This is a genomic window from Erysipelatoclostridium sp. MSK.23.31 (assembly GCF_019125875.1).
In the GTDB taxonomy this organism is placed as follows: domain Bacteria; phylum Bacillota_I; class Bacilli_A; order Erysipelotrichales; family Coprobacillaceae; genus Thomasclavelia; species Thomasclavelia ramosa.
Genome location: NZ_JAHOCB010000013.1, coordinates 1 through 57,671 on the forward strand (window position 1 = coordinate 1; position 57,671 = coordinate 57,671).

The following is a 57,671-nucleotide window of genomic DNA, read 5'->3' on the forward strand; positions in this document are numbered from 1 at the left end:
CGTATGCTCAACTGACTTAAGTCTATATGTTCAAATTTTCAATTTGAACAGGTAATAAAAAAAATCACTTAATCTGTGATTTTTCACAAGCTGGCACACTGTTTCAAAACATGAAACAAAAGCTTACCTTTAATAACTATTTGTCATTTATTAAAAAAGAGATAAGAATATGTTGATCAAGTCCTTAGCTATTGAGCGCTTGATCGTCATACTATTATATCCTCACTCTCTTTTAAAAGACTTATATTTTCTTAGACTATTCCACTGATTCTCATATGAACAGGAAAATAAAATCAAGGCTTTTAAGCCTTGGATTTTGTTATTTATGAAACACATTTAACTACTCTTGCTTAAATCTCTTACTTTATCATCAATAATAATTATCAGTATATTTTTTATGATAAATAAGCGAAATAAGATTAGAATACATCTCTAATATAACGGACGATGAATAACTAAATTCTTCAGATAATTCAATATATTTATGAACAAAAGGAAAATGTTTTAACTTATTTGCAGTTATCATATATATTTTAGGACCATTTTCTCTATCCATAACACTCAAACGATCCAGCACTCTTTCTAAAAATCTTCCCCCGGCACTAAAAATAATAATCAGATTTTGATCATCTAAAGTCTCCAGCATTTCTCTTTGTTCATTTGGATCCTGTGTTGAATAAATGAATTTATGTAAAATCGTTAAATAATATTGAAGGGAAATAGCCGGAAAACTAGATTGAACATGTCCCATTAAAACTACTCTCTTATAGTCATGAATATCTTTAACTAACTCTTCGAGAGTGTCCGTATCCATATTTTGATTTAAATAATTAATTATTTCTTTAGAACGTTCGAAATAGTTCACAACATAATCTTTGGTTGTAACACCATCAATATGAGAAAATCTTTCTGCAATAAATGAGTTATATGTTGCAATCGCATATTGAAGCTCCATAAAATCCTCATACCCGATTTTACGACAGAAGCGGCTAATTGAAGACTTTGATACATTACAATTATCAGCTAATTCTTTAGTAGTAATTACCTTTCGCCTATCAAGATTTTCTAAAATATACTGTGCGATAATAAAATTCATTGAATTTGATGATTCTCTATTGATTACATTTAATAATTGAATCCTTATATTACTCATAAAATATCCCTTAACCTTTCCTTATATTATAAGATATCTTGATTCTAATTACTAGAAAGAAAAATTTGAGTTTCATTTTTTCTTGAAATCATCTATTTAAATATCTCGTAGATATGTCTTCAACACTTAAAAATATTACTTATGTAAAAAAGGTATGATATGGTCATACCTCTTTATCATTTTTATAATAACGGCTATCTTGATATAAAATAACCTCATCATTAGCTAATGATTTTTTTACATCTATTAATCGTTGATTTGAGGATCCACGGAATCTTAATTTACGATCCTTCAATGCTTCAACAAACGGTCCATCAATTAAAACATCTAAATATGATAAAATCTCAACATCAAAATCTTTGATTTCTTCATATAAGAAAGAAGAATATAACCAGATTGTCTTATTAGGACATTGTTCCTTAAGATGTTTTAATAAAATGGAAACATCCTGGCGATTTTCCAACTCTAATGGTTCACCACCAAGAATCGTGATTCCTACGATATGCGGCTGATTTACTAATTTAATTAAAATATTTTCAGTTTTTAAATCAAATTTATTCCCGCCAGTAAAATCCCAAGTTTCGGGATTAAAACAGTTTGGACAATGTCGTTTACAACCTTGAACATATAAAGATACCCTAATTCCTTCTCCGTTAGCAATATCCGTTTTTCGAATTTGAGCATATCTCATCGTTACTCACCATAAAGATGATTATCTAAGTGAACAAAACGTTCAGCAATTTCTTGTGTTCTACCTTGATTCCAGAAATTATCACCTAAATAACCACAAGTACGACGACAAACATTTAAAGTTTTATGATTACGATTTCCACAATTTGGACAATACCATTCCCGATTTTCATCTAGTAAGATTTCGCCGTCAAATCCGCATTCCTGACAATAATCTGATTTTGTATTAATCTCTGCATATTGAATTGTGTTATACATATAGTCAATCAACGCTGATAAAGCATCTAAATTTTCTGACATATTAGTGACTTCAACATAACTGATTGCTCCGCCAGAAGATACTTTTTGGAATTTTGCTTCAACTTGCAGTTTATCAAAAGCATCAATATGTTCTTTAACATTAACATGGTATGAATTTGTTAAATAATCCTTATCAGTAATTCCTTCAACAATTCCAAAACGTTTCTTTAATGCTCTAGCGAATGTATATGTAGTTGATTCTGCTGGAGTTCCATATAAACCAAAACCTAATCCTGTTTCTTCTTTCCAGCTGTCACAAGCACTTCTTAAACGTTCCATGATCTTTGTTGCTAACTCATTTCCTTCTTTAGAAGTATGAGTTTGACCAATTAAAGCTACAACACATTCATATAAACCAATATACCCTAAGGAAATTGTTGAATACCCATTTTCCAAAAGCTTATCAATTGGTTTCCCTGACTCTAAACGAGCTAAAGCTCCATAACGCCAATGAATCGGGCTAACATCTGCTAGTGTTCCTTTTAAACTTTCATGACGTAACATCAAGGCCTCTTTACATAATTCTAAACGTTCATCTAAGATTTTCCAAAAGTTATCTAATTTATGATTAGCTGACAGACCAGCATCAGCAAGATTCAATGTCACTACTCCTTGATTAAAACGACCATACCACTTGTATTCACCATTTTCATCTTTCCATGGTGATAAGAAACTACGGCATCCCATGCAAGGGAATACTTGTCCCTCATAGTTTTCACGCATGATCTTAGCAGAAATAAAATCTGGCATCATTCTCTTTGAGACACATTTAACTGCTAAATCCGTTAAATAACGATACTTACTATCTTGCGGTACATTATTATCATCAAGAACATATAAAAGTTTTGGGAAAGCTGGTGTCACATAAGCCCCAACAGGATTTTTCATTCCAATAAATCGTTGTTTTAATGTTTCTTCAATTAGCATTGCTGTTTCTTCAATATATTCAGGTTCTTCTCTTAAATACATAAACACTGATAAAAATGGTGCTTGTCCATTAGTAGTTGAGAAAGTATTAATTTGATATTGAATCGTTTGAATTCCGGCTTTAATTTCATCTTGTAGGCGTGATTTAGCAATCTTAATAATTTGTTCTTCACTATAGTCAATTCCAATCAAACGACCTTCATTACGAACATTTCGTTGGTGCTTCTCATAACTTAAACGCACATATGGTGATAAATGAGCTAATGAGATAGTTTGTCCACCATATTGACCATTAGCTACTTGTTGTACGATTTGAGTTGCCACAGTACAAGCTGTTTGTAATGATTTAGGTGTTTCAATCAACTTATCATTAATAACTGTTCCTTTAGCAAACATATCCTTTAAATTGACAAGATCGCAATTATGCATTTTTTGGATATAGTAATCCATATCATGGAAATGAATGATTCCATCATCATGTGCCTGAACAATTTTAGGTGGTAATAATAGCCGCCGACAATAATCTTTTGAAAATTCACCAGCAATCAAATCTCTTTGAGTTGCTAAAACTGTAGCATCTTTATTTGAATTTTCTTCCATTGCTTCTTTATTAGTTTGGTTTACAATTCCATATATCTCTTTGTCAATCGTATTTGTTTCTCTTTGAAACTCCCGAACTTTACGATATCCTTCATATGCTTTAGCAGTTAAGATTTGTCCTTTTTCAATTAATTTTTCAAAAACTTGTCCCTCAATTCGATATATCGAAATATTATTATCACTGAATTGATGCCAGTTTTCTATCTCTACAGCAATATCATGAGCACATTTAGAATCAACGATCCCGCTTCCGCACTGCATTGCTTTTAAAATTGCTTTTTCAATTTTTGAAGCATCAAACTCAACGCTTTGCCCATCTCTTTTAATAACTTTCATTCTGTTCCCTCCTAAAAATCTCTTTTATTATGTTAACACTAAAACTTTTTTTATAAAAATAATACGCATCATCACCTCATTAAAATATTCAATTGGCAATGCACACAAATATTAATTATAACTGATATTTATATTAATTTCTCTAGTTTTTTTCAATTTTAGAAAATTAGTAAATTATCTATTTTGATACATCTAGTACTATCATCATCTAACAAAAATAATTGCTATTTTCCTAAAATATCAACAAAAAATATTTGTTTACTACTAATAGAGCATTTTACTTTTCAAGTCGATAATTCTCTAATATACTAATTTACGAAACTTATTATGGAGGACAAAAGAATGTACGTAATCAAGAAAGATAATACTAAAGAGCTTTTTAATATACAAAAAGTTGTAACAGCAATCAATAAATCTGCGACACGCTGTTTATATAAATTCAAAGAAGGTGAAGAAGCACAAATTTGTGATTTTGTTGAAGCCCGAGTTAAAGATTTCAATAGCAATGAAATTACTATCTCTCAAATGCACAATGTTGTTGAAGGTGCTTTAGATGCAATCAACCCTAAAGTAGCAAAAAGCTATCGTGATTACCGGAACTACAAACAAGACTTCGTGGCAATGTTAGATGAGGTCTATAAAAAATCACAATCAATCATGTATATTGGAGATAAAGAAAACAGTAATACTGATAGTGCTTTAGTATCGACCAAACGAAGTTTGATTTTTAATGAATTAAATAAAGAGTTATATAAAAAATTCTTCCTTACGACTGAAGAACTACAAGCTATTCGTGATGGTTATATCTATATTCATGATATGTCTGCCCGCCGTGATACAATGAACTGCTGCCTTTTTGATGTTAAAAGCGTTCTTGAAGGTGGATTTGAAATGGGAAATCTTTGGTATAATGAACCTAAAACTCTAGACGTAGCTTTCGATGTAATTGGTGATATTACTTTATCAGCAGCTAGTCAACAATATGGTGGTTTTACTGTTCCTAGCGTTGATTTATTATTAGAACCATATGCCATCAAGACTTTTGATTTATTTTATGAAAAATATCTAAGTTTAGGATTAGATCCAGAAACTGCTTCAAAAGTAGCTGAGGGTGATGTTTTAAATGAATTTAGACAAGGGTTCCAAGGATGGGAATATAAATTTAATTCAGTTTCATCCAGCCGAGGTGACTACCCTTTTATTACAATGACGACAGGAACAGGAACTGGCAAATTTGCGAAAATGGCTTCAATTGAAATGCTTCATGTTCGTCGACGTGGACAAGGAAAAAAAGGAAATAAAAAACCGGTTTTATTTCCTAAGATTGTTTTCTTATATGATGAAGAACTCCATGGCGAGGGTAAAGATCTTGAAGAATTATTTGAAGCAGCAGTATTATGTTCAAGCAAAACAATGTATCCTGACTGGCTCAGCTTATCAGGTGAAGGATATGTAGCTTCAATCTACAAAAAATATGGAGAAATCATCTCTCCAATGGGATGCCGGGCCTTTTTATCACCTTGGTATCGTCGAGGAGGAATGCATCCTGCTGATGAAAATGATACTCCCGTATTTGTAGGACGCTTTAATATTGGAGCGATCAGTCTCCACTTGCCTCTTATTTATGCTAAAGCAAAACAAGAAAGTAAACCTTTCTTTGATGTATTAGATTATTATTTAAACTTAATTAGAAAGTTACATTTACGAACATATGATTATCTTGGTGAGATGAAAGCCTCTGTTAATCCTCTTGCTTATTGTGAAGGAGGCTTCTATGGTGGGCATCTTGGTCTACATGATAAAATCAAACCTATTTTAAAATCTGCTACTGCTTCTTTTGGAATAACTGCTTTAAATGAATTAGAACAGTTAGCACATAAAAAATCATTAGTTGAAGATGGTTCATTTGCTTTAAAAACAATGGAACATATTAATCAAATGGTTGAAAAATTCAAAGAGGAAGATGGTCGTTTATATGCTATTTATGGGACCCCAGCAGAAAACCTCTGTGGTCTTCAAGTGCAACAATTCCGAAAAAAACATGGTGTAATTGAAAACGTTAGTGACCGTGATTATGTCAGCAACTCTTTCCATTGTCATGTTTCTGAAGAAATTAGTCCTATTGAAAAACAAGATAAAGAAAAACGTTTTTGGGACTTATGTAATGGCGGTAAGATTCAATATGTCAAATATCCAATCGATTACAACATGCAAGCTTTTAAAACCTTACTTAAACGTGCAATGAGATTAGGCTTTTATGAAGGTGTAAATCTATCATTATCCTATTGCGATGATTGTGGCCATGAAGAATTAAATATGGATGTTTGCCCAAAATGTGGAAGTAAAAACTTAACAAAGATAGATCGGATGAACGGTTATTTATCATATTCACGAGTTAAAGGGGATACGCGTTTAAATGATGCAAAAATGGCAGAAATTGCAGATCGGAAATCAATGTAATGAATTATCATAATATAACAAAAGATGATATGTTAAATGGTGAAGGGCTCCGAGTAGTTCTTTGGCTTTCAGGATGTACCCATCGATGTCCGGGATGTCACAACCCTCAAACATGGGATGTCACTAGCGGTATTCCTTTTGATGCTGAAGCTAAAGCTGAAATCTTTACAGAACTTGATAAAGATTACATTTCTGGAATTACTTTCAGTGGTGGTGATCCGCTCCACCCTTCCTCAATTAATGAAGTTGGTCAATTGATTAAAGAAATTAAAGAACGTTATCCTGATAAAACAATTTGGCTATATACCGGTTTCCAATTTGATGATATTAAAACGATTGATTTTATCAAAAATATTGATGTAATCGTTGATGGGCGCTTTGAAATTACCCAATTAGATCCTCAATTACATTGGAAAGGTTCTGCAAATCAACGTGTAATTGCAGTAGGCCCAACGCTTGCTTTTAATACAATTATTCTTCATGACGATAACTAGGATGGCCATAGCCACCCTAGTTTTTATATATAATACAAATCCTGACCTAATGCTTTTAATGCACTTTCATCCGTAATCAAGTAATTGCCTCGTTTAACCTTACAAAGATACCCACACTGACAAAAGTCATTTAAGACTCGCTGTAACTGACGATAACTGCACCCGATCATTTCTGCTACTTGAACAAAATTATCCTTGATGATCAATTGTTGAGCACTCGAAATAAGATATGAAGCTAAACGATTTTCAACTGGATAATTAATTGAAATAGCAGTATTATGATTAGCATGATATAGCCGATTTGAAAGTGTTCGTGCTAAATAACGCATAAATATTAAATCATGTAATAAAATATCTTCATATTGCGCCACTGATATTCTAAAACAAACTGTATTTTTGAGTGCGTAAACATCATTAGTGACTTCATGATGATTTAGAAATTCAACTTCTCCAGTAACTGTGATTGGATTAGAAAAAGCTGATAAAACTGTTGTTCCATTCGCAGTCGTTCGACAGCTTTTAATTCTTCCAGATACAAGAATATATAAATATTCTAATATCTGCCCTTGATGTAATAGATGTTCAGCCTTAGAAAACTCACATAATTCAAGATACTGATAATTATCATCACTCATCATCTGCTCAACTTTAAGCAAATTGATATAATACTCTCGATTTTTCATATATATCACCACCTTAAATATGACATATGTCGTATTTAAAAGCAATATCTTTTCTTTATAATAAATTTGGAGGTGTTAACTATGTATTTATTATTATCTTTTTTATGTGGTTTAATCGTATCGACCATGAATATTTTTAATGGTCAACTATCTGCCCACTGTGGTGCTTATCTAGCAACCGTTATTATTCATTTGATTGGTTTAATTACTTTTACCTTGATCATGTTTTTAAAAAAGCAAGAAATCTCCTTTAAACATCATTTACCCTTTATTTTATACACTGGCGGAGTAATTGGTGTACTAACTGTAATTTTTAATATTATCGCTGTCAATAATATTGGTGCAGCTTTGTTAACAGCATTAGGCTTACTGGGTCAAATGATTATTTCTATCATCCTAGAATCTAAAGGCTGGCTAGGGTCATTAAAAAGAAAACTAACACCACTTAAATGGTTAAGTTTAATAATTGTCACAATTGGAATTGGAGTGATGGTTAAATGATTGCAATAATATGTGCAATAGCTAGCGGTATGACTATTGTTTTAAGCCGTTCCATAAATGGATATTTAGCAAAAAAAATCGGTCCTTATCAAAGCACTTTCTTTAATTACTTTACTGGTTTGCTTACTAGTTCAATTCTCTTATTTTTTACCCTGTTACCAGCATTCAAAAACATTTCATTTACAAAGATAGATCTAATAATGTTAGTTGGAGGAATAATTGGTGTCTTTAATGTTCTAATTTTAAACATCGTCGTTTCCAAAGTTACTCCAATCAAGCTAACTCTAATTACTTTTATCTCTCAATTACTTAGTGGAATGATACTAGACTATTATATCTATCACGTCTTCACCCTTAACAAATTGATTGGTTGTATTATCGTCATTATTGGATTAATTATATATCAATCTGCTGATATAAAAGTCATTTCAAATGAAGAAATTAATTCTATCTAATAATTTTCCTAATTATTTTAGATTGTCGTTGACAATCTTTTTCATGATTTTATTCAAATATTCTAACTTAGCTTTTTCATATATCTAACACATTTGTAAAAAACAGACCATTACTATATTGAGATCATAAAATCCTCATAATTTCCTTATAAAAAATTCAAAATGATAACTACAAGTAATAACATACCGTTCGCTTATATTTTCCTTTGTACTTCATTCTCCTATAAATTAAATAGCTATCTCTTTTTATCATTTCTCTCACCTCATATAGTATATTTTGTAAAGATAAGCAAAAAAATTAAAATAATAACTTCTTATTTAAATAACGAATATAAATGACACACATGATAATCGATGCCATAGAAGCAATAGGTGATGCAATCCCCATATGAAATAAAGTAATTCCGCTCAATTTACTAATTACTAAAGTTAATGGAATTCTTAAAATAAAGGTTGCCAGCAAACTATGAAGCATCGTAAAAACAGTATATCCACCACCATTTAAATAACCATTATAACAAAAGATAAAACTTGTACATAAACAATCAAAAGAATATGTTTGTAAATATAAAGCCGCATTTTTAATTACTGCCTGGTCACTAGAAAAAATTCGTGTGAAAATACTTCCATCAAATTGACAAACAATTGTCACAATCAATGAAATCGAAAGACAAAAAGCAATCCCATAACGCATTGATTTATACGCTCGTGAATACTGCTCGGCCCCAAAATTTTGAGCTGTCATCGTTGCAACAGCATTACCTAAGGCAATTGCTGGTAACATTAAAAATTCAATCAATTTTTCAACAACTCCAACAGAAGCACTAGCAACTAACCCCATACCATTGACGATTACCGTAATCAACAAAAAAGAAATACCAACTAAAGCACTTTGCAAGCCGATTGGTAACCCAACTTTTGTGATTTTCGCAATCATCGGAAGATTAAAACTAATATCTTGGCGATTAAACTTAAAACCTAATCCTTTATATTTTAGATAGATCAATGAAAAAATAAAAGCTCCTGCTTGTGCTAATACCGTTGCAATAGCAGCTCCTGCTGCTCCCATTTGATAACCATCTACCAAAATAAAATCTACAATAACATTTATTACACACGCAATTGCAACAAATAAAAGAGGTGTCTTACTATCACCTAAACCTCTTAAAATAGCACTAACTGCATTATATCCTACAATAAAAACAGTTCCTAAACTACAAATATATAAATAACTTCTAGTTGCACTGATTGCATCGTTAGGTGTATGCATTAATCCTACAATCTGATGATTAGTCAAAAATAATATAATTGAAATAGTCACAGCAATCATAGTAAACAACACAACTGAAGAACCCACTGTTGCAGCTAATTCTTTTTCCTTTTTAGCTCCAAAAAATTGTCCTAATAATACTGTGATCCCTGTTGTAAACCCAAGGATCAGGTTAGTTAGCATCGCCATTGTTTGACTACCGATAGAAACTGCTGAAACATCACTTGTTGTAGCGAAATGCCCCACCACAAATAAATCAGCAGCTCCGTATAATACTTGTAATAAGTTTGATAACATGAAGGGAATTGCAAAGAGCATCAAACTTTTAAAAACACTTCCATTTAATAATTCATCATTCATATTTTCCTCCTAAAAAAAGCTGGATAAAATAGTGGTTTGACCCACTACCTTATCCAGCATAATTTCTTATACCCTCCGGTAAGCAAGAAAATTTTACCAAGTTTGCCCTTAACTGTCAAACTTTTTATTTATTTAGTTTCTCTTAAGCAATATTAAGAAAGGTTTAATTTTATTAATTGAATAAAGTGGTACAATTCAAGTATGAAGAAACTACTAATAATCTGTTTAGTCCTCCTAACAGGATGTACTAACGCAAACGCAAAAGTAAATAAAATCGAACATCAAGATATTTTTGATCAAGTCCAATTAAGTGATTATCAAAATGTTATGATCGTAGCTCATCCTGATGATGAAACTATTTGGGGTGGAATGCATTTACTAAAAGATAAATACTTGGTTGTCTGCCTAACTAATGGTGATAACGAAATACGTTCTAAAGAATTTAAAGAGGTGATGAAAAAAACACAGAATACCGGACTTATTTTAAATTATCCTGATAAGACAAATGGTAAGCGGGATAATTGGAAATCATCATATCAAAAAATTGAAGACGATTTAAATTATCTTTTATCGAAACAACATTTTAATCTCGTTGTTACTCACAATCCTAAAGGTGAATACGGCCATCAGCATCACAAGATGACAAGTGCAATTGTTACAAGTATTGCTAAAGATCTAGCAATTACTAATAATTTAAAATATTTTGGTCTTTATTATCGAAAAACTAACCCTATCTTGCCAATGAAACCAACCTTTGATGATGATCTTACCAAACAAAAATTAGAATTAGCAGATTGTTACTCCTCTCAAAAGAAAGTCTGCCATAACTTAGGACATATGTTCCCATATGAAAACTGGATCAGCTACGATGAGTGGCATTGATCCAGTTTTTTATCTAATATTTGTTTTATCAATCAAACGATAGTAATCTAACTTTCGTTCAAGATTCTCTTCATAATTTAATTCAAAGTAACAGGCATATAAAATATCAAAAATATATAAAATTGATAATCTAGTTGAAAAAGATGAAATTTTTTTATAATGATTTTCACCAGAGCTAATATATAGGTGATGATCCGGTTTCACTTCTTTTATAGGATAATTATATGAGGAAATTAAAATAATTGGTGTTTTCCGTTCCTTCAAGATTCTAAATAAGATATCTGAAATAATTCCTCTACCGCTATATGAAACAATAATCGCTAGATGTGAGTTATCACTAGAAGCAGCCTGAAGTCGTTGTTGATATTCATCAATCGGCACATTTATACTCACACCAATTTCCTGCATTTGAAATTGAAAGTTTTGTGCAAAGTAAATATTTCCAGCTGATGTATATACATCAATGACTTGAGCCTTTTTCATTGTTGAAACGACTCGCTTAAGCTGGTCTAAACTAAATAAGTTAGCAGTAGAACTTAAGGTTTGTTCATAATCTTCTTTTAGCTTATGAATAATTTCATAATGTGTCTGAAATTGCTTAACAGGAAAATTAAAGTCAAAATTCTCTGTACTTTTTAAATACTCTTCTAAAGAACTAGTGATTTTTAGCTTCAGATCAGCAAACCCTGATAATTCAAGCTTATCACATAAGCGATAAATCGTTGCTGTTGAGACATAACAAACTGTGCTTAAATCTTTTGCAGTCATTTTTAAAATACGATCTGGATGCTCTAAAATATAGTCTGCAATGATTTTTTCATTATTCGATAGAACTTTACTATTCTTTAATTTCATTAATATATTCATCTTTATTCACCACTTTTATTTTACAATAAACAATACCAAAAAACAGTATTATTTATGTTTTAATATGATGCTAAAAAACTAAATTTAATACTTAGTTTCTTTTATTATCACTATTTTTAATTCTTAAAGCTAATAATTCTAATAAAACATATTCTTAAGTTTGTTCAACTTTAATGATTTTAAAATTAAGGTACTGTAGCTCTTGACCAAACGATTTTATTACCTGTTTTTAATAGTTCATAATTAAGCAACAAGTCATTATAAATTACAATTACTGGTGATGAAAGAATACTCATGATAGCTTGTATCAATAAAGCTAAGCGTTTTTTGTGTTCCTTCAGGAATACGACTCAAATGTACACGTTCAGCAAGTGGTAATGATAAAAATTTTACTTCACCAGCAAAGTTATTACAACCTGTTAATAACTGTCCATTAATGACTGTCCCTATTTCCACATTTAAACCCTGTAGCTAAAATAAAAATACTAATGATTAATATTTTACAATATGTTTATTGTATTTGCATTTTAAAATTTGTTTAAAGTTTATACCACTTATCCCCCTCAATAAAAGATGAATAGACATAGCCATTATCAAACACTCCAAATATAGAAATCGCTATACAATCAATTTCTAAAAAATGTAACAGTACTATATTTAAAACATCATAAATACCTTGAATTATAATACTATCCTTAATAATCCGCTTTTCATAAATCATCAATAACTCTTTCCCATATAGATGGTAATCAATAAAATTCTTATTATTATCCTGATATACTAATAAATATAAGGTAAGATTATTAGTGTTTTTATTAATAATTTACGGTGATAATTTTATTATTGTTTTATTGTTATTTACCTTATCTAATAATAGTGATTCTTTGATAAACTCAAATAATTTTAAACAATCATAGCTTGCAAATATTAGCGTTGGAATTTTTAAAACTAATTTATTAGGTAGTATTTTTTGTATCCTTGCACATTGGTAAGATATTTGTGGAGCTAAGAGCAGAACATCAAAATCCAATGCTGCTGCCAAGACCTTTTCCCAGCCAACTGCTTGAAATTGATAATTCAATTCTAATAATTCTGCCGTTTGGCTAAGTTTTTCAGCAAAATAACTAGTCGTCAAACCGCTAGAGCATGATAATAAAATTTTTAAAACAGGTTGTTTGATCGTGTTATAAATACATTCTATCATCTCTTCAAAAAGTCTTTTAGCGTGTCCTAAATTTTGCATTTGAAAATGAATATAAAATTCTAATTTATTGTCATTATTATTCATGACACAAAGCTCAATAATATTAAAACGATTAAAGGTTACACGACTTAAACTATTTTCAGCTTCAATAAGTATAATATTGGAATCATTATCATTGAAATACAATTTATAATCCTTACTAGTTTGTAGTAAGATCCATTTTTTAAAATACTCTACATAAAGCTCGCTTAAAAATTCATCCATAAAATTATCTCCTAGAGACAAGCTATTCGTTAATGATTTCAAGCGCTCGTTTTAGCACATTGGCACCATTCATCATTCCATAATCACGCATATTAATTACTTCTACGGGAACTTTACCCTCAGCGGCTTTTTGCAGACCTGTTAACTGATGCCTAACTTGTGGCCCCAACATAACAATATCCCAATCTAATAAAACTTTTTCCGCCTGCGTAAACCCCATTGCTGTGACTTCTAATTCAAGCTGTTGTTCTTTTGCCGCTTTTTCCATCTCTCGAACAAGTATACTCGTTGACATACCAGCATTACATACTAACAATATTTTCATCTCATTCACCCCTATTTATTATAAAAATCATCGTACATTTTAAGCGCTGCAGCTAATACTTTCTCTCCATTCATCAATCCGTAATCACGCATATCAATAACATCAAACGGAATCTTCCCTGCTAATATTTTCTTAACATTAGGAATAACATAACGAACTTGCGGTCCTAACAGTAATACATCAAATTCGCCTAAATGCTGTTCCAATGTTTTTTCACCAATCGCTTCAACACTGACTTCCAGTCCTCTATTATCGGCTTCCTCTTTCATCTTGTTCATTAATAAGCTGGTAGACATCCCTCCAGCACATGCTAACATAATTCTAATCATTTTCTTTTCCTCCTTGACTCCATTGTAAAAACTATTTGGATATAAAAAAATCGTTTTCTATTAAAACGAATTTTTCTTTTAATATATTGCCCTATTTACATAAAAATTATGAGAAATTTATTTCATCATTATAAGAATAACTACCAGTTCTAATAGTTATATCTTAATATCAAACCAAAATAAATTACATAAAAAAGAGAAGATACTGCTACCTTCCCCTGAATTCCTAATCTATATCTTAATAATAATGACGTTCAAATGTAGCATATTTCTTATTTAAAATGATATATGCAACAATCAAGATAATTCCAGCACCAGCACAAATAGCACCATCTAAACGTAAACTCCCTACCGGAATATCAATGCTCATTCCTAATAGACGATTTCCAATAGTAAACTCCATTGCACTAACAACTAATGGCATAAATAAACCAACTACAATACCTGAAATAACAGCAGCGATTCCACTAAATAAAGTCCATTTATAAAATGATTTATTAATCAAACCAAGTAAAACTGCTGTTAAAATAATTCCCACCACACAAATAATTCTCGTTGGAGTATCACTTAAAGTTTTATAAGTTTTAATAAATTTTTGTGTTCCTGGTGTTGTTTTTTGGACCTTTTCAACGGTACTTACAATTTTATTTTGTAAGGCACCATTTTCATCAGTAATCTTACTTTGAATTTGTTCACGCTGCTCTGTAGTGATTTTTTTACCAATTGCTTCTTCGATTGCAGGAATATTTTCATCAACAGCTTTAGATAATTGTGCAGCAATCGCAGCAGTATCAACATCACTACCATTTGCTACAGCTGCTGTAATTTGATCTAATAAATCGCTCGTCACATCATTTAAAGCACTATTATTTTTTACTGCTTCCTCAACTTTCTTGATATTTTCATTACTTACATCAGGAAATGCTTGATTAAGTACTTCTTCAATCCCGTTACTTGCCTCTTGAACAACGACAGCATTTGTAATTGCTTTAGTTGACATTGTCTTAATTGATAGATTAACACATAGGAGCATAATCAAACATAACATGACAATTGTTAATACTACATTTCCAAATTTCTTCATTTCTTTCTCCTCAATAAGATGCCTTGTTCCAATTTCTAAACTATAAGATATCTTTTCTAATGTATTTATTATAGTTTTTTTTATCTCTTAAGTCAAAAAGAGTGCCAAATCACACTCTAATTATACCGTTTTCTGCGGTTTGTATCTTTAACAATATAAATTGGTCGAGCTTTATTTTCCATATAATCTTTAGACACATATTCTCCTAATATTGCAATTAATAACATTTGTGTTCCACTTAAAAATAAAATTAAACAGACAATCGTAGTATATCCACCTACGCTATTTCCAAACATCAATGTTGAAATCGCTGTATATAACGATAAAATAATTGAACCAACAAATAGGATAACACCAAATATTCCTGCTATCTTTAGTGGAGCAGTAGAAAATGAGAAAATTCCTTCTAAAGCATAAGAAAATAAGCTTTTAAAATTCCATTTAGTAGAACCAGCAGCCCTTTCTACATTATTAAATGGTAACCACTTTGTCTCAAAACCAACATATGAAAATAAACCTTTCATATAACGATTATACTCTCTAATTTCTAAAATTGAATCAACCATAAGACGACTCATCATTCTAAAATCTCCTGCGCCATCACTCATATCCAATTTTGATAATTTTTGCATCACCTTATAAAATGACTTACTTAAGAAATTTCTTAATCTACCTTCACCCTCACGATCCATTCTTTTTCCCGCACAACAATCGTAACCTTCTTGACTTACTGCCTGATACATCGGTGCCAGCAATTTTGGGGGATGTTGAAGATCTGCATCCATGATTACACAATAATCACCGGTTGATTTTTCCAAGCCAGCGAACATCGCTGCTTCTTTTCCAAAGTTGCGAGAAAATGAATAATAGTCACAATGGTGATCTTTAGCACAGATCATCTTTAATAAATCAATTGTATGATCATGACTACCATCATCAATAAATAAGATTTCATAATCAATATTTTCAATCGTTTCAAGTTCTTTAGTCACTTCCTTATGGAATAATGGAAGTACTTCCTCTTCATTATAACAAGGTACGATTACACTAATTTTGTCCATATTCATGTCCTCCTTTGGCAGCAAAAATCTTAAACTTGCATAGCCCATAATTTGAAACTACTGTAATTACACTAACTACTACTTTTGATAACATCTCATTTGCAGATAATAACTGAATAAAAATAAATAATAATCCGCTTTCAACTAATAATGTCCCTAATCTTAAAATAAAGAATTGATAAGCTTCTTTTCCAGTTTCATTAGCACTTTTAAAAACAAAATGTTTATTAGCCCAAAAAGCGAAGATAACAGCACCAACCCAAGAGATTACATTTGCAAAAAGCCAGCCCTGATCCATCATTGTAATCACAAACCAATAAATTACAAAGTTAATTAGCGTTGTGCATCCACCTACAAATACATAACTAATTAATTCTTTCAAATCCTTTTTCATTCTTTTTCCTTCTCCCTTGAAATACTAACCATATAAAACCCACACCACTACAAACATAACCAACATTTTTCATTGGAGCTTTAAATATAATTCTAATCTGGTGTTGTCCTTTAGAAATCTTTGCTCCTAAAAATGCTTTATTTACACACTCCTTAGCAACTTCTTTGCCATCAATTAATACCGTATAGCCATTTTGATACGGTAATGAAGTAACTAAATAGCCATCATTACTAACATTGATTGTTCCTTCTACAAGATTGCCATCTTGATTATACGAGCCAACTAATGCATCAATTTCTTGATTACGGTTTTTGATTACATCATAGTCAATCGTAGAAACTTTTATATTCTTTAAATCATAACGTCCATTACTGAAACTAATACTAAGTTGGTCAAGCAATTCATTTTGACTTAAAACATATGTAAAATGCGTATTATGATTTGGATAAGCAGCACTTGAACTAGATAACTTATTTTTTACCCCATTAATCGTAATACTCGTATCTTTACGCTTAATTAATTTAACTTTAGCTAAATCAAATTCCACAATTAAAATCTTATTAGTTAAATCTTGATTGATCCCTAATTCTAATTTACCCGTCTTTTTAGTGTTAATACGATAGCCATCATTTAATTTAGTTATTTGTAAATTATCGCTTTTTTCTTTTACAACTGTTTCTAGTGCAACCGTAGCTGCCTTACTTTGATAATTACTCTGACCGCCTGCAACAACCACATTATTATAAATAGTGTCTAATGTTTGTGGGTAATCTAGACGATCAAACTGCACAACATCATAGCTATTACTAGTTGCATAAACAAGCGGCAATACTTTATCATTTTGATATAGATTATTACCAATTGCTTGATATCCCATCGGTACTACATTTTCACTATAGAGCGTCTTCACTCCCATCATTCCTTGAAAGAAAATATTTGAATTTGATAGACAAGCGACACGATTTTTAATACTAATAGGATTTTTAATAATATCGTAATAAAAATGATTATAGAGACTATTACTAACGGAACTATAGATTGAACTTCTAAGCTCGTTATTACTAACTTGATTGACAGTGTTCAATGACTGTTTAAAAATATCATATCGACCATCTTTTTCTACTTTAATATTTTTTAAATTCGAAACTTGTTGATAAGTGTCTTTTGTAACAAAACTCTCTTTTTGATTATTAACATAGCTAATTATTAAAGGCATTACCAACAATAAATATAAAGTTCGTTCAGTTATTCTTAGATACAATAATATCCCAACCAAACAAATTATAATATCTAAAATAACTAATGGCTCTTTATAAAATAAGACAATTGGTAAAATAAGTAGCACAATTAATTTTAAATCCAATTTAATTTGTGATTGTTTATACTCATTGATTGTTTGAATTACTACATAAATAATCAATGGTGTAAAAGGAAGCAAAATCTTGGCCCGAGGATATAAAAAACCATTTAAGACAAAACTAAAGATCGGGATAAATAATAACAATAATAGCCAGATCGATAATTTTCTCGTTTCTTTTAATTTTAAGCTTAGAACTAAACCTGCCCATGCAACAAAGCCTAATCCACAACCATAAGCATTATACAATAGGGCTTTAAAATCACCTCGTGGCACTACTAACGACATCAAATCAAGTGAGCCGCCACTACTTTGATGGTTTTCCAGCATAACATAGGCAGTTGGAATTAAAAGAATTCCACAAATAAGCACTCCGATCAATAACGGCTGAATAAATAAACATAACTTTTTAAAAGTAATTAGGTTTTTCAATCGATACATTTCAAAACAATAATATGTAAAAATTGTTAGTAAAGCTGAAATTGCAAAAAAATAACTATTTGCAATTATTAGAACCACTGCTCCAATTAATAACCCTTGCTTTTGATTTTTAATATATGTATCTACCGCGATCAATGCCAAAAGCACTCCAGGCATATAATCAACAAACATGATTTGGCGGTGACTTTGGAATAATACAGAAGAAGATAATAATAATACAGCTCCAACTATACATAGCGTTGTGCTAAACTGTTTGCGTTTCAACCATATATAGGTCAGGTTAACACTTAAAACTAAATTTATTATCATATAGGTAATTATAATATCTTTCATTGCTATTCCAGGAATAAGACAGCCAATTAATATGTCAGGTCGAAACAATCCATAATAAGATATATTATAAATATTTTGACCACCGCCGATATTAAATGCAAAATCGGGGAAAAATGATTTTGTCTCTAACATCGTCTTCCGAATATAATCAGCTAGATTGACATGTTGCGATAGCCAATCAGTATTAGCTCCAAAGATACTAGAAGAAGGCGTGATGACTATGATCATCACTAAGGTTAAACATGTTAAAAATATAATTGGGTAAAACTGCTTTTTTTTCATTACTATCATTCTCCTGCTCACATTATCGTATATATTCCTTAAGAATCACCTAAAGAACATCTAAATATTTCTTAATTTTCATTTTACTATCTTCTTAATTTCCATTATGATGTATAATAAATACGAAAGTTGGTGAATATATGACGAACAATAAAATTTTAATTGTCGATGACAATCCTGAAATTAGAGAAGTATTAAATGTTTTGCTCTCAAGTGAAGGTTATGATGTGATTGAGGCTAAAGATGGCCAAGAAGCAATTGATATGGTTAGTGATGATATCGATTTATATATTCTCGATATTATGATGCCTATAATCAATGGTTACCAAGCCTGTGTTGAAATTAGAAAAAAATCTAACGCCCCAATCTTATTTTTAACAGCAAAAGGTCAAGAAAGTGACAAAACACTTGGTTTTTCTAGTGGTGGGGATGATTATTTATCAAAACCATTCTCTTATAATGAATTAACGACAAGAGTGAAGGCATTGTTGCGTCGATACTATGTTTATCAAGGTAAAATGGAAAAAGAAGAAAATAATGATGACAACATTGTTTACAATAATATTACTATTAATCCTAACAGTGAAGCAGTGTATCTAAACGGAGAACAAATTGAATTAACTTACCTAGAATACCAAATTCTTTATCTTTTATTAAGTAATCGTAAAAGAATTTTTTCAACGCAAACATTGTATGAGAGTATTTGGAATGAACCTTATTATTATAGTGCTAATAACACAATTATGGTTCATATTCGAAATCTTCGTAAAAAAATAGAGAGTGATCCTCAAAATCCAAAAATAATTAAAACAATTTGGGGTAAGGGTTATCGTTGTGATTAAAAATTTCTTTAATAAATTAAGTATTCAAATTAGTGCCATTATCATTATTTGTGGAACCTTAGGGGTGGCAACTTTTTGTCTACTTTATGCCGGTAAAGAAAGTTTCTTTGAATTTACCCAAAACTTAGGGGTCATCTCTGAAAATACTGAAGCTTATGCAAATAATATTGAAAATCAAATTATTGATCAAAATGTATCAATTACTGATGTCGATACTCTAGATAAGATCTTAGGTACTAGCGATATTTATAGTGTCAATCTATATAATAAGGCTGATAACCTTGCCATTACTGGTTCTTTTGCTACCATGCTTGACAATTTTATCATCGGTTCAACAGTATATGATACTGAAGCAATTTATAACGGTGACGATTATAGTACAGAAATTGAGTTAAAAGATGGAACCATTGAAATGTATGTTTACTCATATGCTTTAGCTAAATTAGTCGTTCCTTACATCGTTGCCTCAATTGTCATTGCCTTATTTACCTTTTTACTTCCAACCTTTTTATTTATTCGACGTAAAGTAAATTATATGACAACATTAAAAAATGAAGTTACAATTATGTCACAAGGTGATTTAGACCATACAATCAAAATTAATAGTAATGATGAAATTGCAGAATTATCTAATCAAATTGATAATCTTCGCCTAACCTTAAAAGACAACTTTGCTACTGAAGAAGCTAATCGCAAAGCTAATTATGAATTAGTTACAGCACTTTCTCATGATTTGCGAACTCCTTTAACTTCTTTAATGGGATATTTAGATATTATTAGACTAAAGAAATTTAAAAATGAAGATCAATATAATTTATATTTGAAAAATTCAATTGATAAAGTAAATCAAATTAATGAACTAGCAAATAAAATGTTTGAATACTTTCTCGTCTTTAGTAAAGATCAAGATACTGAATTATCTAAGATGTCACTCGGCGTAATTTACGAATATATTTTAGAAAATATTGGTGTCTTAGAAGAAAATGGTTTTGAAGTAATCAAAAACATTAAGCATTCTGATTACTTTATTCGCGGTAATATTAATTTAGTCAAACGAATTATTAATAATGTTTTTTCCAATGTCTTAAAATACGCAGATATTAAACAGCCCGTTTATATCACTTTATTGATCGATGAAGATATTGAAAATCTAGGCTTAACGATTAAAAATACAAAAAAACATAGTGCTAACTATATTGAAAGTAATCAAATCGGTCTTAAAAGTGTCCAACAAATGATCAAGATTCACGATGGTACTTTTACAGTTCTTGACGAAGAAAGTACTTTCACAGTATCAATTACAATTCCTTTAATGCAATAATTAGTGTATAATGTTGCTATAATTTTAATTAAAAGGAGATATTATGCAGGCAATAGCAAAATTTCATAAAGTATCTAAAGAACAATTTATAATTGATTTCAAGGACAGTTTTCCTAAATATGATGAGGCAGCCATTAATGATATATATGCTTCAATTAAATTACCTAAGCGCGCTACTATCGGTTCTGCGGGTTATGACTTTTATACCCCTATCGATTTCATTTTAAAACCTCATGAAACAATTAAAATTCCTACTGGAATTAGAGTTTCTATCAACGATGGGTGGGTTCTTGCTATCTTTCCAAGAAGCGGACTTGGTTTTAAATATCGTTTACAATTAAACAATACAGTTGGAATCATTGATAGTGATTATTTCAATAGTGACAACGAAGGTCATATTTTTATTAAAATAACTAATGACAGTAATGAAGATAAAACAGTTGAATTAAAAGCTGGCCAAGGTTTTGGACAAGGAATCTTCCTACAATACGGTATTGTTGAAGATGACAATACGACTGATGAACGTAATGGCGGTTTTGGTTCAACAACTAAATAAAAAAATCAGATGGTTGATTATAGTGAACCATCTGATTTTTTTATAAGTTATTTTTATTTTCTTGATAATGTTGTTTAAATTTAATTGCTATTATTAAACAAACAATAATTCCTATTAAAAATGGAATCGCTGAAAAAAAGGCAACGTACGGTGGAAAACTAGTCGTTTTATGATGTTCAATCAAACAATATTGATATGCCACAACAATACATAATAAATGTGATAAAAATAAAGTCAACCCCAAAAAACTATAATACATATACTGATAAAATTTCATTTCATCCACCTCCATATGACTTTGTTATGATTCATTTATTCCTTCTTTTATCATTATAACATAGTATTTTTTATCAATTCCCATGATTCCCTATTTATTTACAAAATCTTTAGTAATATGTTATCTTTTTTGATAATATATTAGTATAGGAGGGAATTATTATGGATATTTTAATGAAATATGCTAAAAAGAAAACTGTTTTTATTTTATCGACAGTTTTGTCAGGGATAGTTACATTATTGTATTTAATCTCAAAATTCGGTCCAACAACATCATCTAATGTTAATATCAATGATATTAATGAATTAGCTGGAACGATTGGATCAATGGTTACAATTATTCAAATTATATTTTATCTATTTATTATATTGGCCATTGTAACCGCCATTCTTAGTGGAGTTTATTTTTTCAAAAAAAATAAGCAAGAATACGTGATGCTAGGGGAATTCATCGTTTCATGTATCAACTCAATATTATTACTATTATCAATGTCCGGAATCAATGCTATTTGTAAGATTCTTAGAGTTGCAATTAGTGGTGATTATTCATCACTTATGACTATGAATTCAGCACGATTACTTAGTTCCGTAACTAGCGCTGCAAGCAACCTTAAATATTTTATGTATTTATCAATTTTTGTATTTATTATCAATATTGTTTTATTATTAATTGTTAAAAAAATTATTAATATTGAAGGGTTTCATTTCAATTTTGATGAACCAGTTGTAACTGCTGTTCCAGCTCAAGAACCTGTTCATGAAGATTCTACAACTGTCGAAGACGATTCTACGATAGCTGATAATGAGTTAACACAAGAAAACGGAGAAACTGAAACTAACACGGTTGAACCTAATGCTTCTGAAACTAAACCGGCAACTATCAATACACAAAAAATCAAAGACTTCTTTAAAACAAAAAACGGAAAAATAACGATTGGTGTTGCTGCTGCTCTTATTGTTTGCTTTGGTGGTTATAAAATATATGATACATTCTTTAATTATACTAGTATTGATCTAGGTAAAAATATTACTGTTGAATTTACCGGGAAAGACGGAAGTGGTTATATAAAAGATGTTGAAAGCAATATCGATTATGACAAAAATAATTCTGATTTATCTAACTTTGTTAGCAGCACTTATACTGACTATGATTTTTCTGGAGATCTATCTAATGGTGATAAAATAACTGTAACGATTAAATACTCAGAAGAATTGGCTAAAGCAAATAAAATCAAAGTAACTAATGATTCTAAAACTTTTACTGTTAAAGGTCTAATTGAAAAATTTAAAGATAGCAGTAAAATACCAGAAAAAGTTATTACTCAATTAAAAAAAGAAGCTGACAAAAACATAAAGAATCGCTATAAAGATGGTTATTCTTTTACTTATAATCATGAATTTAATTCTCTTTGGTTTGCCAAAGGGGAAGATGATGATAACGACAGTGTTATTGCTATATATAAAATTGACGAAACATATACCTCATCATTCAGTGGCCAACAAGACGTTGAAACTTACTATGCCGCAATCTATGTCGATGATGTTGATTCTGCCTATTTAGATGAAAAGTCACATTATTGGTATGGGGCTTCTTTATATGGCAGTGATGGTAAAGAATTATCAGATCTAAATGCATTGGAAACTGCTTTAAAAGAAAAATTTGATGATCAAACTTTAGAATTAATCAAATAAAAAACTAAAACCACTTTTTAAAATATTTAAGAAGTGGTTTTTTTATTCCAAATCAAACTGATTATTAAATTATTTTCACTTATCTTAGCAGTTACACTTCCCCCTAAGATCTCAGTAAATTCTTTAACAATAGCTAATCCTAAGCCAGTATTTTGTTTTGTACGAGAAATATCAGAAGTATAAAACTCATCGAATATTTGTTCAACTATGATTGGCTCATCTAATCGATTTTTGAATTGGAAACAAATTTCTGCTCCCGTATTAATAGAAATATAAATATCTCCACGGCTATGCTTCAAAGCATTAATAATTAAATTATCAAAAATTCTCCGTAAGATCCGTTCATTACTAAGCATCTCTATTTTTTTATTACCTTCAATATAGATCATCCGCCCTTGACTATTAAAATCTTGATAATAACAAACTAACTCTTCTTCAAAAATACGATTAATATCTAATAACTTTAATTCAAATTTTTCTTCATTGGAAATGATTTTAGTAAAAGTAAAAAAATCTTCTATCAATTGCGATAGCTGTTTTAACTTATCAATAATAATTGATTCATATTTATGCTGCTCTTCTCCACTTAGCTCATATTTTTGCAACAATTCGACATAGCCCAAGGCCGAAGTTAATGGCGTTTTTAAATCATGAGAAATATTTACAATTGTTTTTTGCAAACTATTATTTTTCTTTTCAATATCAATCTCTAATTTTCTAAACGTTAGCATCATTTCATTTACTTCTTGTAATAATTCTCTAAGTTCAAGATTCCCGTTAGTTGTTGTAATCAAAGCATTAGTATCAAGCCCACTTATTTTATTAATATCATTAGCCGCTTTTCTAATACTTTTTTTAAATTAAAAATATAACAGGTAGCAATAAGCAGTAAAATGATCAAAATTATCACTATTACTAACATTCAGCTACCTCCTGATTATTTAATATTGTATCGTTTAAAATACGTTACTCCTATCATACTTGAAGCGATGATCAATCCAATTCCTGTTAAAATTCCTGTTAACAATGTCTTTATTTCTATCTGTCCAATAACTGCCATGTCCCGAAGAATTGTTTCAAACTCAAATTGCATGATTATACTACCATCAATATTAAAAACAGTAATAATTGTCATTAATAGCATCTGTGATACCATAACTAACACGATTGCGATTGCATTATATCGTGATGTTTTTTGTGTTATTGCGGCAATCATCACTAGTACGCTCATTATACCACAAAAGATCGGCAACTGTCGCAGCATAATTATTGTTATATCTAAAAAGCTAGAATAATGACTCGGTGCATTAAAGATAATATTACCAAAATAACCTAAATAAGTACTGATTGCTATTATTGCTATCCCTAATCCCCATGTCAAAAGGAGCTTAGCGAAATAGTATGTCGTCCGTGAAACATCTGTAGAGATAACATTTTTAGCAGTATGATTAGCTAAATCAACACAAATAACTGCAAAGACTACAAAAATCAGTACATAGTACAGATTCCCATTAACTTTCATCATCCCTTCATCTAATAGCTCATTACTCTCACCAGCTACCTTTCTTACATCTTCTGGAGCTGCTAAATCATCTTCTTTAGTTACTTCTGAATTACTCGTTAACCCGCCACTTATTCCAATATGACCTGGCGATCTTAAATAAATTGAAACACTGCACAGTGCGATGATTGCTAGAAGACAAACATAAATTCCTTTTCCTTTAAAAATCCTAAATAAATCAGCTTTAATGATATTCAACATTCTATTCACCATCCCTAATAATATTTTTAAAATACTCTTCTAACGATACTCCAATTTCACTAATTGCATAAAGTTCAATTCCCTTTTCAACTATTGCCTTACTAACAATGTGTTGTGCATCTAAATAATCATATAGACGAATTTCTTGATCATTTAAGACTTTGTAATTAGCTGTCTTTAGTTCTTCTTCTAATAAGACACTAGCTTTTTTTATATCATTTACCTTAAGTAATAAACAATGACTACACTCATTATCTAACTGTTCTTTTGATAATTCTTTAACGATCTTACCACCTTCAAGAATTCCAAACTTATTTGCTACTAAATACAGTTCTGATAAAATATGACTAGAAATCAAAATCGTTATATTTTCTTGTTGTAATTGCAATAACGTTTCTCTAATCTCACTAATTCCTAATGGATCTAAACCATTGATTGGTTCATCTAAAATTATAAAATCAGGATTATTTAAAATTACCAAAGCAATTCCTAAACGCTGCTTCATTCCTAATGAAAACTGTTTAAATTTCTTTTTACCAGTATTATTTAATTTAACCTTTTCTAGTACTTCCTCAATCTTGTGACGATCAATAATTCCTTTTAAAATACAGTAATACTTTAAATTATCATATGCTGATAAATTAGGATAAAACGCTGGACTTTCAATCATACATCCCATCCTATTTTTACTATCCCTCCTACCCTTTTACTGTATAAAAAAAGAGTTAAATAACTCTTAATCAATTCTTAAATAAGTCTTAATTCCGTTATCCTTTTATTTTATAACCAATTCCCCAGACTGTTTCTATATACTCTTGATTTGGATTAGCTTGTTTTAACTTACTACGAATCTTACTAATATGAACATTTAGCGTATTATCATCACCTGAATCTTCGTGGTCCCAAACCATTTCAAATAAAATATCTTTTGTAAAAACACGAGTTGGACTTTCTAATAATATTTTTAATAGTTTAAACTCAATTTTAGATAAATTTATTTTTATCTCATTACAAGTCACTTTATAACTATTTTCATCAAGAATAATATCTTTATAAGTAATTAGAGCTGCTAGAGCTGATGAAAAAGCTACTTGCCGATGCTTTAATTGTATCTTTACTCTTGCTAAAAGTTCATTATTATCAAATGGTTTGATCAAATAGTCATCAGCTCCCAAAGTAAATAGGTCAAGTTTTGTATCCATTTTATCGATTGCAGTTAAAATAATCACCGGTAAATCTTTCTTCTTTTTGATTTCCTTAATTACTTCCTGACCACTAAGACCCGGTAACATCAAATCCAAAAGTACTAAATCTACATGTTCATCTAATAAAAGTAATGCCTCTGTCCCAGAATAAGCACTAACACTTTCGATACAATTTAATCTTAATAGATCATGAATCATATTATTAATATCATTGTCATCTTCTACGATCAATATTTTTACCATTGTTATACTACATTCCTTCACTTACACAGTGATAGTATAACACAATATACCTCTCCAAGACATATTGGTTTTAAGAGCTTATCTTTGTATTTCTAATAAGAAAAAGAAGTATCTAAGTTTAGATACTTCTGGATTATGAATTATGAGCAAATTGTGAATTATACAATTTTTCATACTCACCTTGTTTTGCTAATAATTCTTCGTGTGTTCCTTGTTCGACGATATCACCATTATTGATTACTAAAATCAAGTCAGCACTCTTAATAGTTGATAGACGATGGGCAATAACAAAACTTGTCCGCCCTTTCATAACCCGCTGCATTGCTTCTTGCAGCATTTTTTCTAAACGGGTATCAACCGATGAAGTCGCCTCATCAAGAATCAAGATTTGAGGATCTTTTAAGATTGCTCGGGCAATCGTTAATAATTGTTTCTCCCCTTGCGAGATGTTATTGGCTTCTTCATTTATATGTGAATTATATCCATCTGGCAGAGTTCTAATAAAATGATGAACATTGGCCATTTTAGCAGCATTAATAATCTCATCTTTGCGAGCATCCAAACGACCATAACGAATGTTATCATAAATTGTTCCAGAATATAGCCATGTATCCTGTAAAACCATTCCAAACATAGAACGTAACTCTTCCCGTGGTAAATCACGAATATCAACGCCGTCTATTTTAATACTACCACCTTTAACATCGTAAAAACGTAATAGTAAATTAATAATTGTTGTTTTTCCTGCTCCAGTCGGTCCAACAATTGCAACCATCTGACCACTTTTAACATTAACATTCAAATCTTTCATTAAGTTTTCTTCATAATAACCAAACTTAACATGTTCAAAATCAACATTTCCAGCCACTTCGCTCAAATGTTTAGGCGGATTAGCTTCCGGTACTTCTTCCGGTTCTTCCAATAACTCAATCACCCTTCCTAGTGCTGCAAAAGCAGACTGAATTTGTGATGATAAGTTAGATATTTGCGATAAAGGATCATTAATTTGCCAAATATAACGAATAAAAGCTTGTAACTGCCCAACTAAAAATGTTCCTGCAATTACATCAGCAGTTCCCACTACAGCAACTGCCCCAATTGCTAAATAAGTAACTAATGCATTTAAAGGTGCAATCGTTGATGAAACGAATTGTGCTTTAAAGGCATTTTCTTTTAAATTTTCATTAATTTTTTTAAATTTTTCAACTGATTCCACTTGTTGATTATATAATAAAATTTCATTATATCCTGTATACATTTCAGTTACAGTACTATTTAATTCACCAAGCGCATCTTGTTGATTTTTAAATAATTTTTGACTTTTTCCTACAACTAGCTTAGTTACTAATAGCGATAATGGAATAATCATCGTTCCAATAATTGCCATCTTAGGATTAATCATATACATCATTGTTAACGCTAAAGTAACAGTTAATACTCCACTGACGATCTGCGTAAAACTTTGTTGTAGAGCGTTAGAAATAGCATCAACATCATTAGTAATTCGACTTAAAACATCTCCAAAATGATGATTATCAAAATATCTTACTGGTAATTTACGAATCTTATTTTGTAAAGCATTACGAAGATCTTCCATTGCTTGCTGAATTGCATTCGTCAAATAAACTACTGAAATCATTTGAGCAACTGTTTTAATAATATAAATGACTACTAAACTAAGTACAATTTTAATAATTGCCCCAAAGCTAATATCCACACTTGTTAAACTACTGCTTTTAGCAACATCGCTCGCTAATTGAGTAGTGATCATTCCTTCAAATGTTGGTGCTAAAACCATTGAAATATTGAAAGCAAAAATCATTAGGATAGCAATAATAAATTGCCATTTATACGGCTTAATAAATGGTATTAAACCCTTTAAACTTTTTTTAAAACTATATTTTTTATGCATTTGCTAATTCCTCCTCACTTAATTGAGAAGTTGCAATCTCATGATAAATTTGACATTCCTTTAATAATTGATGATGTGTTCCTTTTCCTACGACCTTACCTTCATTTAAAACAATGATCTGATCTGCCTCCATAATACTAGAAATTCTTTGAGCTACAACTAGCATGATTGATTCGGTCATTTCTTTTTTTAACTCTTTCCTTAAAATTGCATCTGTTTTAAAATCCAATGCTGAAAAAGAATCATCAAAGATATAAATTTGAGCTTTACGAACTAATGCCCGAGCAATACTTAATCGTTGTTTTTGACCACCCGAAACATTTGTCGCTCCTTCACTGATTTCTTCATCAAAGCCATTTTCTTTTTCCATTATAAATGGATAAGCCTGCGCAACTTTAGCAGCATATTCTACTTCTTCATCACTAGCATCCTTTTTCCCAAAACGAATATTATCAGCAATTGTCCCACTAAATAATACTGCTTTTTGAGGAATCACACCTAATTTATCTCGTAATTCTAATACATCATAATCACGAATATCTTTCCCATTGATTTTAATACTTCCACTACTAACATCATAAAATCTTGGTACTAAATTCACTAATGTACTTTTACCAGAACCAGTACTTCCAATAAAAGCAATCATTTCGCCTTTGTTCGCTTTAAAAGAAACATCCTGAAGAACCGGCTCCTCACCATCAGGATAAACAAAAGTTACATGATCAAACTCAATACTTACTTTTTCATCAAAATCGCTATCTGCAGGTTTATTTTTAATTATTGGATCTAAATTGAAGACTTCTTCAATTCGTTTCGCTGACACCTCAGCCCGAGGATACATCATAAACACCGTACAGAAAAGCATAATCGAAAACATCGCATGGAATAAATAATCCATGAAAGCAACAAGCTGTCCAATTTCTAAAGAACCAGTAGAAATTAGATGAGCTGCTACCCAATATATTGACAAACCAGCAACATTCATCAGCATAAAGAAAATTGGCTGTGTCATGGTCATAATTTTAAATAATTTTTTTGAATATTTAGTAAAGCGATGATTTGTTTCTTTAAACCGTTTTTGTTCATATTGATCATTATTAAAAGCTCTAATTACTCGAATCCCGCTAAGATTTTCTCTCGAAATACGATTCAAGTCATCTAATGAACTTTGTTGATTTTCTGAAATTGGTTTAGTAATCTTCGCTACTACGACAACCCCAAGGATAATCAACGGAATTGTAGCAGCAATAATATATGATAACGGTAACGAAGTCCGCGCTGTCATAATAAAACTAAAAATAAACATAATTGGTGTCATCAAAGCTGTCCGAAGCAATACGTTAACAAATTGTTGAATTTGAAAAGCGTCATTATTCGTCCTTGTAATCATTGATGATGTCCCAATCTGATTAAATTCATTAGCTGTAAATTGTTGTACTTTAGCAAAGATATCATTTCTAATATCACGAGTAATTGCAGTTGATATTTTTGAACAACAATATCCTAGGGCAATGGTTCCACCCACACCGATAAGTGAAACTAAGGCAATACAGCCACCCATCATATAGATGAAGCTAACGTCTTTATTAGTAACCCCAACATCTATCATTGTTGCTACAATGGTCGGAATTCCTAATTCAACTAAAATAAATCCAAAAACTGAAATTACATTAAAAAAGAATAGTAATTTGTAGTTTTTTAAATACTTTAAGATTAATTTCATATTTTTCTCCTTTCATTGTATTGTGAAGCAACATATCATATGATAAACTATAAGGTAACCTTATAGTCAAGGAGTTATTTAAATGAAAGAAAAATTATTAACATGTGGAACTTTTGCTAAAATATGCGGTGTTGAAAAACATGTTCTTTTTCATTATGACGAGATTAATTTATTTAAACCAGCATATGTGAATGATAAAGGTTACCGCTATTACTCGTATCGTCAATATGATACATTTAAAGTAATTATTGCTTTAAAAAAACTCGGAATGTCGTTAAAAGATATTCAAATATATCTTGATCAGCGCAATCCCCAATTATTTTTAGAGTTATTGAATCAACAAGAAGCTAAATTGCTTGAGTATATTAATGAAATGCAGCAGATTCACGAAATGATCAAAAATTTTCAAACATTTACAACTGATGCTTTAAATGCTAATTATGATGAAATCAAAGTAACTTATTTAAAAGAAACTAAATTATTATTATCTGCTAATCTCGAAAACACTACCTCTAAAGGCTTCGCTGACTTTATGAATGATTACACATCTTTTATTGAAAATAATCATATTATTACTGGCGAATTCGTTGGGGTAATGATGAATGTCGAAAATATTCGTAAAAATCAATTATCTAACTACTCTTATTTATTTACAACAACTAATAATCTGAGTGAACAAATATTTGTTAAAAAGGGTGGTAATTATTTATGTGGCTATCATCATGGAAGTTATGATGGTCTCCGTGATTCATATCAAAGAATCCTCGATTATGCAGAGCTTCATAAAATTAAATTAGGTAAATATGCTTTTGAAGAATATATTATTTTTGATATTTGTGAAGCTTCCAAAGATGAATACTTAACTCGTATTACAATTGAAATAGCAGAATAAAAAAGTAGGTATAAGACTCCCAAGTTAAATAACCAATGGGCAGGAAGATCTTAAATTACCTACTTTTACTTATAATTTTTAAAATTTACTAATTCTATCTTATTTTTATTTAACCATTCACTTAACCAATCGGAACAAAGAAAATCACATTCCATAGGTCTAATAAGAGTAAAAGACGAATGTTCCAAAATATACTGATCTAAAAACCCAGGATGGAAAATAGCTACTGCACAAGGATTATTTTTAATAATATCTAAATGCTCTTCCATATATGTACGAGGATCATACAATCCATGTTCATCTAGGCTCATAAATCCTAATCCAGTAATTCCAAATTCTTTTTCCCACTCTTTATCCAAGCTAGGATTTTCAAAGAATAAATTATTTCTTTGAGCAACATTTTTTAAAGCAATAAAGAAATTATTAGAAAATACTGCATGACCTTCAAAATAATCTGGGTCTCTACCTGTGATTGCTCGAAACTTCGCTAATTGAGCTTCCAGCTCAATTTCACATTCAGCAACATTGATCGTATCTACTTGACGAGCCCGAATCTCTTTACTGGAACAAAAATTACCATTTTTCTGGACTAATGACGGAATCAATTTAGGATCACTCAACGGTTTTCCAACACAAATATTACTGTGCTGTCCTAATGCGATATCTAAATCTTTAACCAACTCATACCCATGCTTAGCACTTGCCATATTAGGCATCATTCCAACACTAGTGATTACACCATCTACTACACTTTTATAAATACCATAATTTACGCCCTCGCTAAACCCGAGGTCATCAGCTCTCATTATTAATTTCATATTTCTCAATACTCTCCTTTACTTTTTTTCTTTTTTTATCTATTTCCTGATTATAAACTCGTTTGATATAATCCAATACTTTTCGTCCGTCAAACGAAGCATATAAACTAATAGGCGGAACTGTTATAATTGTCAGATTCTCTTTTAAACGTCGCTCAAGATTTACTTCTTCATAACGAATTTGAGGCTCCAATAAAATAATGTCATAATTTTTATCCTCAAACTGCTCTGTAGTTAGCGATTCAATCTGCCAATCCTTTTCATCACCAATTACTTTTTTCTTCATATCTAGAACAATCAAATCAGACATTGCTCCAGCAACACTATGTAATAATAAAACTTTAAACGGATGTTCTTTAGTAAACTCATTTAATAACATAATTGCTTTATCTAACACAATTTTACCTGCCATCTTAGTATAATCATAACTATCAATCAGCATTAATGGAATATTAACTTTTTGACAGAGCGGCACAAATTCATTTTGTAAATATGCAATATGTGGAGCCAATAAAATAATATCATAATCTACTAGCAAAACTTGGCCACTGACAACATCACTACATTTAATTTGATATTCGTTATAAATGTCTGCTGCTTCCATTTTTTTTACCAAAAGACTAGTCGACATCCCACCACCACAAACCAAAAGAATTTTTTTCATAGCCTCTCTAACCTTTCAATGATTTCTTTAAAATACTGATAATTAGGATTATTGATTAAATTCCACTGAATTGTACTATCGCTAATAATATTGGAAATTATTTTATAAAAGTCATCTAATTCTTTAATTGCTTTATTTTCAATTGCAGATAATAAAATTATTCTAATTTTATGTTTCTTCCATAATAATGGTTTCTTTAAAATCGTAACAGCTACAAAAGTAGCATTAGAAACCGGTTTATTAGAATGCGGAAAAGCAATTAAATCATTGAATTCAGTTGTTGCCAGCGCCTCTCTTTGAAGCACATACTGTTCAAAATCTGCAGGTAGATCATAACTTTTTTTGCACTCATTAATTATTTCATGAATTGCCTCTTCTTTGGAACTAAATGATTCATATGTAAAAAAGAGCTGTTCTGGAAAATAATCTAGTATATTAGCCTGATTTAACTGCTTTAAATTATTTGTTATTTTAATTGTATCCCTTTGATTAATAAGATTATTAATTAAAAAGATTGGAATATTTACTTTAATTGCTAAAGGAACTGTCGTAAAGATACAATCAAACTTAGTTAAACTAATGTTTTCCAGCTCATGCAATGAGCATACTTCAAGATGTTCAATATAATCATTGAAATTTTCTTTAAAGAAATATTCTAATAGACGCGCGCTCCCCACCCCGCTAGAACAAACGACCAAAATATTATTACGATGAAAATTATACTTTTTTTGTTCTAGAGACAAATTAACATGTAAAGCAAAATAAGCTATTTCATCTTCTGATAAAGTACAGTTAAAACGTTGATTGATTACAACACAAGCTTTAACCGCTAATTCATAAGCCATAATCAGCTTACTTTTAATCTCATCCTTTAATGGATTATGCATAAAGGTACCGTACTGAATCCGTTTTACTAATGGAATCAAATGCAAAGATAATGCTAATTGGAGATTTAAATCTGCTTGAAATGGAATATTAGCAACTTTTTCAATTATCATTAACATTTCTTTTACAATATCTAAGATTTCTTGATTTATATAATTATTAGAAAGTTGTTTACTGTTTTTACCACAAAGATGCATAGTTAGATAGGCAACCTCTTCAATTCGATACTCCATTGCCATTATTTTATTCATCAACTCCATAATTGCACAACCTAATGAATATTCTTTCTCTTCTTTAATTTCCTCAAGCCATTCAGAATCAATATTAGCATATTCTTTTTTCATGACCCGATAATAAGCAATATATAAATGCGCAACTAGATTATCTAATACATCATCACTAATTACATAATCAGCATTTGCAATAGATGAAATTACAATATCTCTAATTCGCTGAAGAATATCAAAGTCCATTTGATACTCTTCGAAATGAGCAATTGCACGTCGTTTATTAATTTCATCACCTTCTAAGTACATACCATAATATGCTTTAGTTGTAATTGTAAGATCAAAATCATGTAAATATTCTCTTAATTCTTTTAAACTTTGTTTTAATTGTGTTCGAGATAAATAAAGTTCATCACATAGATCATCGATTTTAAGATAATTATTACAATCAATAAATCGATTAAACAAATAAGCTAATCGTGATTCCTCTTTACCATTTTGATCTCTTTGTAGATATGCTAAAAAAGTTTCTGGTGTTTCAATTGTTAAACGATAACCAAAACTTCCTGATTCTATTTTAGCACCGCAGATATCTTCATTAATATTCTTAATAATAGTGCGAACCGAACGAGTACTCATTTTAATTACGCTTGATAAATTTGAACCACTGACAGTTTCATGATTCATTAGTTCCAAAATTATCATCTTTTGATTCTTATCCATCATCCGCACCTCCGTTTATATTTTATCATAAAGTATGATAAAGAGGCTGGAAATCCAGCCTAATTTTATTCCTTGATCTGTGCTTCTTCTTTAAGAGCGATGTTATCTTGTGTTTTAAAAAATGGATAATATAAAATTGCAGATACAATAATTAAAACAATTTCTAAAATAATTCCTGATACTCCGCAAATTAACCAGCCATCTAATAATACCGGTGTTCCTGTCGCTCCCATTGCAATTCTTGGTAATGAAACCAGACCACTCTTCATTGCAAAATAAGTAATTAAAATATTAATTTGTGGTACTAAGAAATATGGTAAAGCCATAATTGGATTTAAAATCAGCGGTAATCCAAAAACTATTGGTTCATTGATACTACAACAAGATGGTAAAATTGCTAACCGTCCTAACGTTTTATAGCGATTACTTTTAGCAAGTAACATATCAATAGATAATCCAAGCGTATTACCAATACCACCTAACATTAAGAAATATAACAACCCAACAGTAATAATATTTTGCATTGGTGCCCCCGATGCAAAGGCTGCTTGATTTTCAACTCCAGCCTGCATAAATAGCATCATTGAGAATGGTATCGTTACTTGACCACCATGAATACCAAAGAACCAAAAAACAGACGCTAACAAAGTTAAGACCATATAAGTAATTAAGCTACCTGATAATGCTGATAATGGAGTCGCAATAATACCATAGAACCATTCACTAAACGTTACCCCTGTTAATGAAGCAAAAGCTCCGTTAATGATTAGAAATACTGTCGTTATAACAAAGCCAGGAATTAATGCATTAAACGATTTGGCAACTGTTGGTGGTACGCCCTCGGGCATTTTGATGATCCAGCCACGTTTAACAACAAACGTATAAATATAGCCAACTAAGATTCCTACGATCAAGGCCGTAAATAATCCCTTTGAACCTAAATAGTCAAAAGCAATATAACTTGTAGTTGTTTCTTCAACGACAATATTTGCTAGTGGTGTCATAATAAAGAAAGCTAAAATTGACAACAAACCGGCAGGTATGGCATCTGTATTCATGCCTTCATTTCTTATAAAGGCATACGCAGCAGTAAAAGATACATATACTGCTAACATATCAGTTGTAAATTTACCCACTAAACTTAAAACTGTTCCGACCCCCGAGTCAGCTAAAAATTGTTGATATGCATCTAGTGATAAAGTACTCAGCAGAGTAAATATTGCTCCTAAAATAATTAGTGGCATTATTAAATTAAAAGCTGTTGATATTGCTTTTAAAATTTTATTACTCCCTATCTTTGTTGCTAATGGTGCTAAAACATTCTCCATCTTGTCCATTAATTTTTGCATTAAAACTATCCCCTTTCATATTTACAATATCATTATATAATACCCTAATAAAACTAGAAGTCTGTTAATTTCCTGTTATTGTAGGAAAATTATATTTTCTTATAAATATCGATAAATTCTTTAATCAGTGATTTATATAACTGAACTGAAATTAACATATCTTCGGCATGCACTAATAATAAATCTAAATCACTTGAAACTGTTAAACATCCAGCATGAATCTTACTTGCTTCAAGTAATGTTTCGTTACCCTTAATTAAGTATTCATTAGCCTTGACAAAGTTTTGATCTTTGACATATGCTAAGACCTTTTGATAAGCTAGACTGCTTTGCTGGGTTAATTGTATGATTGATATTGTTTCCTGCTCGGTATTATTTATCATATTATCAACTCCTGCTTTTATCATACAAAACCTTCATTTGTATCTAAAGACAGGATATTTCCACTTAGGCGGAAATATTGACAAAGAACTTTTAGTAATTATTTTAATGATACCAAGAAACAAGCAGTTTACCTTTCATTTATTAAGAAAAAATGATAATCTTATAAGTACGGAGGTAACATACATGAAACAAATAAAAAATATAAATATTGAAACTTTAGAAAATAATTTAATTTATCCAATCTATGAAGATCAACTAATTGATCCACAATTAAATAAAGTTCTAGATTACAATCTTGATAAACTTGTTAATAAGAAGTTTAAAGAACTAACTGTAATTCATACTTTAGGAAAATATAAATTTGAAACAATTACATTTATTGGTTTAGGTTCTTCAAAAAAAATAACAAGCAAACAAATAAGAGATATTGCTGCTTTAATTAAATTAGATGAACATGCTACTATTTATCTTGAAGGGATAAACACTGATCATCTTGATATTCATACAATTACAAGAGCTTTTATCGAAAGTTATTTACAAAATTCATATCAAGAACATAAAATTGGTCATGAGCCAAAAGTAATTCATGAATTTGATATAATATTTAGCCAGGCTGAACTTGAAAATGATATCCAATTAGGGAAAGTTTATGGTGAGGGAATTAATTATGCGCGGATGCTTAGCGATACACCATCAAATTTAATGACACCTGATACCCTGGTTGATGAAGCGATAAAGCTTAGTCAAAAATATCCACAACTAGAATGCACAATCTTAAATAAAAGTAATTTAGAAAAAATGGAAGCTGGAGGAATTTTATCAGTTAATCAAGGCAGCAATATTCCTGCTTATATGATTTGTTTAAAATATAATAATAGTGACGATCCTTATACTGCTGTAATTGGTAAAGGCTTAACATTTGATTCCGGTGGTTATAATCTTAAAAGTGACAGTTATGGTATGAAATATGATATGTGTGGTGGTGCTGATGTTTTAGGAGTAATGCAAATCTTAGCAGCTAGTCAGGCCAAAGCAAATGTCTATGGAATCATTCCAACAACAGAAAATCTTGTTAGTGACAAAGCTTACAAACCTCAAGATGTTATTACAACCCTCTCTAAAAAAACAGTCGAAATCGTTAGCACTGATGCAGAGGGACGATTAATTTTATGTGATGCTATTACATATGTCCAACAACTTGGAGTGAAGAAAATCATTGATCTTGCAACCCTTACCGGCGCTTGTGTTTCAGCACTTGGTGATGTATATACCGGTGTTTTCAGTAATTGTGATGAATACTATGATGAATTTGTCCAAGCGTTACAGATTAGTGATGAAAAAGGTTGGCGCCTTCCGCTTGATCCTGAATATTTTGAAAAATTAAAATCAACTAGTGCTGATTTCAAAAACTCAGCTGGTAAACCTGGAGGCGGAGCTAGTGTTGCAGCGAACTTTTTAGAAGCTTTTATCGAAGAAGGAACACAATGGTTACATCTTGATATCGCCGGTAGTGCTGACAATGATGGAACCGGAGCTACTGGTGCGATGATTCGTAGTGTTGTAAATATGATTAACTTAAAAACAATCGTCAAAAAGTGAGCGTATCAAATAATACTCTCACTTTTTTTCTTAAAAACATTAATGCCATAAAAAAATACATTCGTGCCATACTCATTTTCTATCTTATGATTATTCATATAATGATAGATGTAAGGAGGAATTAAAAATGAAAGACAAAATTTTAATTGGTGAAAAAATGACGAAAAAAGGAGTGTTCCTTAACTATTTAGGTTTAGTATTTTTTGGAATTATTGCGGTAGTTGGCTATAATGGATTAATTTCTAAATATCTTCATCTAAATAATCAGCTTAATATTCTAATCATGATATTTATCTTTATTGCGGTTTTGCTATTCTTAACCCCAATCATCGGCTCTAGTGAAATAATTGAATTCAATCATAATGAAGTCCGCTACTTCCACACTAAGGGATATTTCCAACAATTTGCTGAAGTTATTAGAATTCTTACAGGTAAACAAGCAGTCCCTGATATTACTTTAAAAACAAAGGACATTGAACAAGTTAATTTATCATATGTACCATTTTTAATGATGTATGCTCAACAAGGTTATCAAATTAAAATAACTTTCCTAATGAAAGATGGAACTACTCTAGCATTTTTACCAAGTACTATTGATCAAATGGAAAAAGGAGATTATGAATCTGCATTTAAGATTTTAGAAACAAATGGTGTAGAAATTGTTGATAAATTAATGCTTAGAAAAGCATTGAAGATGAATAAGAATGATTTTTATCAATATGTTAATACGATTGAAAAAGGACGTAATAAAAAATGAAAGTTATTTTAGAATGTTCTCATCAATATATCAACACAATAAAGCGAAAACTTAATGCACATTTAGAGCAAATAACTTATTTAGATTCATTTACGGGTAATGATCTATCATTATTTATTAAAGAAGTAAAAAACCTTGAAGACATTGAAAACATTAAAAATATTAAAAGTATTTCAAACGCTAATATTGTTTGTCTAATTGACAGTGGTTTATTTATGTTTGAGCTTTTAGAATTTAACCCACTTGCCTTTATTCGAAGTGCCAATATTAATGCCGATCTTGATGAATTAATCAACCGGATTGAGTACCTCAATAAAGGCCTAGGGGTAATGCTTGAATTTCAATGTGGTTATCAAACAGTTAGAATGAATGTAAAAAATATTACTTATGTTGAATCATATGCTCATTATCTTTTAATTCACACATTAAATTCAACGGTTAAGGTTAGAGAAAAAATATCAGTGGCTTTACAAAAACTTGAACCCTTGGGTTTTATCCAAGTACATCGATCATATGTCATTAATCATGACCGGATTAAAAAAATAGATACTGATAATATTACGTTATCTGATGAAACTATCATTCCTATTGGAAAAAAATATAAGCAGGCTCTAAAGAATTATTAATCTTCCTATATTGTAAGTTATCTCTTTAAGAATAAAACATCCCCTTATTAGGAGGATGTTTTATTCTTAATTAATGTCATTTTCTTAAAAACTACTAATTATCATATTACGATTTATCAAAAATTGTTTCCATATGAACTTTCTGTGGTTTAAGTCCACATGATTCATAAAATTTCATCGCTGATGCATTACAGCTCCAAACATTGAGTGTTAAATTATAACATCCGCTCTTTTGGGCAAAATCTTTGGAATATTCATAAAGCTGCTTACCTATATGTTGCCCTCTTGAATTTTCATCAACACATAGATCATCAATATATAATGTTTTTACATCTGTTAAAATATTGCTATCTAAATATTGTTCAAAAATACAAAATACATAGCCTAAAACAACTTCATTATTATCAACTGCAACGAAGATTGGTCTATTATCATCTTTGATTATTTGCATAAGCTGATCATCACTATATTTTCTTGCCCCTTTTTTAAATAAATCCGGTCTTCCCTTATGATGCACAAGACAAACTTGTTTCAACAAATTATTGATCTGAGTAATATCTCTATTTTCTGCTCTACGAATTAACATGACTGCCTCCTTAAATAACCCTCAATTCTTAATATTATCCTTCATAATACCTATAGACTTATTTTCATTTATCAAATATTAATTATACTACTTTTTTACTAAATTATAATACTTTCAAATTAATTTCTTCAAAAATCCTCTTATTATCTCCCTTAATCAGTTTCTATAAATATTTAAAAAAATTATAACCATGCTCTTTTTACATAAAGTAAAAAGTCTAGATTTTAATATCTAGACTAACTATCCTCTTTGATGACGAGGAATGAATGTTCTTATTTCTTCTTCATTGTATCCAACTTGAAAACGATGCTCATCCATTAGAATTGGTCTTTTTAAAATTGAAGGATTGGCTTTAATGAAGGCGATTAATTCATCCATTTTCATATTATCAAAATCAATTTTATTTGATTTAATTATTTTACTATTTTTAGAAAGAATATCATCTGTTCCGTTTTCACAGCGCTCTAAAATTTCACGTAATTCATTAGCATGCAAATCAGACGAAAAAATATTTTTTTCAATAAAACTCAAATTATGCTCTTTTAACCAGGCAATAACTTTTCGACATGACTGACTTCCTGGAGCTGTATATACTCGAATCATAATAATCCTCCATCTATAAAATAAGGACTATTACTAGCCCTTCATAAACATTGTCCTACAAATTCTTTTTCCCATATTTGTTTTAAAGATTTTTTGATAAGCACTGTTAATCGCCATTTCTTCACTTTCGCTTTCAAAAAGATTAACTAAAAAATCTGCTTCAACCAAAATTTGATAATCTAAACCATCTATTTCACTATAAGTATGATGATGACCAACAAGATAAGCAACTCGTTCTATTAAAGCTTCATCATAATTTAAACGATTTAGCAGCTTAATCGCTTCTGCCGGTCCTAACTCTTCTTGATACTTACCATTAGAACTATTATATTTTTCCCAAGCAGGTTTAATTCCAATATCATGAACAATTGCGGCAACTTCCAATCTTTCTTGTTCTTGTGTAGATAACCCCTCATCAATTCCGATTACTCTAGCAAAGCTGTGGACTTTAATCAAATGCTGAATTTGTTTAGGGTGCCCTTGATAAAAATCAATCATCGCTAATATTAAATCATTTATCTTCATTATTTTTTTACCCTTAATGTAATAATATATTCATCGTCAGCTTCTTCAGTTTCACTAATAACTTCAATTCCCGATTTTTGAATCAATTCTGTAGCTTGATTGATTGTATTGATTGCGATTTTAAAATTACGAGATACTTTAGTTGGACCTTTTTTATTTTTAGGTTTTGTTTTAACTGGTTTACTAATCAAAGACTCTGTTTGTTTTACATTTAATGATTTTTTTAAGACTTCTTGCAATACCGTTTGCTGTTTATCAGCTTCCAAGCCAATCATTGCACGGGCATGGCGCTCTGTAATCTGTTTTGATTTTAAAGCATGTTTAACATCATCTGATAACTTTAATAACCGTAATTTATTAGCAATCGTCGACTGTTTTTTCCCTACTTTATTAGCTAATTCGGTTTGATTCATATCATATGTATCAATCAATGTTTTATATGCATTGGCTTCCTCGATCGGTGATAAGTTTTCACGCTGAATATTTTCAATGATTGCTAATGTATCAACTTGTTTATCATCAATATCTTTAATAACGCAAGGCACTGTTTTTAATCCTGCTAACTTACTTGCTCGATAACGACGTTCTCCTGCAACAATTTGATATCCACGATTATATTTACGTACAATAATCGGCTGGATCAAACCATTCTCTTTGATTGAAGCTGCTAATTCCTCAATCTTTTCATCATCAAAAACAGTTCTTGGTTGATTTTCATTCGCTGAAATTTTTTCAATATCAATTTGTTTATATACTTTCTCTAACATAACTTCTCCTATAGGGGTTGTTTTTTTATTTTTCCAAACATTCGTGGATATTTGGCTGGAGTATCCCTTACCTTTTTTATAATGATATTACTTCGATGATTATCATTTGTTAAAGTAAAATCAATTGATTTTTCCACTTGACCACCTAACAAAACAATGCCCTTACCCGCTTCCTCTAATTCTTCCGTAGCCTTTAACCCTTTAAGGGCTAAAAAGTATCCTCCTACTTTCACTAAAGGTAAGCACAGCTCATCAAGAATATTTAAACGGGCTACTGCGCGCGCCATAACAATATCACATTTTTGGCGATGATCTTTAGCATAATCTTCTGCTCTTGCGCTAATAGCTTGACAATTACTTAAATTTAACTCTTTAAATAAATGATTTAAGAATGTGATTCTTTTTGTTAGTGAATCAACTATAGTAATTTTTAACTCAGGATATACAATTTTTAATGGTACGCTAGGAAATCCTGCCCCAGCACCCACATCAACAATACTTTGATCAGTAAAATCAAAATCAAAAGCAATCGTTAATGAATCATAAAAATGTTTTAAATAAACCCCTTCTTCATCAGTAATTGCTGTTAAATTCATTTTTTCATTCCATTCAACCAATATCTTAAAATATTGTTTAAATTGATTGACTTGTTGGGGGGTTAAAGTAATTCCTTTAGTTTCTAATTGTTTAATGAATTCTAATTCATTCATGTCTATTCCTCATTATATTTCTGTTTTAAATAGATTAATAAAACGGATATATCCGCAGGATTGATTCCGGAAATACGTGATGCCTGTCCAATCGTTAGTGGCCGAATTTTTGATAACTTTTGCTTTGCTTCTAATGCTAAATTGCTAATATCTTCATAATCAATATCTGCCGGAATTTTCTTTTCTTCCATTTTGACTTGCTTGTCAGCCTGACGTCGAGCCTTATCAATATATCCCTTATATTTAATTAAAATAGTCACCCGTTTACGTTGTTCTTCACTTAGTTTTGGAGCTTCAACATATGGTAAGATTTTTTCATATGTTAATTCTGGTCTTTTGATTAATTCTTTAGCACTAATGCCTTCCGTTAAACGTGCTGAACCAAAATGCTCCAAAGCATCATTGATCTCATGTTTAGGAGTAAAACGAATCGTATCCAAACGATCAATTTCTGCAAAAATTTCTGACATTTTATCAAGATAAGCCTGGTATATTTGATCACTTACTAATCCCACATCATGTCCATACTTCATTAGTCTTTCATCTGCATTATCATGACGAATCAATAAACGGTACTCAGCTCTACTTGTCAACATTCGGTATGGCTCATCAGTTCCTTTAGTCACTAAATCATCAATCATTACCCCAATATAAGCCTCATCGCGTTTTAAAATCAATGGCTCTTTTCCTTGATTTTTTAAAGTTGCATTAATTCCTGCAATCAAACCTTGACCTGCCGCTTCTTCATATCCACTTGTTCCATTAATTTGACCAGCAGTAAATAGATTTTTAATTATTTTTGTTTCCAATGATGGCCATAATTGTAGTGGATCTATAGCATCATACTCAATTGCATAAGCATACTTTAAAATCTTACAATTTTCTAATCCTGGGATAGTCCGAATCATTTCTTCTTGAACATCATGTGGTAATGAAGTTGAAAAACCTTGCACATAAATCGTATCCATCTCTGCTGATTCAGGTTCCAAGAAGATTTGATGTTGTGGTTTATCCGAAAATTTAACAATCTTATCTTCAATCGATGGGCAATAGCGTGGTCCAATTCCTTTCACAATACCACTGTACATACTTGAACGATGTAGATTATCACGAATAATCTGATGAGTTTTTTCATTAGTGTAAGTCAGATAACATGGTGTTTGTTCTTCAATAGGAATAAACTCATTAGTTTGATAACTAAATGCCAAATTAGCATCAGTTCCTGGCTGTAAACTTGTCTTTGAGTAATCAACACTATTAATCTCTACTCGAGGTGGTGTTCCCGTCTTAAGCCGTTGAATCCGCATCCCTAAATTAGCTAATTTTTCTGATAAATATTTTGATTCTTTCTGCTGATCAGGACCACTTGCATGCTTTTGATCACCACATAAAATCTCTGCTTTTAGATATGTACCAGTTGTTAAGATAACCATCCTTCCTTCAATAGTTTGGCCATTATCCAAAATAACTCCTTTTACACAATTATCTTCAACAATCAAATCCTCTACCATTCCCTCAATGATATCAAGATTCTCCTGTTTTTTTAATACTTCTTGCATATATCGAGGATATACTTTTTTATCAGCTTGAGCCCGTAAGGATTGAACCCCTGGACCTTTAGCGGTGTTTAACATTTTCATTTGTAAGTAGGTTTTATCAGCAGTTTTAGGCATTTGTCCTCCTAATGCATCTATTTCCCGGACAATAATTCCTTTAGCTGGTCCCCCGATTGATGTATTACAAGGAAGGCTTCCAACATTATCAAAGTTAGAAGTAACTAAAACTGTTTTCTGATTCATTCTCGCTGGTGCCAACGCTGCCTCAATTCCTGCGTGCCCACCACCGACTACTATAATATCGTACATTATATTTCCCTCCTTAATCCTAATCTATTGTACTACAAATTTCCTATTTTTAAAACAATAATCATTAGATTGTCAATTCATACAAACCAAGGATAATTAAAATAATTCCTGAGATTATATCAGCGTATTTTCCCTTAAAATTTAATCGCTTAAATTTTTGACCAGTTCCAATAAAAACATAACTACAAACAAAGGTTGTTAAAGAAGTAATCAACTCCGGCATTCCAGTAATACTTGCACCAATTCCTAAAGCTACATTATTAATGGTTAAAACCAATGATAAGACTAAAGTTTCTTTTAAAGAAATATTTTTTACTGCTGATAAATGATTAGTAACAATGATCTCATCACACTCTTTCAATGACTTAACAACAGTATAGATTCCTATTAATAGTAACAGACTGCTTCCTAAAAAGTCTGCCAATGATAAAGAAATATAATTAGTTAAAAAATGTCCAAAGCGCATTGCACCATAAGTACCGATCATTGTAATAAATGCAATCATAAAATTTTTTTGATGATTAATATGTGTTTTTTTGATCCCATAAGCTATTCCGATGCTTAGAGCATCGATATTCGCGGATACAGCATAGAGAACTGCTGAAAATATATGCATAAACTCACCCCATCTAATTTATGCATAATAACCATTTAGCTCTGGGCATCAGGAAATAAATTTAGTAATTATGGTATACTATAATAAGGAGTCGAATAATTATGAAAAATAAAAAAACTAATTTTATTTATAAAAGCTGTATTTTAATCTATCTTATTTCTCTAGTTTACGCTTTTTATCTTAACTGGGGAGGAAAATATTTTAGTATGACAATCGTTGCTTGTCTTACCCCATTCATTATGCCTTTATTAATGAAATTGTTAAAAATAGAAGTTCCTCAAGAATTTTATATTATCAATATCATTTTTGTCTATTTTGCAAGTTTGTGGGGGAGTTGTTTAGGGGGTTATCATCTTCCATATTTTGATAAGTTCACCCATTTTTTCAGTGGAATTATTTTTTGTGAGATAGCTTATATCTTTTATAAACACTTTTTACCTAATGAAAAAAGAAAATTTTTGATGTTTATTTTCATTAATGCCCTTAATGCGATGATTGCCTTATTTTGGGAATTTTATGAATATGCTCTATTGATCTTTTTTAACTATGATGCAATTAATCATTACTCAACAGGCATTCACGATAGTATTACCGATATGCTGGTAGCTGTAATTGGTAGTTTCATTTTAAGCTTATATCTTACTCATTACGATCAGCGTAATGATAATCATTTTTTTATTAAATTAGCTAAAAATATTAAATTTAACAAAACTTCTCATCCTAACTAATTTCATCTAAGGAGGAAGCTGTGTATCAACTTAATGGTGTTTGCATGATTTGGCATACGACAAAAAGCAATATATTACTACGACACCAAGGTTTGATAAAGATATCCTATGATATTCATAGTAGAAAAGTGATTAATGATAATAATGTTAATTTAATCAAATACACCTGTTTTTATCGTTAATCTGATTATTCTATTCTCCAACAATTATTAGAGATATTTTGTATTAAAAAAATAGCTGTTAGAAAATAAATTAAACAACTATCAAAGCTAGCAGTAAATAATTGAAAATTTCATTGCTGCTAGCCAAATGAATTTTGATTATAACTCACACACAGATTCTCTTCATTTGCATTTAACTGGTACTTGTCAACCTTAAACTTTACATTGTAGTAAAGAAAAATATCGGCTAATTAATCTTTGACTCATTTAGCAACAATAGGCTTTTTGATTCATTTCTTATTAATCATTATTTATAATCTAGGAGATCACTAAACGTTCTATACAATAAAAACAATGACCGAGAACTGCAATATTATAATACTGGTATTTATCACCTGCTTTAAAAAATGGTAAAATCGAATCTATACGGATAAAGAAGTTTTAATCATGAATCAAATTAAGTTTCATAAGCGTCTTGGTCTTATACTCGATGAAATCTACGATATTTTTAATTCATCTACTCGTCAAGAACAACTGAATGCTTTATTATTAAAAAAACTCACTGACTCAAAGCTTAAAATTGATTCTTGTTATACATCACTTGATAAAAGTAACTCTCTATTAAATTATGATTATAAGGATATTCCTACTTTAAAACACTATTTTAATAATTATCTCGTTTCATCAGTTTCTTAAATTATTTTTAATTTAGTCATCTACACCAGAATATTTAAAACAATCAGTCAGCTTATTTAAGAATTAATAAAGCACTCCCAGATTTGGTCATTCAAATCCCGAAGTGCTTTTTTCTTTAAGCTTCAATCAATTCATCATCAACATTATCATTTATTTCTTCAACAATCTCTTGCTTTGGGGCTCTAGGTTTAATAATACTAATTACCTTACCAAAGAAAACAAATGTCATTGCGTAAAAGAAATAACTAAACGTATTTGACATAAAATAAGCAACGATCTCACCAAAGTTTGCGCCCCACGAGATACTTCCTGCTTCAACATATGAGACTACAGATTGATAAGATATATTTACAGTATACCCAAAATAACAGATTATCAATAAAGCTATTGCATAACAAATTAGCGTAAACGCTGGTTTATAAAACCAATTCTTAATTTTTTCCATTTTTAAATCCCTTTCTATTTTTAAGATATTTTAACGAGAAAATACCGAATAAATATGTGATGAATACCTAATTGTATGGTTACACTAAAAACTTATTTCACTAATTGAAAATATTTTAAATTATTTTGTCGTAAATGCTATGATAAAGCCAATAAAGGAGTTGAATTGTATGATTGATATTTTAATTAAGGCCGGTGGCTTTATTTTAATTATTATGTTAGGATTTGCACTAAAGACAAAAGGGGTCTGTACCCGTGAACACGGAAGTTTTTTATCAACAATCATTATGAATATAACGCTTCCATGCTCATTACTTTCATCAATTAATAACCTTGAGATTACCCCCATCCTATTAGTAGCCCTTGCTTGTGGCTTCTTAGGCAATGTTATTACTAACCTTTCTGGTTACTTGATTCAAAAAAAAGAATCACCCATGACCAGAGCTCTATCGATGATCAACTCATCTGGCTATAATATCGGAACTTTTACTTTACCATTTGTTCAAAGTTTCTTTCCATCTAACTTGATTGGTTATGTTTGTCTTTTTGATACCGGCAATGCTTTAATGTGTTTAGGAGGTACTTATAGTGCTGCTAGTACAGTTGTAGCTAATGAAGAAAAACAAAGCTTTAAAACTGTTGCTAAAAAATTATTTTCATCAATTCCTTTTTGCACTTACATCATTTTGTTTTTCTTATCTTTATTTCATATTGCAATTCCTACACAAATTTTAACAGTTACTAGTATTGCTGGTAATGCTAATGCTTTTTTAGCAATGTTAATGATTGGAATTTTATTGGAAATAAAATTAGATTTATCACAAATCAGACTGATTAAAAAAATACTTTTAAACCGCTATGCAGTTACTTTGGGGTTATCCTTATTTGTATATTTTATTTTACCAATTGATTTAACTGTTAAAAAAATGATTATTTTATGCTTATGTTCGCCAATATCAGCTGTTGCCCCAGTTTTCTCAAATCGTTTAGGAAGTCGTTCCCCAGTTCCTTCAGCAATCAACTCTTTAAGTATTATTATTAGTATTTTTATTATGACGATTTTAATCTTATTTATGGTTTAATAAACCGGTATTTCTTTATGTATTGATTAAATTGAATGATTTGTCGTATTTATTTAATACTTGATACAAAGGGATTCTCACAATACTTCTTACAGCCACATCAACAAGGCGAACCCCTTTTTCAATATCATTTGCTAATCGCTCTTTTAAACTTTTCTCATCTACTAAAAGCAAAATACGCTTTACTTCACAATCAATAAAATCTAATCATTCTAAACACATATCAATAATTTTTTGTTCATGTATCACCTAACAAAAAAACTAGTCATTAATTTGACTAGTTTATTTCCAGAAGTTTTTTCCACTTCCTACTGAGATAATTTTAAATTGGGTATTCTTTGATGTTCCACCAGTAAAATATTTACCAGCTTCAGTCCCATTAAAGATATCAATCTTGTTACCTTTAATTGCACCACCACGATCTACAACAATCCCATATGCAGTTGATTCAATACTTAAATTATGATTAGTAATTTCAATAATTGTTCCAAAAGGAATTGAAGGATCTGCAGCTAAGCAATAATATGAACGTCCATTATATGTTAATTTAGGACTGTTTGATCCTTGTACTCCAGAAATCGGACTTAATTTAATACCGGTTGATGAAGTTCCATTTCCTCCAGCACAGTCGCCTCCATAAGTAGTCAGTCTTCCAGTAAAGAATGCTCCTTCTTGGACTGCACCTGTTTCAATTATTGTATCAGTAGCTTGTGATACCACCTGACTACCAATTAATTCTCTTCCTACTTCGTTACCATTTTCATAAGTTACGCGGTAAGTGTTTTTCACTTGCCCGTTTTGCCCTTGTTGCGCAACTTTCGTAGTAAATAACTCTAATCCAGTTGTATTTACCGTATTTGATTCTACTGTAATCATCTCGTCTATATCCGCTTGATTAACTCGAGTGATTTGTATTAAATCACCTTTATTTACAATATAATTTAAATCTAAATTTAAAATATCTTGAGGATTTACACTGATTTTTAAATCATCAAGAACACTAGATACTGACGCTTGTCTAATTAAATAGTCCTTTTGGTCTTGATTTCCATCTTGAACTTTTACATCAATTGTTTCCACGTAGTTATCAATTTGGTTTGTTGCTCCAGCATTTAATGTTGTCGCTACAATTCCAATATAGGCAATCATTACTACAAGTAACCCTTTCATTCTGGGGTCTGCATTAATAATAGCCTCTTTAATTTTTTTCATTAATTTTCCTCCTATTTAATGCCAAAAAGTTTTTTGGCATTAAACGTTGTCGCACTTGCAACGTTTTCTATCTCCATGTTCTTTAGCTTAGCTATTTCCTGGGCAATATACACAACATTTGCAGGCTCATTTAACTTTCCCCTAAATGGATGAGGTGTTAAATAAGGACAGTCAGTTTCAATTAATAAATTCTCTAAGTTAATAGTTGCTGCCACATCTTTTGGAACTCTTGCATTCTTAAATGTCACCGGACCCGCTAAAGAAATGTAATAACCAAGTTTTACAAATCTTTCTGCCATTTCAACAGAGCCACTATAACAATGCATCACTCCAGGATGTCCATTCCGTTTTAGTACTTCGTAAGTGTCCTCATAGGCGTCGCGACAATGAATTACAACTGGCTTTTGGTGCTTCTTAGCTAAGTCCATCTGCCATTGAAATACTTCCATCTGCTTTTCCTTAGGAACACTGTCCCAATAATAATCGAGACCAATTTCTCCGAGTGCTACTACGCAAGGTTCTTCTAAGTACTTGTCGATGATGTTCATTTGATCTTTTGTTGTGTTTAAGCAATCGTTTGGTCCGATACCAACTGCAGCATATACGAACTCATATTGTTTAGCTAATTCGATTGCAATTTGAGACGACTTTAAGTCATAGCCTACGACAACCATATTGGTAACATTGTTATCTAGGGCTTTTTGAACAAACACATCGTGATCTTCATATAATTCATCACTATTCAAGTGACAATGAGTATCAAAGTACATAAATCTCACCTCCGCTGTATATTAACAAAATCAATTACATTTGTCAAATATCTAAACTCCAAGGCACTAGCTGCAAAGAAAAAACTATGATAAAATCGATATTTTTTTATTACCATATTCCTTTTTCCACATATTTTAACATACAAATTTCGATAAAACATAAATTTTTTAAGAAAAATACCATGTTTTTGTAGAGAAACGTAATAAAATAATCAAGTTGATTTTACAACCTAATTTTTGACAAAGTAATCATTTTTATACTAATATCACAAAAAAACAAGCAGAGGGAAAGCTGCTTGTTTCAAGTAATACAGATAGAGGGAAAGCTATCTGTTTTTATTTAGATATCAGGGAAAGGATATCATGAAGAGTAATTTATTGTAGAAAGAATTGTTATCTTTACTACAATTAACAGTATAGTAAGTAAATATCGTTAGATTTAATCAAAAATACCTAAAATTAACTATTAAATATGGATAAATATGTTAATGGATAAGAGTATAAAATACAATTGTTATGATTTGGTTACGTTTGATTAGTTTCGTTGACTCCTATTATTGCCTATGCTATTATTTTGGCATCGAATAAGTGGTGGAGTCTGTCATAAAGCAAAATGCTTTATTTATTCGATGTAAGCTTACGATTAAAAGAACTATTTTGATAGTTAAGTAAATTACGATTTAGACAGATTCAAGAAAGAATCTGTCTTTTTTATTTTGACAGGCCTTGAGGAGGGATAACGGGTATCGTTATAAATATATTTTTTGGTTTTTAATTTTAGGGAATGAGTATTAGGAGAATTGTCGTATGAATATTAATGAAGATAATGAATTGAATAATTATCAAATAATGTATGTGACCCCGGTTGAGGCCTATACCTTAATGGAAAGTAGTATGGACGGTTTATCTGAAGAACAGGTATCACATCGTCTCAAAAAGTATGGTAAGAATGAGATTTCCAAAAAGAAACAAAGTTCAATGTTTAAAAAACTAATTTCTAATTTTACTAGTCTAATGGCATTACTATTATGGGGTGGAGGATTACTAGCTATCCTTTCTGGAACAGTCGAATTAGGAATATCGATTTTCTGTGTCAATCTAATTAATGGCTTCTTTTCTTTCTTCCAAGAATTTAAAGCAGAAAAAGCAACTAGTGCGTTGCAAAAGATGATGCCATCTTATGCCCGAGTAGTACGTGATGGTAAAGAAGTAAAAATATTTGCTGAGGACATTGTTCCTGGTGATATAATGATTTTAGAAGAAGGTGACCGAATTTGTGGGGATGCTAGAATCTTACGTTGTAGTGATTTCCAAGTAGATCAATCAACTTTGACAGGTGAAAGTAATCCAATTAGAAAGAATTATGAGGCACTGCAAGAAAAAGTTTCATACTTAGAAGCTGAAAATATGATCTTTACCGGTACTACTGTTGCTTCTGGTACTTGCCACTGTGTTGTTGTTGCAACTGGAATGGATAGTGAATTTGGGAAAATTGCTAATTTAACTCAAAATACTGAAAAAAGCTTATCTCCATTACAAAAAGAACTTAATGTTCTAACTAAACAAATTGCAATTATTGCATTAAGTGTTGGAATCGTGTTTATGCTGATTGCTGTATTTGTAATTAAGGATCCCTTATTGGAGTCATTTATTTTTTCTTTAGGAATGATTGTTGCTTTTATTCCTGAAGGTCTTTTACCCGCTGTTACGTTATCACTTGCTTTATCTGTTCAACGAATGGCTAAAGATAACGCTTTAGTAAAGAAACTATCAGCCGTAGAAACTTTAGGATGTACAAATGTTATCTGTTCTGATAAAACTGGTACTTTAACTCAAAATGAAATGACGGTTAATCATCTTTGGACTCTTGATAGTCAAATGGATGTCAGCGGCGAAGGATATGTTCCAAATGGAAAAATCTATGTTGATGAACAAGAAATTACCGCAAAGAAAAGTAATGTTTTAAGACTATTATTAAGTGGTGCAGTACTTTGTTCAAACGCTAAGTTAGTACCACCACAAAATAAGAGTGTTAATCCACGTTATACAGTTTTAGGTGACCCTACTGAAGCATGTTTAGAAGTTGTAGCTAAAAAAGCTGAAATTGATCTTGATAAATTGAATAGTCAATATCCACGAATTTTAGAATTACCTTTTGAATCTCGACGGAAGCGAATGACAACGATCCATCAATTAAAAGACTCTTTTGAAGGCAATCAGAGAATTGCATTTGTAAAAGGGTCTCCAAAAGAAGTTATGGAATTATGTAATCGTTGTTTTAAAGGCAGTAAAGCCTGTCCAATCAGTGAAGAAGACCGCATCAATATTATGAAAGCAAACGATATGTATGCTCGTGAAGGGTTGCGAGTTTTAGCAGTAGCCTATCGTACTATTGCTCATAATGATAAAAAACTTCCTAGTTCAATTCGCGAATATACACCTGAATTAATTGAACAAGATCTAACTTTTTTAGGCTTGATTGCAATGCAGGACCCTCCACGAAGTGAAGTCAAAGAAGCTGTGGAATTATGCCATAGTGCCGGAATTAAAATCGTTATGATTACCGGAGATTATGGTTTAACAGCAGAAAGTATTGCTCGCAAAATTGGGATTATTAAAAGCGATACCGCTCAAATAGTTTCTGGAACAGAATTAAGCAAAATGAATGATCAAGAACTTAAAAACGTTTTAGAAGGCGAAGTGGTCTTTGCTCGAATGGCACCAGATCAAAAATATCGTATTGTTTGTGCTTTACAAGAAATGGGAAATATTGTAGCTGTAACTGGTGATGGTGTTAATGACTCTCCGGCTCTAAAAAAAGCGGATATTGGTGTTGCTATGGGAATAACTGGTACCGATGTTGCTAAAGAGGCTGCTGACATGATTTTAACAGATGATAATTTTGCCTCAATTGTTCGTGCAATCGAAGAAGGTCGTGCTGTTTATAATAATATTCGTAAATTCTTACGTTATATTTTTGATAGCAACACCCCAGAAGCTGCTGCCCCTGCTCTATATTTGCTTAGTGGCGGTTTAGTCCCAATGCCCCTTACAATCATGCAAATTTTAACTATTGATATTGGAACTGATATGATTCCTGCGCTTGGTTTAGGGGCAGAACATCCTGAAGATAATATTATGAATCAGCCACCTCGTCGAATCGATGAAAGATTACTTAATAAAAAAGTAATTTTAGTAGGTTTTATTTGGTATGGCTTGATTATAACGCTATTTGCCTTAGGAGGATATTTCCTTGTAAACTATTTGAATGGTTGGCCTCATAATCCATTGGCTCCAGAAGGAACTGCGCTCTATAACGAAGCAACGACGATGATGCTAGTTGGGGTTGTTTTTTCACAGATGGGAATGGTCATGAACAACCGAACTGAAAAAGAATCAGTATTTAAACGCGGAATCTTCTCCAATCATTATATTAATTTAGGATTAGTTGTAGAGTTTGTTATTTTATTAGCCGTAGTCTATATTCCTTTTTTAAATGGTATCTTCAATACTGCGCCAATTGGGTTAATAGAATGGCTATATGCTTTGCCAATTCCTTTTATTGTTTTTGGAATTGAGGAATTAAGAAAGAAAATATTAAGAAATAAAGACAAATAGGAGGATGGAAACCTATGAAAATTATAATCGTTGGGTGTGGAAAATTTGGTACCCGATTAGCAAATTATTTAAATAATCAAAATCATGATGTCACTATAATTGACAATCGTGAAGAGGCTTTTAATAATCTTGGTGGTAATTTTACCGGACGGACAGTATTGGGAATGGGGTACGATAAAGATGTTCTAGAAAGTGCCGGAATCAAAGTTGCTGATGCTTTGATCAGTTGTTCAAGCAGTGATGCTATTAATGCTGTTGTTAGTAATATTGCTCATAATATTTACCATGTTAATAATGTAATCGCCAGAATGTATGATAAATCAAAGGCACGGATTTTTCGTTCAATGGGAATTCATACAATTTCAATTACTGATTTGGGTGTTGAAAGGATCTTAGATTATTTTGACAGTAATCGGCTTCAAGTAGTTAAAAAAATTGGTGAAGACAGTGAAATAAAAATTATTAAAATTAAAGCATCCTTATCTTTAATAGGAAAAACAGTCGATGAAATTTCTCTTCATGGTGAGTTTGAAGTTGTCGCAATTGAACGACATGATATTACAATGATGCCTTTAAAAGATACTAAAATAAAAGATAATGATACGATTTATTTTTCTGTACTAGAGGAATCATTATTAAAATTTAAAGAAATTTTGTATTAAGAGGTGAAAAAAATGAAAATAATTATAGTAGGTGGAGGTCAAATTGGTTCTTATATCACAAGTTTACTACTTAAAAATAACCATGAGGTCCGTGTTATTGAAAATAGAACTAAAGCACTTGAAAACTATAAAAATGCCGGACTACCAGAAGAATGTTTAGTAATCGGCGATGGAACAGATATTGAGGTTCTTGAAAAAGCAGGCGTTAGAACTTGTCAGGCCTTAGTCTGTGTAACTGGATTAGATGAAGTCAATTTAACTACTGCCATGGTTTCTAAATTTGAATATGACGTTCCACGAATAATTGCTCGTGTTAATAACCCTAAAAATGCCTGGTTATTTAATTCTGGAATGGGAGTTGATGCTAAAATCAATCAAGCTGACATTATTGGTCATATGATTGCTGATGAAATGAATTATCAATCAATTATGACCTTAATGAAATTATCTAAAGGTGATTTTTCAATCGTGCGAATTCGAGTTGATTATCAATCACGATATGCCGGCAAACAAATTTCTGAAATTTCTTTACCAAACAATGCTCTCTTAATTGCGATTTACAATGATGATGAATTAATGATTCCTCACGGAGATACGCTAATTGAAGCCGGACAAGATATTCTCGCTTTTGGCGATGAGCAGGCAATTGGAAAATTAAATGAAATATTTGTTAGTTAATAATTAACACAAAAACAGCCAATTAACTTTTCTATATAGCAAACTCTATTTACTTTAGGAAGTTTCTATAAAAGATTGTTTAATGGCTGTTTTTCATTTTGAGTACAGATAGTGGGACTCTATCTAAATTTATTGATATCCGGAAAGAATATCATGAAGAGTAGTCATTTGGAGAAGGGATTGAAAAACTATTTAAACAATCCTGACTACATTCCTTAGTATAGTAATTAAATATCGCTAGATTAAATTATAAATATCTAAGATTAACTTCTAACAACGGTAAATTATGTTAGCTATTGATAATTTAATACTATTTTTTGATGATTATAATCAATCACTGATAAATCATAATCATATAAAGACTTTAATGATGCTGAAGTTATTACTTCCTCAGGAACTCCTTGAAATAAGATTTTCCCATCTTTCATTGCAATGATTTCATCACTATAATTGATTGCTTGATTAATATCATGATGAACCATAATAATCGTCATTTGATATTTTTTATTTATTTCTTTTATTAAATTAAGTATTTCAATTTGATATTTAACATCTAAATATGTAGTTGGCTCATCCAGTAATAAAATAGGTGTTTTTTGAGCTAAAGCCATTGCCAACCAAACACGCTGCTGCTGACCACCAGACAAATTCGCTAACAAACGATTTTCGTATTCTTTTAGATTAGTTGTTGCAATGGCCCAATCTATAATTTGATAATCTTCCTCGCTTAGATTTTGATGATAACTTAAATATGGTAAACGTCCATAACCAACAATTGTCTTAACATCTAAATCCCCATAAATCTGATTCTTTTGGTGAACTACTGCAACGTTTTTAGCAAATTCCTTGATCTTATAGTCCCAGACATTTTTATCATTTAATGTTATTGTTCCATCTTTGGCTTTATAAATACGACTTAAAAGCATTAATAAAGTCGATTTACCACTACCATTAGGACCAATGATTGATGTAATCTTATTCTTTTTAAATTTTACCGAAAGTTCTTCAATAAACGGTTTATCTTGATAACTAAATTTAATTTTTTTAACTTCCATCAACATCAATACTCCGTTTCAATAAGATAATAAATAAAGGTCCACCAATGATAGCCATAATAATGGCTGCCGAGATCTCATAGGGAGCCATAATAATTCTTCCTACCGTATCCGCAACTAACAAAACAATTGCTCCTATCAATATACTAATTGGTATCAAATGTTTATGTTCAGTTCCCACTAACAATCTTGAAATATGAGGTACTAGCAGACCAATAAAGCCAATTACCCCAACTACTGCTACACTAATACTGCATAATAAAACTGCTAATAATGATAAACCAAAGCGATATACATTCACATTTACTCCTAGCGAAGTAAGGGTTCGATCTTCTAACCCTAATAGATTACATGCCTTCGCCATAAATAAAGTAATGATTATTACAGGAACCAAATAAATTAATAAGGTCATAACATCTTGCCAAGTATACAAGGAAATCGTACCCGTAGCACCACTTGTGATTGAAGCAGTTGCACTATTTGCGAGGGTAACAAGAGCACTGATAGTATAGTTGATTGCCACCCCAATCAAAATGATTCGAGTTGTTTTAAATCCAGCTTTCCACGATAAACTATAAATAATTGCAAATGTTATTAAACCTCCAAAGAATGATAGTAAAGGAGCAATCGCAGATAGTTGAGGCAAAAATAAACCAACTAGTACACTAACTAAACTCGCCCCATTAGCAATTCCAATGATTCCCGGATCAGCTAACGGATTCTTTAAAACAACTTGAAATAAAAGTCCAGATAATGCTAATGCACCACCTACTAACATGGAGATGATAATTCTTGGAAAGCGAATACTATATACACTTGCTACATCGACATCGTATTCAATAAATAACCCTTTAAACAATTGAACAATTGAAACTTGAATACTTCCAAGATTTATTGCGATAAAAAAACAGATAAATAATACTAATATTAAAAAGATTATAAATATTCGCGGATGTTTTTTAATTAGTTCCATATAAAATTCCTTCTAAATTTTCTAAGCCTTTTTGATAATTAAAATTAGCACTCATCCCAAAATAATTATTATCTAAATTATAAACTTTTCCATTTTGAACTGCACTGAATTTACTCCAAATATCATTTTGAGCAAATTCGGTTTCAAAATTCTTCATTACTTCCTCTGGCATCGCATGACTAGTTCTCAAGATAATATCAGGATTTTGTTGTAACATATCTTCAGCATTGACATTGACAAAATCCTGACCATTACCATTACCATAAACATTTGTTCCACCAGCTAATTTTACTAAATCACCAACATAGCTAGATTCTGTAGCAACAAGGTAGCTGCCACCTGGCAAACCCATCAAAATTAAAACCCGTGGACTTGCTGTGTTTTGGTATTTAGCTCTAAATTCAACCATATA

58 protein-coding genes and 1 pseudogene (1 of these 59 running past the window's edge) are annotated in these 57,671 nt (G+C 30.8%); 19 read left to right on the forward strand and 40 right to left on the reverse strand.

The genetic code is table 11. The annotated features are described in order from the left end of the window. Positions 1-370: 370 nt before the first annotated feature. The 3 genes from KSU54_RS07455 to nrdD (KSU54_RS07465) form a co-directional block, all read right to left on the reverse strand. On the reverse strand, positions 371-1,153 hold the full coding sequence (locus tag KSU54_RS07455) for a MurR/RpiR family transcriptional regulator (RefSeq protein ID WP_003535052.1): 783 nt from the start codon (positions 1,151-1,153) through the stop codon (positions 371-373). Positions 1,154-1,316: 163 nt separating this feature from the next. Then, entirely contained in the window at positions 1,317-1,844 is a 528-nt protein-coding gene (gene nrdG / locus KSU54_RS07460; protein WP_003535053.1) for an anaerobic ribonucleoside-triphosphate reductase activating protein, read from the reverse strand. Positions 1,845-1,846: 2 nt separating this feature from the next. Continuing rightward, entirely contained in the window at positions 1,847-4,006 is a 2,160-nt protein-coding gene (gene nrdD / locus KSU54_RS07465; RefSeq protein ID WP_003535054.1) for an anaerobic ribonucleoside-triphosphate reductase, read from the reverse strand. Positions 4,007-4,348: 342 nt separating this feature from the next. Between nrdD (KSU54_RS07465) and nrdD (KSU54_RS07470) the strand changes: the two genes are divergently transcribed. Both nrdD (KSU54_RS07470) and nrdG (KSU54_RS07475) read left to right on the forward strand, forming a co-directional pair. Continuing rightward, positions 4,349-6,466, forward strand: a complete 2,118-nt coding sequence (gene nrdD, locus KSU54_RS07470; RefSeq protein ID WP_117792015.1) for an anaerobic ribonucleoside-triphosphate reductase — start codon at positions 4,349-4,351, stop codon at positions 6,464-6,466. Beyond that, positions 6,466-6,960 (forward strand): anaerobic ribonucleoside-triphosphate reductase activating protein, encoded by a 495-nt coding sequence (gene nrdG / locus KSU54_RS07475; protein WP_003535056.1) that lies wholly within the window; start codon positions 6,466-6,468, stop codon positions 6,958-6,960. Before nrdD (KSU54_RS07470) ends, nrdG (KSU54_RS07475) begins: the two co-directional genes overlap by 1 nt. A 23-nt stretch (positions 6,961-6,983) precedes the next feature. Here nrdG (KSU54_RS07475) and KSU54_RS07480 read toward each other — a convergent pair whose 3' ends face one another. Then, positions 6,984-7,643, reverse strand: a complete 660-nt coding sequence (locus tag KSU54_RS07480) for a cyclic nucleotide-binding domain-containing protein (RefSeq protein WP_003535057.1) — start codon at positions 7,641-7,643, stop codon at positions 6,984-6,986. A gap of 81 nt (positions 7,644-7,724) precedes the next feature. Between KSU54_RS07480 and KSU54_RS07485 the strand changes: the two genes are divergently transcribed. Further along, complete coding sequence (locus tag KSU54_RS07485) at positions 7,725-8,144, forward strand: DMT family transporter (protein ID WP_009299369.1); 420 nt, start codon at positions 7,725-7,727, stop codon at positions 8,142-8,144. Then, positions 8,141-8,599, forward strand: coding sequence for a DMT family transporter (locus tag KSU54_RS07490; RefSeq protein ID WP_003535059.1), 459 nt, complete (start codon positions 8,141-8,143; stop codon positions 8,597-8,599). The genes KSU54_RS07485 and KSU54_RS07490 overlap by 4 nt, the downstream gene beginning before the upstream one ends. A gap of 298 nt (positions 8,600-8,897) precedes the next feature. Here the strand turns inward: KSU54_RS07490 and KSU54_RS07495 are convergent, their stop codons facing one another. Then, entirely contained in the window at positions 8,898-10,229 is a 1,332-nt protein-coding gene (locus KSU54_RS07495) for an MATE family efflux transporter (RefSeq protein WP_008792402.1), read from the reverse strand. Positions 10,230-10,430: 201 nt separating this feature from the next. Here KSU54_RS07495 and KSU54_RS07500 point away from each other — a divergent pair, with 201 nt between their 5' ends. Next, on the forward strand, positions 10,431-11,111 hold the full coding sequence (locus KSU54_RS07500; protein ID WP_008792403.1) for a PIG-L family deacetylase: 681 nt from the start codon (positions 10,431-10,433) through the stop codon (positions 11,109-11,111). Positions 11,112-11,120: 9 nt separating this feature from the next. Here KSU54_RS07500 and KSU54_RS07505 read toward each other — a convergent pair whose 3' ends face one another. The 10 genes from KSU54_RS07505 to KSU54_RS07550 form a co-directional block, all read right to left on the reverse strand. Continuing rightward, a complete protein-coding gene (locus tag KSU54_RS07505; RefSeq protein ID WP_009299368.1) occupies positions 11,121-11,978 on the reverse strand; it encodes a MurR/RpiR family transcriptional regulator in 858 nt (285 codons plus the stop codon). A 258-nt stretch (positions 11,979-12,236) separates the two neighbouring features. Beyond that, positions 12,237-12,434: a hypothetical protein gene (locus KSU54_RS07510; RefSeq protein WP_009299367.1), complete on the reverse strand. Its 198-nt coding sequence runs from the start codon at positions 12,432-12,434 to the stop codon at positions 12,237-12,239. An 82-nt stretch (positions 12,435-12,516) separates the two neighbouring features. Continuing rightward, positions 12,517-12,699: a hypothetical protein gene (locus KSU54_RS07515; protein ID WP_003535066.1), complete on the reverse strand. Its 183-nt coding sequence runs from the start codon at positions 12,697-12,699 to the stop codon at positions 12,517-12,519. 102 nt (positions 12,700-12,801) lie between these two features. Next, complete coding sequence (locus KSU54_RS07520) at positions 12,802-13,446, reverse strand: PTS sugar transporter subunit IIB (RefSeq protein ID WP_020994141.1); 645 nt, start codon at positions 13,444-13,446, stop codon at positions 12,802-12,804. A 22-nt stretch (positions 13,447-13,468) separates the two neighbouring features. Beyond that, complete coding sequence (locus tag KSU54_RS07525) at positions 13,469-13,771, reverse strand: PTS sugar transporter subunit IIB (protein WP_008792406.1); 303 nt, start codon at positions 13,769-13,771, stop codon at positions 13,469-13,471. An 11-nt stretch (positions 13,772-13,782) separates the two neighbouring features. Beyond that, the gene (locus KSU54_RS07530) at positions 13,783-14,100 is read right to left on the reverse strand and encodes a PTS sugar transporter subunit IIB (protein WP_003535071.1); all 318 of its coding nucleotides are present in this window, start codon (positions 14,098-14,100) and stop codon (positions 13,783-13,785) included. Positions 14,101-14,338: 238 nt separating this feature from the next. After that, the gene (locus tag KSU54_RS07535; protein WP_003535073.1) at positions 14,339-15,184 is read right to left on the reverse strand and encodes a hypothetical protein; all 846 of its coding nucleotides are present in this window, start codon (positions 15,182-15,184) and stop codon (positions 14,339-14,341) included. A 116-nt stretch (positions 15,185-15,300) separates the two neighbouring features. Next, positions 15,301-16,245: a glycosyltransferase family 2 protein gene (locus tag KSU54_RS07540; protein ID WP_008792407.1), complete on the reverse strand. Its 945-nt coding sequence runs from the start codon at positions 16,243-16,245 to the stop codon at positions 15,301-15,303. Then, entirely contained in the window at positions 16,232-16,639 is a 408-nt protein-coding gene (locus KSU54_RS07545; RefSeq protein ID WP_003535077.1) for a GtrA family protein, read from the reverse strand. Before KSU54_RS07545 ends, KSU54_RS07540 begins: the two co-directional genes overlap by 14 nt. Then, positions 16,611-19,052, reverse strand: coding sequence for a YfhO family protein (locus tag KSU54_RS07550; protein ID WP_117792014.1), 2,442 nt, complete (start codon positions 19,050-19,052; stop codon positions 16,611-16,613). The genes KSU54_RS07545 and KSU54_RS07550 overlap by 29 nt, the downstream gene beginning before the upstream one ends. A gap of 140 nt (positions 19,053-19,192) precedes the next feature. Between KSU54_RS07550 and KSU54_RS07555 the strand changes: the two genes are divergently transcribed. The 3 genes from KSU54_RS07555 to KSU54_RS07565 are packed head-to-tail and all read left to right on the forward strand — an operon-like array spanning position 19,193 to position 21,771. Next, positions 19,193-19,894: a response regulator transcription factor gene (locus tag KSU54_RS07555; RefSeq protein ID WP_003535081.1), complete on the forward strand. Its 702-nt coding sequence runs from the start codon at positions 19,193-19,195 to the stop codon at positions 19,892-19,894. After that, the gene (locus KSU54_RS19280; RefSeq protein ID WP_003535084.1) at positions 19,887-21,215 is read left to right on the forward strand and encodes a HAMP domain-containing sensor histidine kinase; all 1,329 of its coding nucleotides are present in this window, start codon (positions 19,887-19,889) and stop codon (positions 21,213-21,215) included. Before KSU54_RS07555 ends, KSU54_RS19280 begins: the two co-directional genes overlap by 8 nt. Before the next feature lie 43 nt (positions 21,216-21,258). Beyond that, positions 21,259-21,771: a dUTP diphosphatase gene (locus tag KSU54_RS07565; RefSeq protein WP_003535086.1), complete on the forward strand. Its 513-nt coding sequence runs from the start codon at positions 21,259-21,261 to the stop codon at positions 21,769-21,771. A gap of 40 nt (positions 21,772-21,811) precedes the next feature. Here the strand turns inward: KSU54_RS07565 and KSU54_RS07570 are convergent, their stop codons facing one another. Then, positions 21,812-22,048: a hypothetical protein gene (locus KSU54_RS07570; RefSeq protein WP_008792410.1), complete on the reverse strand. Its 237-nt coding sequence runs from the start codon at positions 22,046-22,048 to the stop codon at positions 21,812-21,814. 161 nt (positions 22,049-22,209) lie between these two features. Here KSU54_RS07570 and KSU54_RS07575 point away from each other — a divergent pair, with 161 nt between their 5' ends. Continuing rightward, the gene (locus KSU54_RS07575; RefSeq protein ID WP_009299362.1) at positions 22,210-23,739 is read left to right on the forward strand and encodes a hypothetical protein; all 1,530 of its coding nucleotides are present in this window, start codon (positions 22,210-22,212) and stop codon (positions 23,737-23,739) included. 26 nt (positions 23,740-23,765) lie between these two features. Here KSU54_RS07575 and KSU54_RS07580 read toward each other — a convergent pair whose 3' ends face one another. From KSU54_RS07580 to KSU54_RS07605, 6 genes and pseudogenes are all read right to left on the reverse strand, one after another. After that, positions 23,766-24,533, reverse strand: coding sequence for a sensor histidine kinase (locus KSU54_RS07580; RefSeq protein WP_199414795.1), 768 nt, complete (start codon positions 24,531-24,533; stop codon positions 23,766-23,768). A gap of 143 nt (positions 24,534-24,676) precedes the next feature. Beyond that, on the reverse strand, positions 24,677-25,501 hold the full coding sequence (locus tag KSU54_RS07585) for a hypothetical protein (protein ID WP_117792013.1): 825 nt from the start codon (positions 25,499-25,501) through the stop codon (positions 24,677-24,679). A gap of 1 nt (position 25,502) precedes the next feature. Next, positions 25,503-26,189 (reverse strand): annotated as a pseudogene (locus KSU54_RS07590) (ATP-binding cassette domain-containing protein); the annotation flags it as partial. Positions 26,190-26,268: 79 nt separating this feature from the next. Then, positions 26,269-26,949: a response regulator transcription factor gene (locus tag KSU54_RS07595; protein ID WP_117792012.1), complete on the reverse strand. Its 681-nt coding sequence runs from the start codon at positions 26,947-26,949 to the stop codon at positions 26,269-26,271. 133 nt (positions 26,950-27,082) lie between these two features. After that, on the reverse strand, positions 27,083-28,861 hold the full coding sequence (locus KSU54_RS07600; protein ID WP_009008518.1) for an ABC transporter ATP-binding protein: 1,779 nt from the start codon (positions 28,859-28,861) through the stop codon (positions 27,083-27,085). Then, complete coding sequence (locus KSU54_RS07605; protein ID WP_117792011.1) at positions 28,854-30,584, reverse strand: ABC transporter ATP-binding protein; 1,731 nt, start codon at positions 30,582-30,584, stop codon at positions 28,854-28,856. Before KSU54_RS07605 ends, KSU54_RS07600 begins: the two co-directional genes overlap by 8 nt. Positions 30,585-30,666: 82 nt before the next feature. On the opposite strand from KSU54_RS07605, the gene KSU54_RS07610 reads away from it, so the two are divergent. Then, a complete protein-coding gene (locus tag KSU54_RS07610; RefSeq protein ID WP_003535106.1) occupies positions 30,667-31,476 on the forward strand; it encodes a MerR family transcriptional regulator in 810 nt (269 codons plus the stop codon). Between the two features lie 65 nt (positions 31,477-31,541). Here KSU54_RS07610 and KSU54_RS07615 read toward each other — a convergent pair whose 3' ends face one another. From KSU54_RS07615 to KSU54_RS07635, 5 genes are all read right to left on the reverse strand, one after another. Further along, complete coding sequence (locus tag KSU54_RS07615; protein WP_003535107.1) at positions 31,542-32,294, reverse strand: ChbG/HpnK family deacetylase; 753 nt, start codon at positions 32,292-32,294, stop codon at positions 31,542-31,544. Beyond that, positions 32,272-32,958 carry a hypothetical protein gene (locus KSU54_RS07620; protein WP_003535110.1) on the reverse strand — a complete coding sequence of 229 codons (687 nt, stop codon included), beginning with the start codon at positions 32,956-32,958 and terminating at the stop codon, positions 32,272-32,274. Before KSU54_RS07620 ends, KSU54_RS07615 begins: the two co-directional genes overlap by 23 nt. Then, the gene (locus KSU54_RS07625) at positions 32,955-34,793 is read right to left on the reverse strand and encodes a BglG family transcription antiterminator (RefSeq protein WP_117792010.1); all 1,839 of its coding nucleotides are present in this window, start codon (positions 34,791-34,793) and stop codon (positions 32,955-32,957) included. Before KSU54_RS07625 ends, KSU54_RS07620 begins: the two co-directional genes overlap by 4 nt. Before the next feature lie 65 nt (positions 34,794-34,858). Continuing rightward, positions 34,859-36,142 (reverse strand): PTS sugar transporter subunit IIC, encoded by a 1,284-nt coding sequence (locus KSU54_RS07630; RefSeq protein WP_003535113.1) that lies wholly within the window; start codon positions 36,140-36,142, stop codon positions 34,859-34,861. A gap of 89 nt (positions 36,143-36,231) precedes the next feature. Further along, positions 36,232-36,549, reverse strand: coding sequence for a PTS lactose/cellobiose transporter subunit IIA (locus tag KSU54_RS07635; RefSeq protein ID WP_003535114.1), 318 nt, complete (start codon positions 36,547-36,549; stop codon positions 36,232-36,234). A 160-nt stretch (positions 36,550-36,709) separates the two neighbouring features. Between KSU54_RS07635 and KSU54_RS07640 the strand changes: the two genes are divergently transcribed. The 3 genes from KSU54_RS07640 (at position 36,710) to KSU54_RS07650 (ending at position 39,508) form a co-directional block, all read left to right on the forward strand. Further along, positions 36,710-38,125 carry a leucyl aminopeptidase family protein gene (locus KSU54_RS07640; RefSeq protein WP_008792420.1) on the forward strand — a complete coding sequence of 472 codons (1,416 nt, stop codon included), beginning with the start codon at positions 36,710-36,712 and terminating at the stop codon, positions 38,123-38,125. A 127-nt stretch (positions 38,126-38,252) separates the two neighbouring features. Continuing rightward, positions 38,253-38,882: a hypothetical protein gene (locus KSU54_RS07645; RefSeq protein WP_003535116.1), complete on the forward strand. Its 630-nt coding sequence runs from the start codon at positions 38,253-38,255 to the stop codon at positions 38,880-38,882. Further along, a complete protein-coding gene (locus KSU54_RS07650) occupies positions 38,879-39,508 on the forward strand; it encodes a LytR/AlgR family response regulator transcription factor (RefSeq protein ID WP_008792422.1) in 630 nt (209 codons plus the stop codon). The genes KSU54_RS07645 and KSU54_RS07650 overlap by 4 nt, the downstream gene beginning before the upstream one ends. Positions 39,509-39,614: 106 nt before the next feature. Here KSU54_RS07650 and KSU54_RS07655 read toward each other — a convergent pair whose 3' ends face one another. From KSU54_RS07655 to KSU54_RS07685, 7 genes are all read right to left on the reverse strand, one after another. Then, positions 39,615-40,094 (reverse strand): GNAT family N-acetyltransferase, encoded by a 480-nt coding sequence (locus KSU54_RS07655; RefSeq protein WP_003535119.1) that lies wholly within the window; start codon positions 40,092-40,094, stop codon positions 39,615-39,617. Positions 40,095-40,334: 240 nt separating this feature from the next. Next, on the reverse strand, positions 40,335-40,697 hold the full coding sequence (gene spx, locus KSU54_RS07660) for a transcriptional regulator Spx (RefSeq protein WP_003535121.1): 363 nt from the start codon (positions 40,695-40,697) through the stop codon (positions 40,335-40,337). Between the two features lie 33 nt (positions 40,698-40,730). After that, entirely contained in the window at positions 40,731-41,222 is a 492-nt protein-coding gene (locus KSU54_RS07665; protein ID WP_003535122.1) for an HD domain-containing protein, read from the reverse strand. Beyond that, positions 41,222-41,989, reverse strand: coding sequence for a nucleoid occlusion protein (gene noc, locus KSU54_RS07670; RefSeq protein WP_003535123.1), 768 nt, complete (start codon positions 41,987-41,989; stop codon positions 41,222-41,224). Before noc ends, KSU54_RS07665 begins: the two co-directional genes overlap by 1 nt. An 8-nt stretch (positions 41,990-41,997) precedes the next feature. Further along, positions 41,998-42,699 carry a 16S rRNA (guanine(527)-N(7))-methyltransferase RsmG gene (gene rsmG, locus KSU54_RS07675; RefSeq protein WP_009008511.1) on the reverse strand — a complete coding sequence of 234 codons (702 nt, stop codon included), beginning with the start codon at positions 42,697-42,699 and terminating at the stop codon, positions 41,998-42,000. Between the two features lie 2 nt (positions 42,700-42,701). After that, complete coding sequence (mnmG, locus tag KSU54_RS07680; RefSeq protein WP_003535126.1) at positions 42,702-44,564, reverse strand: tRNA uridine-5-carboxymethylaminomethyl(34) synthesis enzyme MnmG; 1,863 nt, start codon at positions 44,562-44,564, stop codon at positions 42,702-42,704. Positions 44,565-44,628: 64 nt separating this feature from the next. Next, entirely contained in the window at positions 44,629-45,180 is a 552-nt protein-coding gene (locus KSU54_RS07685) for a manganese efflux pump (protein WP_003535128.1), read from the reverse strand. A gap of 101 nt (positions 45,181-45,281) precedes the next feature. On the opposite strand from KSU54_RS07685, the gene KSU54_RS07690 reads away from it, so the two are divergent. Together KSU54_RS07690 and KSU54_RS07695 are read left to right on the forward strand one after the other, a co-directional pair. Further along, a complete protein-coding gene (locus KSU54_RS07690) occupies positions 45,282-45,908 on the forward strand; it encodes a hypothetical protein (protein WP_008792424.1) in 627 nt (208 codons plus the stop codon). A gap of 608 nt (positions 45,909-46,516) precedes the next feature. Then, complete coding sequence (locus KSU54_RS07695) at positions 46,517-46,765, forward strand: hypothetical protein (protein WP_003535132.1); 249 nt, start codon at positions 46,517-46,519, stop codon at positions 46,763-46,765. A gap of 115 nt (positions 46,766-46,880) precedes the next feature. Here KSU54_RS07695 and KSU54_RS07700 read toward each other — a convergent pair whose 3' ends face one another. After that, positions 46,881-47,210: a hypothetical protein gene (locus KSU54_RS07700; protein ID WP_003535133.1), complete on the reverse strand. Its 330-nt coding sequence runs from the start codon at positions 47,208-47,210 to the stop codon at positions 46,881-46,883. A 169-nt stretch (positions 47,211-47,379) separates the two neighbouring features. On the opposite strand from KSU54_RS07700, the gene KSU54_RS07705 reads away from it, so the two are divergent. Further along, on the forward strand, positions 47,380-48,291 hold the full coding sequence (locus KSU54_RS07705) for an AEC family transporter (RefSeq protein WP_003535135.1): 912 nt from the start codon (positions 47,380-47,382) through the stop codon (positions 48,289-48,291). A gap of 282 nt (positions 48,292-48,573) precedes the next feature. Here the strand turns inward: KSU54_RS07705 and KSU54_RS07710 are convergent, their stop codons facing one another. Next, on the reverse strand, positions 48,574-49,503 hold the full coding sequence (locus tag KSU54_RS07710; protein ID WP_003535138.1) for a G5 domain-containing protein: 930 nt from the start codon (positions 49,501-49,503) through the stop codon (positions 48,574-48,576). Between the two features lie 11 nt (positions 49,504-49,514). Then, positions 49,515-50,273, reverse strand: coding sequence for a TatD family hydrolase (locus tag KSU54_RS07715; RefSeq protein WP_003535140.1), 759 nt, complete (start codon positions 50,271-50,273; stop codon positions 49,515-49,517). 807 nt (positions 50,274-51,080) lie between these two features. On the opposite strand from KSU54_RS07715, the gene KSU54_RS07720 reads away from it, so the two are divergent. From KSU54_RS07720 to KSU54_RS07730, 3 genes are read left to right on the forward strand one after another with little or no spacing between them, the layout of a single operon-like run. Continuing rightward, positions 51,081-53,891: a cation-translocating P-type ATPase gene (locus KSU54_RS07720; RefSeq protein ID WP_117792009.1), complete on the forward strand. Its 2,811-nt coding sequence runs from the start codon at positions 51,081-51,083 to the stop codon at positions 53,889-53,891. Between the two features lie 14 nt (positions 53,892-53,905). Next, positions 53,906-54,553: a potassium channel family protein gene (locus tag KSU54_RS07725; protein ID WP_003535143.1), complete on the forward strand. Its 648-nt coding sequence runs from the start codon at positions 53,906-53,908 to the stop codon at positions 54,551-54,553. A gap of 12 nt (positions 54,554-54,565) precedes the next feature. Then, entirely contained in the window at positions 54,566-55,231 is a 666-nt protein-coding gene (locus KSU54_RS07730; protein ID WP_003535145.1) for a potassium channel family protein, read from the forward strand. Between the two features lie 293 nt (positions 55,232-55,524). On the opposite strand, the gene KSU54_RS07735 is transcribed toward KSU54_RS07730, so the two are convergent. The 3 genes in view from KSU54_RS07735 to isdE are tightly spaced (each overlapping or abutting the next) and all read right to left on the reverse strand, a layout consistent with a single transcriptional unit that may run on beyond the window. Then, on the reverse strand, positions 55,525-56,286 hold the full coding sequence (locus KSU54_RS07735) for an ABC transporter ATP-binding protein (RefSeq protein ID WP_003535148.1): 762 nt from the start codon (positions 56,284-56,286) through the stop codon (positions 55,525-55,527). After that, positions 56,276-57,259 carry a FecCD family ABC transporter permease gene (locus tag KSU54_RS07740; protein WP_117792008.1) on the reverse strand — a complete coding sequence of 328 codons (984 nt, stop codon included), beginning with the start codon at positions 57,257-57,259 and terminating at the stop codon, positions 56,276-56,278. The genes KSU54_RS07735 and KSU54_RS07740 overlap by 11 nt, the downstream gene beginning before the upstream one ends. After that, a protein-coding gene (isdE, locus tag KSU54_RS07745) for a heme ABC transporter substrate-binding protein IsdE (RefSeq protein WP_003535151.1) crosses the window boundary here: on the reverse strand, positions 57,246-57,671 show its end. It continues 462 nt past the right edge of the window; only the last 426 of its 888 coding nucleotides appear in the window; its start codon lies beyond the right edge, outside the window; its stop codon occupies positions 57,246-57,248. The genes KSU54_RS07740 and isdE overlap by 14 nt, the downstream gene beginning before the upstream one ends.

Bases quoted from the DNA above. Each gene is read 5' to 3' on its own strand.
- KSU54_RS07585 (WP_117792013.1), bottom strand. From the start codon at position 25,501: ATGTTGAATATCATTAAAGCTGATTTATTTAGGATTTTTAAAGGAAAA.
- KSU54_RS07525 (WP_008792406.1), bottom strand. From the start codon at position 13,771: ATGAAAATATTGTTAGTATGTAATGCTGGTATGTCAACGAGTATACTT.
- KSU54_RS07600 (WP_009008518.1), bottom strand. From the start codon at position 28,861: ATGCATAAAAAATATAGTTTTAAAAAAAGTTTAAAGGGTTTAATACCA.
- KSU54_RS07730 (WP_003535145.1), top strand. From the start codon at position 54,566: ATGAAAATAATTATAGTAGGTGGAGGTCAAATTGGTTCTTATATCACA.
- KSU54_RS07735 (WP_003535148.1), bottom strand. From the start codon at position 56,286: ATGGAAGTTAAAAAAATTAAATTTAGTTATCAAGATAAACCGTTTATT.
- KSU54_RS07545 (WP_003535077.1), bottom strand. From the start codon at position 16,639: ATGAAAAAGGATTTGAAAGAATTAATTAGTTATGTATTTGTAGGTGGA.
- mnmG (WP_003535126.1), bottom strand. From the start codon at position 44,564: ATGTACGATATTATAGTAGTCGGTGGTGGGCACGCAGGAATTGAGGCA.
- rsmG (WP_009008511.1), bottom strand. From the start codon at position 42,699: ATGAATGAATTAGAATTCATTAAACAATTAGAAACTAAAGGAATTACT.
- KSU54_RS07685 (WP_003535128.1), bottom strand. From the start codon at position 45,180: ATGCATATATTTTCAGCAGTTCTCTATGCTGTATCCGCGAATATCGAT.
- spx (WP_003535121.1), bottom strand. From the start codon at position 40,697: ATGATTCGAGTATATACAGCTCCAGGAAGTCAGTCATGTCGAAAAGTT.
- KSU54_RS07610 (WP_003535106.1), top strand. From the start codon at position 30,667: ATGAAAGAAAAATTATTAACATGTGGAACTTTTGCTAAAATATGCGGT.
- KSU54_RS07725 (WP_003535143.1), top strand. From the start codon at position 53,906: ATGAAAATTATAATCGTTGGGTGTGGAAAATTTGGTACCCGATTAGCA.
- KSU54_RS07605 (WP_117792011.1), bottom strand. From the start codon at position 30,584: ATGAAATTAATCTTAAAGTATTTAAAAAACTACAAATTACTATTCTTT.
- KSU54_RS07550 (WP_117792014.1), bottom strand. From the start codon at position 19,052: ATGAAAAAAAAGCAGTTTTACCCAATTATATTTTTAACATGTTTAACC.
- KSU54_RS07495 (WP_008792402.1), bottom strand. From the start codon at position 10,229: ATGAATGATGAATTATTAAATGGAAGTGTTTTTAAAAGTTTGATGCTC.
- KSU54_RS07515 (WP_003535066.1), bottom strand. From the start codon at position 12,699: ATGATTTATGAAAAGCGGATTATTAAGGATAGTATTATAATTCAAGGT.
- KSU54_RS07695 (WP_003535132.1), top strand. From the start codon at position 46,517: ATGAATCAAATTAAGTTTCATAAGCGTCTTGGTCTTATACTCGATGAA.
- KSU54_RS07620 (WP_003535110.1), bottom strand. From the start codon at position 32,958: ATGAAAAAAATTCTTTTGGTTTGTGGTGGTGGGATGTCGACTAGTCTT.
- KSU54_RS07690 (WP_008792424.1), top strand. From the start codon at position 45,282: ATGAAAAATAAAAAAACTAATTTTATTTATAAAAGCTGTATTTTAATC.
- KSU54_RS07565 (WP_003535086.1), top strand. From the start codon at position 21,259: ATGCAGGCAATAGCAAAATTTCATAAAGTATCTAAAGAACAATTTATA.
- KSU54_RS07480 (WP_003535057.1), bottom strand. From the start codon at position 7,643: ATGAAAAATCGAGAGTATTATATCAATTTGCTTAAAGTTGAGCAGATG.
- KSU54_RS07655 (WP_003535119.1), bottom strand. From the start codon at position 40,094: ATGTTAATTCGTAGAGCAGAAAATAGAGATATTACTCAGATCAATAAT.
- nrdG (WP_003535053.1), bottom strand. From the start codon at position 1,844: ATGAGATATGCTCAAATTCGAAAAACGGATATTGCTAACGGAGAAGGA.
- nrdD (WP_003535054.1), bottom strand. From the start codon at position 4,006: ATGAAAGTTATTAAAAGAGATGGGCAAAGCGTTGAGTTTGATGCTTCA.
- KSU54_RS07705 (WP_003535135.1), top strand. From the start codon at position 47,380: ATGATTGATATTTTAATTAAGGCCGGTGGCTTTATTTTAATTATTATG.
- KSU54_RS07635 (WP_003535114.1), bottom strand. From the start codon at position 36,549: ATGATAAAAGCAGGAGTTGATAATATGATAAATAATACCGAGCAGGAA.
- KSU54_RS07710 (WP_003535138.1), bottom strand. From the start codon at position 49,503: ATGAAAAAAATTAAAGAGGCTATTATTAATGCAGACCCCAGAATGAAA.
- KSU54_RS07615 (WP_003535107.1), bottom strand. From the start codon at position 32,294: ATGAAATTAATAATGAGAGCTGATGACCTCGGGTTTAGCGAGGGCGTA.
- KSU54_RS07540 (WP_008792407.1), bottom strand. From the start codon at position 16,245: ATGGACAAAATTAGTGTAATCGTACCTTGTTATAATGAAGAGGAAGTA.
- nrdD (WP_117792015.1), top strand. From the start codon at position 4,349: ATGTACGTAATCAAGAAAGATAATACTAAAGAGCTTTTTAATATACAA.
- KSU54_RS07625 (WP_117792010.1), bottom strand. From the start codon at position 34,793: ATGGATAAGAATCAAAAGATGATAATTTTGGAACTAATGAATCATGAA.
- KSU54_RS07715 (WP_003535140.1), bottom strand. From the start codon at position 50,273: ATGTACTTTGATACTCATTGTCACTTGAATAGTGATGAATTATATGAA.
- KSU54_RS07650 (WP_008792422.1), top strand. From the start codon at position 38,879: ATGAAAGTTATTTTAGAATGTTCTCATCAATATATCAACACAATAAAG.
- KSU54_RS07700 (WP_003535133.1), bottom strand. From the start codon at position 47,210: ATGGAAAAAATTAAGAATTGGTTTTATAAACCAGCGTTTACGCTAATT.
- KSU54_RS07740 (WP_117792008.1), bottom strand. From the start codon at position 57,259: ATGGAACTAATTAAAAAACATCCGCGAATATTTATAATCTTTTTAATA.
- KSU54_RS07575 (WP_009299362.1), top strand. From the start codon at position 22,210: ATGGATATTTTAATGAAATATGCTAAAAAGAAAACTGTTTTTATTTTA.
- KSU54_RS07555 (WP_003535081.1), top strand. From the start codon at position 19,193: ATGACGAACAATAAAATTTTAATTGTCGATGACAATCCTGAAATTAGA.
- KSU54_RS07570 (WP_008792410.1), bottom strand. From the start codon at position 22,048: ATGAAATTTTATCAGTATATGTATTATAGTTTTTTGGGGTTGACTTTA.
- noc (WP_003535123.1), bottom strand. From the start codon at position 41,989: ATGTTAGAGAAAGTATATAAACAAATTGATATTGAAAAAATTTCAGCG.
- KSU54_RS07520 (WP_020994141.1), bottom strand. From the start codon at position 13,446: ATGGATGAATTTTTAAGCGAGCTTTATGTAGAGTATTTTAAAAAATGG.
- KSU54_RS07490 (WP_003535059.1), top strand. From the start codon at position 8,141: ATGATTGCAATAATATGTGCAATAGCTAGCGGTATGACTATTGTTTTA.
- KSU54_RS07530 (WP_003535071.1), bottom strand. From the start codon at position 14,100: ATGATTAGAATTATGTTAGCATGTGCTGGAGGGATGTCTACCAGCTTA.
- nrdG (WP_003535056.1), top strand. From the start codon at position 6,466: ATGAATTATCATAATATAACAAAAGATGATATGTTAAATGGTGAAGGG.
- KSU54_RS07720 (WP_117792009.1), top strand. From the start codon at position 51,081: ATGAATATTAATGAAGATAATGAATTGAATAATTATCAAATAATGTAT.
- KSU54_RS07500 (WP_008792403.1), top strand. From the start codon at position 10,431: ATGAAGAAACTACTAATAATCTGTTTAGTCCTCCTAACAGGATGTACT.
- KSU54_RS07535 (WP_003535073.1), bottom strand. From the start codon at position 15,184: ATGAAGAAATTTGGAAATGTAGTATTAACAATTGTCATGTTATGTTTG.
- KSU54_RS07630 (WP_003535113.1), bottom strand. From the start codon at position 36,142: ATGCAAAAATTAATGGACAAGATGGAGAATGTTTTAGCACCATTAGCA.
- KSU54_RS07455 (WP_003535052.1), bottom strand. From the start codon at position 1,153: ATGAGTAATATAAGGATTCAATTATTAAATGTAATCAATAGAGAATCA.
- KSU54_RS07640 (WP_008792420.1), top strand. From the start codon at position 36,710: ATGAAACAAATAAAAAATATAAATATTGAAACTTTAGAAAATAATTTA.
- KSU54_RS07485 (WP_009299369.1), top strand. From the start codon at position 7,725: ATGTATTTATTATTATCTTTTTTATGTGGTTTAATCGTATCGACCATG.
- KSU54_RS07645 (WP_003535116.1), top strand. From the start codon at position 38,253: ATGAAAGACAAAATTTTAATTGGTGAAAAAATGACGAAAAAAGGAGTG.
- KSU54_RS07665 (WP_003535122.1), bottom strand. From the start codon at position 41,222: ATGAAGATAAATGATTTAATATTAGCGATGATTGATTTTTATCAAGGG.
- KSU54_RS07595 (WP_117792012.1), bottom strand. From the start codon at position 26,949: ATGGTAAAAATATTGATCGTAGAAGATGACAATGATATTAATAATATG.
- KSU54_RS07505 (WP_009299368.1), bottom strand. From the start codon at position 11,978: ATGAATATATTAATGAAATTAAAGAATAGTAAAGTTCTATCGAATAAT.